Raw genomic sequence first — 57,671 nt, 5'->3', positions numbered from 1 at the left:
GTTGTTCTCTGTTGAATTGTTGAACAGCCTGAAGGTTATTGGTAAAAAAGTCACTTAGTTTTTGCCGGTAACTATCGGTAAATTCAGCCGGTAGCTGGTCGTTATACCGGGCATCGCCGTTGATCGTAGCCTCAACGGGTAATAAGGCCATCCGGTCATTATAATACTTTTCAAAAAGGGTGGCCAGGTCTTTATTACTGGCTACAGAAGTGGTAGCAGGTACTTTATTTTTGCATGCTGCCAAAGCCCATACGATCAGCACTGCCGGAAATAATTTATTCATTGCAACGATTTGAAAGGGTGAAATATAGGAAAATCAGACTTCGCAACCGGGATTGTTTTATGAATTGGCGGGTCGTTTTTTGGTAAGCACTTTTCTTTTTAACCATTCCCTTACCGGCTCATCATACATTTTCAGATAAGCATAAGCCAATAGGATACTGATCACAGCTACTGCCAGACCGGTGAGCAACGCTTTAGGGCCTAAAGGAATGTGATTATTTGATACCCAGGCGGTGAATGTGTATATCAACGGATAGTGCGTGATGTACAGCGGATAAGAAATATCACCCAGGAATTTACAGATGCGGGCAGACCGGGGATTGTGAATGTGGCCGCCTGCTCCTATGGAAACAATGAGGGGAAAAACCAGGATGACGGTAAATGCTTCGTATAAACCGTTCATCCATAAATGATGTTCATCCCCAATTCTTGGAACGCTCAAGAAAAGAACGATCAGTACCGCACACCACCAGAATGCGCCCTGTAACCGGATCAATTTGTTCATGCGGCATAACAACAGCCCGGCAATAAATGGAAATAACATCCTGGTAAAGCCGATGAATAACTGCTCTGAGTTAAGTGACCAGCCGCCAATCAGATCACCTTTAGGGCCCCAGACGAGATAGCCGATCAAAACACAACCGGTAAGACCGGCAAAAATGCCTAGCAGGAGTTTTGAGAACCGGCGGAAGAGGGTAGCATACAGAATATTGGCAATGTATTCAAAAAAGAGCGACCAGCCAGGTCCGTTAAGCGGGTGCATTTCCTGCCATCCGCGGATGTCCATGGAAATAGGTACGGGTATCAGGGTAGCCCCAATGGCCATGATCATTAATAATTTCCAGAGCGGGGTGTCTGCAATTACCGGGAAAGCTGTGCCTTTTTGGAAATAGAAAAGCGCAGCACCGACCACTGAGCCGAGTATGACCATTGGTTGCAATCGTACCAGCCGGCGTTTGTAAAAGTCCCATTGGGTCATTTTCGACCAGCGATCGTCATAGGCATAGGCAATGACAAATCCAGACAGCAAAAAGAAGAAATCTACGGCCAGATAGCCGTGGTTGATGATCATTACAAACCGATTACCACCACTGAAGGTTTCCATCACGTGCATACAAACGACCATAACAGCGGCCACGCCGCGAAGGCCATCGAGTACCGGATAATGTTTCTTGGTTTCGAGATAGGGTGTTGATGTGTTCATAGGACTTATTTTTTCATTTCCTTTTGAAGCCTGGCTATTTCGTTTATCATCAATGGATAAGAGGCCAGCGGCATGTTGCCATGATCGTATCCATCCATTTTGTAAAGTTTTACGGCTGACGCTTTATTTAACAGGAGCATTCTGTACAGGTAGGCATTTTCTTCATACCGGCCGAGCATCTCTTTCTCTGCATCTCCTGTTATCAGAATGATGGGCGGTACATCTTTTCTTACATGATACAGCGGTGCATATTCGTCTATGATAGGTTGTGTGCCTTTTATTCCTCTTTCCTCCCTGATGGTAAAATGGGTGATGGTCTGTGAGCTGAGTGAAATAACGCCGGCTATTTTATTAGCGTCGATGTTGTATTTGCTCAGGTATTTTTTGTCCATCGTTATCATCAATGAAAGATAGGCGCCGGCAGAATGTCCGGATAAGAAGATGGCATTCTGATCACCGCCATATTCAGCAATATGATTGAACACCCAACTGGTCACTGCTGCTGCATCTTCGATGCAGGCTATTGCTTTTACTTTTGGCGAAAGCCGGTACCCAACACCAATGATGGCAAAACCATTCTCCATAAGTTGTTTGGGAATTTCCTTGTTGCCGCCAGTTAAACCGCCACCATGGAACCAGATGACGGTGGCAAAATTCTTTTTGTTTTTGGGATAGTAAACGTCAATGGTGCATTGCGACTTGAGATAGGCGTCGTTTTGTGAAATATTTTCCGGATAGTAGCCGATATCTTTTTTTATTTCATAGGTTGTTTGCGCATTCAGGTGTATACAGGTAACTAATAAAAGGAACAAGATCGTTTGTTTCATAGTGATGCTCAAGTTATTAACGGAAGATAAGGAAAATACCGTAGCACAGCCATAAGTCGGCTTTTGTTAATGGTTGGTTTTTGAAATCATATATTAAACTTTTACAAGTATCTTCATTCGAAGAAAGTTCAAAACTAATATCCCAACCCCCTAACCCATGCCCACCTTGCTTAGGACAGTCCTGGTTCTGATTACCTTATGTCTATCTGTATCATTGACTGCACAGGATTTTTCCAATAAAGGAAAAGACTTCTGGATAGGCTATGGTAACCATGTGCGCATGTTCACCGGAAGTCCCGCGGAAAAAATGCAATTATATATTACTTCTGACGTAGCTACCACAGGCCAGGTCAGTATTGCAAGTATCGGTTTCATACAGAATTTTACCGTTCAGCCTAATCAAATTACCACCATTGATATTCCAAGAACAGCTGCTTTGCTGGATGATGGTTTGTATAACCACGGGATCCATGTTACCGCAGAGAAGCCGGTGGTGGTGTATAGCTTTATTTATGTAAGTGCCATTTCTGGCGCAACCGTTTGTTTACCTACCAGTACGCTTGGCCGGGATTACTATTCAGTGAATTATACCCAACGCTCCAATGAACGTGATTCCTATTCCTATTTTTTTGTAATAGCCGCAGATACCGGCACCACTACCATAGAAATAACTCCCGCTGCCAATACAAAAGGAGGAAAAGCAGCCAATGTGCCTTTCCTGGTCACCCTGCAGCAAGGCCAGATCTATAATGTGATGGGTACCGTTTCCGGCAATACAGGCGATGACCTTACCGGCTCCCGGATCCGTTCGCTGAATAATGGTTCGGGTTGTAAACGAATTGCAGTTTTTTGTGGAAGCGGTAAAATAGGCATTGGTTGCACAGCCGCCGGTACATCCGATAACCTGTACCAGGAAATGTATCCTACTGCTACGTGGGGAAAAAAGTACGTCACGGTTCCCAGTCTTTCCAACCCCACCAATATTTTCCGCATTATAAAATCAGATGCATCGGCCAACGTAACGCTGAATGGGACAACGCTGCCGGCAACCAGTTTTATAAATAACTTTTATTACGAGTTCACCAGTAATACAACCAATGTTATAGAATCCGATAAACCCATTCTGGTAGCCGAGTATTTTACTACTCAGCGGTGTGAAGGCAATCCATCAGATGGAGATCCTGAAATGATCTATTTAAATCCGGTTGAACAAACCATTGCGGCTGTTACTTTAAACTCCATGCAACCGGCGGGTGTTAATATCAATACACACTTCCTGAACGTGGTGCTTAAAAATGATGCCGGAGCGATCAACAGTTTTAAATTAGATGGGGTACCCTATAAAAATTTCAATCCTGTACCGCAGGATGCCAATTATATATACGCGCAAATAAGCACTACTGCGGGTACGCATTCCATTACCTGCGACACTGGGTTTAATATAATTGCCTATGGATTTGGAAATGCTGAATCGTATGGCTTTTCAGGTGGCATGAATCTTAAAGACCTTTACCAGTATATTTCTATAGAAAACCGATACTCCATAGTAGATTACCCGGCTACCTGTACCAATTCGCCTTTTAATTTTTCCATGACCTTTCCCTATATGCCAACCAAAGTACAATGGCAGTTCGGCGGTTTATATCCCGATGTATTGATCAATGCTCCCGTCCCTGATTCGACGTTTATAAAAAATGGCAGACAACTATACCTGTACAGGCTGACTGGTACCTATAATGGGCCGGTCCCAGGCACCTATCCTATTAAGATCATAGCGAATAATCCTACTGCCGATGGGTGTACCGGGGAACAGGAAGTAGATTTCGACCTGCGGGTATACCCTGAACCCACCGCAGATTTTGCTTTTACCGGTACCTGTTTGGGGGATACTACCTTTTTTACCAATCAGTCTCAAACAGGTGACAATCCGGTCATCAAGTGGACATGGAGTTTTGGTAATGGAGATGCGTCCAATATAAAAGACCCTTATTATCTGTACAAAACGATCGCCAGTAATACGGTTTCTTTATCCGCTATAACCCAGGTAGGCTGTCTTACCGATACCATTCAAAAAGTGGTAACCATAAATCCCCTGCCTGTAGCGTCTTTTCAAACTACCGGACCATATTGTGAGGGGCATAATATATTCATACAGGATGTTTCTACCATCAGCCGTGGTAATATTGCCGCATACACCTGGAATATGGGTGATGGGCAAACATTCACCAGGACATCCAATGCCGGTTTTAATTATGTGTATCCTTCCACGGGCAGCTATACCATTGATCTGACTGTTAAAAGCGATCAGGGATGCAGTAATAAAACACCCGGTAAGCAAATAGCTATTACTGCACAACCAAAGGTTGGGTTCATTTTGCCGGAAAACTGTTTGTCTGATCCATTCTCAAAGTTCATCGATACCAGCGCCATTGCCGATGGTACTCAGGCTTCCTTTCAGTATTTATGGAACTTTGGTGATCCGAACGCAACAGCAGCGAATAATACAGCCATCGTAAAAGAGCCCCAACATAAATACACCGCTACCGGTAACTATCCTGTATCCATGCGGGTCACTTCCGGTAATGGGTGCGCCGATTCGGTTAAACAGGTACTTACTATAAATGGAACAACACCACAAGCTGCATTCGCCTTTGCTGATGGCAATTCGATCTGCAGCAACAAAATGTTAACGTTCACTAATAATTCCCTGGTTGATTTTGGTAACATTGTACGCCTGGAAGTTTATTGGGATTATGGGAACGATCCAACCAACAAAACGATAGACGAAGAGCCTGCTTCCGGAAAAAAATACAACTTTCAATACCCGGCATTATATACTCCTGCTACAAAAGACTATCTGGTACAGGTGGTGGCCTATTCAGGAGAGACCTGTTTAAGTACGTCCACCAAAACGTTAACTACAAAAGTGATCCCTGAATTACAGTTTAATCCTATTGACCCTGTTTGTCTGGATGTAGCCCCTTTTCAAATAACCCAGGCTTCGGTACTGAATGGATTGACAGGGGATGGAATTTATTTAGGACAAGGCGTTGGTAAGACGGGGCTGTTTACCCCCAAAATAGCCAGGCCAGGTATAGATACCATACAATATGTTTTTACTGCTGTAAACAATTGTGTAAATACAATAAAGCAGACGGTTCAGGTGTATCCTTTGCCAGTGGTATATGCAGGAGCTGATTGCTATTTACTGGAAGGGAATTTTCTCACCATACCGGCAACGGCTTCTGGCAATAAGCTCAATTATGTTTGGTCGCCGGCCACGGCATTAAGTAATCCGGTTATCCTGAATCCCAATGCCTCACCTGTTGATGAGATTAGTTATACACTTACCGCCACTTCAGCGGATGGTTGTAAAGCCTCAGACGATATAACCATCAAAGTGTTGAAAAACCTGCATATACCCAATGCATTTTCACCAAACGGGGATGGCATCCATGATCGGTGGGAAATTAAATACCTCAATACCTATCCGGGGGCCACGGTTGAATTGTATAACCGGTATGGCCAACTGGTTTACAGATCGGCAGGTTATTCGCAATCGTGGGATGGAACGTTCAATGGTAATCCGTTACCAGTAGGTACGTATTATTATATCATCAATCCGAAGAATGGGAGAAATCAACTATCGGGTTACGTAGATCTAATTCGTTAGCAATATGAAGAAACTATACACATGCCTGTTGTTTATAGGAGTGGTAATGGCTGTGCAGGCACAGCAGAAGCCACACTATACTCAATATATTTTAAATAATTACATTTTAAACCCGGCGCTTACCGGTATAGAAAACTATTTTGATGTAAAAGTAAGCGCCAGGGATCAATGGGTGGGGTTGAATGGAGCGCCGCGAACGGCCTATTTATCTGTGCAGGGGCCTATTGACAAGTCAGATACAAAGACGACCCCTACCTCTTTTCAATTACCTGGCGAAAACCCTCGTGGGGAAGCCTATTGGGAAAATTATACGGCTTCCAAACCGCACAGTGGCATAGGGCTGATCTTGTTAAATGATCATACTGGTAACTTCAACAATTTTACTGCCAATGTTACGTACGCCTATCATATAGGATTGACACCTACCATGAACCTGTCGGCAGGTTTTGGCGCCGGTATTAATCAGTTACACCGGGACCTTTCCAAAACCGACTTTGGCGATGGCGTAACCGTAGACCCTGCGCAAACCAGTAGTAATATAAACAAGCTGAAACCCGATCTCAATGCCGGGCTTTGGTTGTATTCAAGTGATTTTTTTGTGGGGTTGTCTGCACAACAGATCATACCGGCAGCCATAACATACGGTGATAATACAGCGCCGGTTTCCGGCAAGGCGGTGCCACATTTTTTTGCCACCGCGGGTTATCGCTTCCTGCTAAACGACGACATCAATGCATTGCCTTCTGTAATGGTGAAATACGTTTCGAATACGCCTACAAAGCCGCAGGTGGATGCAAACATAAAACTGCAATATCAGGATCTCTTGTGGCTGGGGGGCAGCTATCGTTTCCAGGATGGCTATGCCGCCATGGTTGGAATGAATGTTGCGAATACTTTCAACATTGGTTACTCCTACGATTTTACAAAAACGGCCTTAAATACCACCAGTAAAGGTACACACGAAATTATCATCGGCTTTTTAATTGGCAATCGCTATGGTGATACGTGCCCGAGGAATGTGTGGTAATAACTCCCCGCAGGCAGCATAAATAAACAAAGGCATATAAGGGTTGTTAGTATTGGTATACGGCGATAACATCAAAATTCCAATACACTAAAAATGTGGAGTATAGTGAAAACAGAAAGCCTGCCGGCAACCAGGCCGGCATCAGATGGTGAAGCGGAGATCCGGTTGCTTGAACAAAGAGTGGTAGCGGCCTTTAATGCTGGCGATATTGATGCGATCATGGAAAATTATGTACCAGGCAAAGAGCTGGTTATTTTTGATGTTGTACCTCGAAAGGAATATAGAGGTGCCGATGCCTATCGTAAAGACTGGGGTGATTTCTTTTCTCACTTTAAGAACAAACCGAAGCTTTCCATTACGGACCTTGAGATAACCGTTGAAGGCAACATCGGATTCAGTCATAGTTTCCAACGGGTCACAGGTACTGATCTGCAAGGAAATTCGATAGACCGTACGGTGCGGGTTACTGACGGTTATCGAAAGATCGACGGCAAATGGCTGATCACGCTTGAACATGTGTCGATGCCGGTGGATCTAAACAAAAAATCCCAGACCTTTCAGTCGGGGATCTAATCTTAATTTCTTTTTCAAAGTTAACTGGCAGGTACTATTGTATTATTAAGTGCGGATTGTGATCCATACACCTCCTTCAGCCCGACCATACTATTAGTAGCAGGATCCCATACCTTTAACCGAAAGCAGGCCACGATGTCTGAAGGGTTCAAACTGGTTGTTTTGGCTTCCTTCAACTGCGGAAGGCTTGCCATTACTTCGGGAAGACGGTAAAATGGAATACGTGAATTGATATGATGAATATGATGGTAACCGATATTGGCAGTCACCCATTTCCAAAAAGGATTCATGACCATATAGCTGGAAGATAACATGGCTGCGTCCTCATAGCACCAGTCATCTTTTTCGCGAAAGACCACACCGGGAAAGTTATGCTGTGCATAAAACAGATAAGCTCCTATCATAAAGGCCAGCAGGAATGGCACTACGGCAGCCAGCAGCCAGGTGAACCAGCCCAGGTAAACAAAAATCAACGTACCAATGCTAAAGTGAACGATCAATGCAACGAGTGAATCCCAGTGACGTTTAGGCGCACTGATAAAAGAGCGTACACACATGCCGTAAATAAACATGGTGATATAGCCAAACAAAATGGTCAATGGGTGCCTGATGAACAGGTAGCCGCGTTGTTCTGCTTTGGATGATTGAATAAACCGTTGTTTGGTCATGATAGGATATGACCCGATGCTGGCGCTGAATAATTTCGAATTATGATTATGGTGATAATCGTGTGAACGCTTCCAGATGCTGACAGGCGCCAGAATAAAAATGCCGTACAGTTTAAAAAGGACCTCCGCTGGCAACGACCGGTTAAGAATAGTATGGTGCTGGTGATCGTGGTAGATCACGAACATACGCACCATGGTAAGACCCGCGCCAAGGCTGCAGGCAATTCGTAAAAAGACATTATTAAAAAAGTAAATACCTGAAAAGAGCGCTGTCAGGATAGCAAGCGTTGACAGGGTGTAAAACCAGCTTTTCCATATTACTTCTTTGGCAAATGGCTTGGTGGCAAGGATCAACTCGCGGCCCGGATTTTTTTGCATTGTTATGAACTAAAGGGTTTTTATAGTATTGGTTGGTTTTCTGTCGGCCGTTTGTGCTTCCATCGTCTATGGGTCCAGAGCCATATTTCAGGTTGTTCCCGGATATCTTTTTCCAGTCTGGCGGTGTGTAATTCGGAGATCTGTCCCTCGGCGGTATTTTTAGAGTCTTCCGACAGTACTTCCGCCAGGATGTTGTAATAACCTCTTTTCAATCGCTTTATTGTAATATATACAATGGGATAACCCATTTTTTTTGCAATTTTTTCCGTTCCTCTGAATACGGGTGTATCCTGGTTGAGGAAGGTTGTCCAGAATGCATTATCTGGTTGTGGGGTTTGGTCGGCAATAAAGGCCGTGGTGGTGATCATTGATTTGTTCTTCACCATGTCCTTATAGGTATCTTTCATGGCAATAAGCCCGGTACCAAAACGTGTACGCATACGGATCATCAATCCATTGAAATACTTATTACCGAACGGGTGGTACACTACAAACAATTTTTGGTTACAGGTAAGGCTGAACGTGTTGCCTGCCCATTCCCAATTGCCATAATGCCCCATCACGAGCATGATGCTTTTCCCTTCCTGGTGATACCGGTCGAAAATATCTTTTGCAACGGGACTTAGTGTACACCGTTTTAACATGGAAGAGCGCCCGATCGTGAGCGTTTTAAAGCTCTCGAGGAAGAGATCGCAGAGGTAGTGGTAATAATCCTTGCACAGCCTTTCTATTTCTTTTTCCGATTTTTCGGGGAAAGAATTTCGAAGGTTTTGCATGGCCACTTTTTTGCGATAGCCAAAAACATAATAAAGTATAAAATAGAATCCGTCACTAACCCTGTACAGAACGGGAAAGGGTAGGAGCGAAAGCAAATAAATGAACGGTAATGAAATGTAATAGATCAGGCCTTGCATGTGGGCCCCAAGATAGGTTTTTATGGCCGAAACAGACAAAACGGTGAATTGTTTAATGTAAAAATTACAAATATATATGTATCCTAAAAAGCAAAATGCCCGGATCATCCTGCATTCCCGGGCAGAGCCAATGCGGAGGGGCTAAATAAATATTTGATAATCAATTTAAAAGCGGGTGCTTTAGCCGGCATGCGGGTTTCTGCCACCCCATCTGTTCTTTTAAGTTGTATTGCATTCACAAACAGGCACATACCACTAAAAGGTGATTTTTTGAGCGGTGAAATTTCGTTTTTTTTGTTTTCGGCTCTATTGCCGAAACCTAATCATATAATTCACCAAAAGCAACAAATGATGTTTCATTCTGTTAATTCGAAACCTATTATCTGTAAAGCTCTTATTACCTCGTTAATTCTGCTGGTTATTTTCTCCTGCAAAAAAGGCGATACGGGCCCACAGGGGCCGGCTGGTCCTACTGGCGCCCAGGGACCTGTAGGCTCCCCTAACGTGACCTATTCTGAATGGTTTACGCCACCCGCCTACACCGCAACCACTATTTTTGGTATAAAGAACTTCGATTATACCAGGTCAACCCCGGCCATTACCCAGGCCATCATCGACAGCGGAATGGTGCTTACCTATGGTAAGATGTCGGGCTATAGTACGACAATATGGCCTGCCGGGCAGGTTGGGCAACTACCCATTTCACTCACCTATGTGCAGGGTGGTACACAGACCGATACCTGGTCGGCGTATGACAGCGTTGGCAAGCTTCGGATCAACTTTACCAATAGCGTAAACTACTACAGCTCCATCAGCGTTGCGCATAGTTTTCGGTATATCATCATTCCTGGCGGTGCTAAAGTCAGTGGTGGTGGCCGCCATGCTGATTATCATTCAATGAGCTATGGGGACGTGTGCGACCTGCTAAACATTCCCCGCTAAACTTGCTGTACGCTTTATTGTCCGGATGGGTGTATGTTCATCCGGACATAATTTATGTACATTTACGGTTTGAAAACTGGTCTTTGCCCCTTCTGCTTCATCTTGAACCTTTAAGCAAGAACAGGATCAGTCAAAAAAGTAAAACCGTCATTTAGTGTTATTTAATTCCGTAGCGTTTTTATTGTTTCTCCCCATTGTATTTATTCTGTATTGGTTTGTTTGTAACAGGTCCTTGCGCTGGCAGAATGTGTTGGTTTTGATGGCCAGTTATTTCTTTTATGGCTGGTGGAGCTGGAAATTCATGGTCCTGCTGGGAGTCAGCACTTTTCTCGATTATCTGTATGGATTTGGCGTGGGCTTGAAGGACAGGAAAAAAGCCAGACTGTTTTTATGGTTAAGCGTTTTGAATAACCTGGGCATACTGGGAGTATTCAAGTACTATAATTTTTTTGCATTACAATTTCAGCAGGCGCTGGCCTTACTGGGTTTACACGCAAACGTGGTTTTGTTGCAGGTTGCCATCCCGATCGGCATTTCATTTTATACTTTTCATGGAATGTCCTATGTGTTCGATATCTACCGGGGTGAACAAAGGCCTGTAAAGAATTTTATTGATTATGCTGTCTTTGTATCGTTTTTCCCGCTCCTGGTTGCCGGTCCTATTGAAAGGGCCAGCCATCTGTTACCCCAGATCCAGAAAAAAAGGTTTTTTAATTATACGCAGGCTGCAGATGGTTGTAGACTCATCCTGTGGGGACTGTTTAAAAAAGTAGTGATTGCAGACACGCTGGCCGTGATTGTAGACAACATCTTTAGCCATTATCATGATCTGCATGGGATCTCACTCGTTGTTGGGGCTATTGCATTTTCCTTTCAGATCTATGGCGACTTCAGCGGATATTCTGATATCGCATTAGGTACCGCGAAGCTGTTTGGATTTGAATTGTTGACTAATTTCCGATTTCCCTATTTTTCACGCGATATTGCCGAGTTCTGGCGCCGCTGGCATATCTCACTTTCTTCGTGGTTCCGGGATTATTTATACATTCCGCTGGGCGGGTCCAAACAGGGGAAGTTAAAAGGGGTGAGAAATACGTTTATCATTTTTCTGGTGAGCGGTTTCTGGCATGGGGCCAATTGGAAATACATTGCATGGGGCGGGATTCACGCCTGTGGATTTTTGCCCTTGCTGCTGTTGAACCGAAACCGAAAACACACCTCGGATGTGGTTGCTGAAAAACGCAAGCTGCCAACAGGAAAGGAACTTTCGCAAATGGTCCTCACGTTTGCTTTTGTCACATTTGCCTGGGTGTTTTTTCGCGCAGCCGATATGACGGAAGCCATTGGTTATTTGAAAGGCGCCGTTACCAATTATAAACAGCCGAAGGATTTTTTAATGTGTCTGACGGTATGCTGTTATATCATTCCATTAATTGCCTGTGACTGGTGGTTGCGAAGAAATGAGCGTAGCTTACAGGTGCCGCAGCTGGCTAAGCCAGTTGTATATCTGGTACTGGCGTTGCTGGTGCTGTTCTACTTTGGAAAGCAAACAAACTTTATTTACTTCCAGTTTTAGGAAATGAAGCAATTTTTAATAAAGACCATCATATATTTTCTGGTAACGGTTTTGGTATCCGGTACAATTATTTACGGGTTCATTTCCCAAAAGCCTGAGTTCTTTTTAGGATCTGCAGTGGATTATTTTCAGTGCAAATACCAATATGAGCAGATCAATAAGAAAACCGGATTCACCAATATTATCATCGGGGACTCCAGGGGAAATGCAAGTATTAATCCCCGCCAGCTCGGCGAAAAATGGATCAATTTATCCATACCGGGAAGTGATCTTTTTGAGGGATATATTACGTTGAAGCGATACCTGCAGCACAATAAAGTGGATACGTTAGTAATGGTTTATGGAATGAGTTATCTCAGCGAATATTCCCGTTGGTTCAATCTCAGGACCATTCCTTTCCGGTTTATCAGTAATAGTGAGCTAAAAGAACTGGAACAAACGGAAAGAAAATATAATTACCTATTTCATAACCGGGCTGCAGGTCATGCTACGCTGAAGTACGATCAATTTATCAGGAAATTAAAATATTGGCATTCGCCGTTCTCCTATCGGGCAACGTTCCTTGATGGCTTAAATAACTTTTGTTTTTCTCAACGGGAGACGGGTATTGCAAAACAAAAAGTGCTTACTCAATTGAGCGAATACCGGGGGTATACAAATTTTAGTGATGCCGATTCCAATAATACGGATGGTATAGATGCCAGTCTTCGATTTGAACCCGGACAGATCAATCAGCATTATTTGGAGCTGATCATGCAGTTGGCTGCCAGGCATGACATAGCGGTGTACTTAGTTGATCCGCCTATGAACCAGGCTTCATTTAAGACCTATAATAGATCGGTGTATGAATCTACCATAAATCAGTTTTTTCAAGGGGTACAAAAAAAGTATCCCCGGTTGTGTGTGTTGCAAACCGATGTATGGTTACCGAATAACATGTTTGGCGATCCGCTGCATGTAAACAGTAAGGGTACAACGAGGTTTTCAGCAATAACAAGAGATCGGTTAAATAACTAGTTAGTTTTCTCCTAAAAACAAAAAGGCCTCCCGAAAAATCGGGAGGCCTTTTTTCATTAAAATAATATTAAAGTATGTCAAAACTGCGTACCAGGGTGCTGGTTACGGGCATGGTTATCGGGTCGTTTGCTTTTCCGCCTAAGGTCCATTGAATAACTGCAGTATATGGATTTGCTGAAGTAGCGATCCCTGACAGGGAGACACTGCATTTGCTAACGGCCTCCGTTGTTTCCAGCGTCAGCACGCCATTTTTAAAATCGGTTTCGCTGAAAGCAATGGTACTTTCATTTGAACGAACAACACCGTTTACTTTCCAGGTAGCCAAATTCAAATTAGGCAGCAGCGCATTAATGGCTCCGGAAAATGAACCCTGGCTGCTGGTGGGTACGGGCGATAACGTAAGTTTTATTGACAGCGTCTTGGCACCCGGAACATTATTATTTCCCCCATCATCCTTGCTTTTTTTGCAGGAAATAGTGCCAGAGATAACTAGTATTAACGTGAGTACGGTAATTATTCTTTTCATTGATTAATGTTTTCAAGCGCAAAATTGAAAGAATCGAAGAAGAACGGCAATACCGGAAAAGCGTGGTTTTTTTCTACTGGTATTTGGGGATATCCATGGTAGGGCCGACTTCATTTATAATAATTCGGTATTATGTTTTTTCTTTGCGCTGCATTCTCCTCTATGAAAAGAATACTAGTCGTTACAGGCTTTATATTGATAGCCGGGAAAATTTCCGCCCAACAATCGTTGCCGCTGGCAGAGAAACAATATGCCGATAGCCTGATGCATGTGTTGCAATCGGGTCCTTCAGATAGCAATAAAGCAATGGCCGGTTTTCTGTTGGCCGATTACTGGCGGTCGAGAGATACCACTAAAAGCAGGGGATATCTGTTACAAGGCAGGCAACTGGCGGGCAGCTACCCCTTCCTGAAAGCCCTGTATCATTTTTATGAAGGCCAGTTTTATTTTAATACCAAGCCCGAGAAGGCGGCAGAAGCTTTTCAGGCAGCAGTGACCGCGCTGGAGCCTTTTAAAACGCCGGAGGCTTATCAGAGTGCCGCGGCGGCCTGGTACAATTACGCCCTTATGCAACGAAACGCCAAAGGCGACAGTTTTGTCACAGACATCCTGTTGAACAAATCTGTTCCCCTGGCAGAACGTTCGGGAAACGTGGAGAAGCTGGCCCATTTTTATGTTCAGCTGGGTACGCTGTTAATGAATAATGCACGGTTTGATAAAGCGGAGATCTATAATGAAAAAGCCATAGATCTGCTGAAAGACCGGTTCCCGGGTTCCACTACTTTATTATTTGCTTACCTGTCGGCCACCAGCACCTGTATTTACGACAGTAAAAACGCAGCAGCGAAAAAATTCCTTGACAAAGCTGCCGCGATGTTGGCGGGGCATCCCGAGTCAATCAACTATCCGAATTATTATTATAATGAGGGGTTGTACTATACGGCCGTTAGTCAGTTTGAAAAAGCGCTTGTTAGTCTTGATAAAGGAATGGTGCTGGCTGAACGTTATCACCAGACCCAATTGCTGCAAATGATGATTTTCCGGAAGTACAATATATATCTGGAACAGAAGGATTATCATAAAGCCCGTGAATTCCTGACCGGTCTGGTAAACAATGGCAATTTAACTGCTGAGGCCAATAACCGGCGAAGTCTGTATGCCCAGCTTGCCAAAACCAATGAATTGCTGGGTGATATGAAAGAGGCCTATCGATGGTCTGCCAGCTATAGCCGGCTTAGCGACAGTCTTCACGAAGCCAGGCTTCGTGAAAAAATAGCGGAACTGGAAGTCAAATTCAAAGACCGAGAAAAGCAAGAAAAGATAGAGGAGCTTCAGGAAGAAAAGACCCGACTTCAGCTCAAAGCAAAGAACAGTCGCCTTTTCAACTGGTTATTGGGAACTGCCTGCGTGTTGTTGATGGTGATAGTTGCTTTCTTCTGGTTCTTTCTCCGGAACCAGAAAAAGATTCAGCAATTGAAACTTACCAAGGCCATGCTGGAAGGTGAGGAACGGGAGCGGGAAAGAATTGCCCGGGAATTGCACGATGGGTTAGGCGGCATGCTGGCAGGGATAAAGGTCAATCTTTCGGGCTGGGCTTCGGGTTACCAAAACGCCCCGCAAGACCAGGAGCTGAACCGGATCATTGGTCAGCTCGATACCTCTGTAAGCGAGCTGCGTCATATCGCCCGCAACATGATGCCTGAAAGCCTGTTGAAATTTGGCCTGGAGACTGCCCTGAATGACCTTTGTGAATTTTACATGCGCAGTGATCTGCATATCGAATTTCAGGCGTTCAATATCCCCGATTCTTTACCGCTTCCTGCACAGATCAATATTTACAGAGTTGTACAGGAGGTATTGTCTAACGCGGTACGGCATTCAAAAGGGAAGCACATTATTGTACAATGCAGTCGTAACGGATCGGTATTCTTGATTACAGTAGAAGATGATGGAACAGGTTTCGATCGGGAGGAAGTGAAGGGCAGGAAAGGATTGGGGTTAACGAATGTGAAAAACCGGATAGATTTTATGAAAGGTAAGCTGGAGATCATTACGTCAGCAGGTGAAGGAACAACTGTTAATATTGAATTACATGTTTAAGCAGCATAATAAAATTCAGGTAGCATTGGTTGATGATCATCCTACGCTGATGGAAGGATTAAAGGCAATCCTGGTAAGCAATCTTAATGTAGATATTGCCGGTTGCTTTGTGACCGGGCAAGACATGCTGAATTATTTAGGGTTGAACAGGGTGGACATTGTACTACTTGATATTGCGCTTCCTGATATCAACGGGATTGCTCTTTGCCAGGAGATCAAGAAAAAAGCGCCCGATACGGTGATCCTGGTCTTTAGTAACCATTCTGAGCGAAGCATAATTATGCAAACTATTCAAAACGGCGCCAGCGGATACCTGTTGAAGAATACTTCGCTTGACGAATTACGAAGCAGTATTCATGATGTATTGGAGGGAAAAGTGGTGTTCAGTAAGGAAGTGCAGGAGATCATCAGCCGTCCTTCAAAAAATGAATTGCAGGGCCCACCCCGGCTTACCCGCCGTGAAAAACAGGTGATCGAATTATTGTCAGAAGGCAAAACCAGCTTGCGTATTGCGGAGGAGTTATCGGTGAGTGCCCTTACCATCGACACTCACCGGCGTAATCTTATGCAGAAGTTTGCCGTAAAGAATACTGCTGAGTTGATAAAGGCAGCCATGCTTCACCGCTTGATATAAAAGCACTTTACTCGTTTGACGTAGCTGTTTCTTCATGGAGGATCCTTTCTATACGTCTATCGGGTATAAGCCAGATCAAAGCAGCAATAAGGTAAATTAAACCTGCACAAACCGTATTCACCCAGGATAAAGCAATGGCAGCGAGATACAGGAAAGGTGAGATCTTACCTTTTACATCTTTACCGATGGCTTTTTTTAGCACGCAATCCTTGCCTTCATTTTTAATGATCAGACTTTGTAAAATAACATAGGCTATGCCCGCCATTAGTAGAATAACGCCATAAAGCGCCAGGGGAGCCGCAGAAAAATGATTTTCGCCTACCCAACCGGTTGCAAAGGGTACCAATGATAACCAAAACAGGAGGTGCAAATTCGCCCAGAGAATGTTGCCGGTTACTTTGCGAACGGTGGAGATCATATGATGGTGATTATTCCAGTAGATACCTATGTAAAGGAAGCTTAACGCATAGCTCAGAAAAATGGGAATAAGCTCTTTCAGATCTGAGAAATGGGTACCGTGGGGTACTTTTATTTCCAGCACCATAATAGTGATAATAATGGCCAGTACCCCATCGCTAAATGCTTCTAATCTTGCTTTTTTCATTATGTGATTTTAGTGTTTTTGCTGCCGCTATCTACTTTATTGCACCAAAAGCGGCAAAGCACGAGTTCTTATGCAAGATATCTATTTTACTAAACCCAACCTTTTCCAGCAATGCCAACTGAAAATTCAGGGAACGGGGCGTATCCTCATAATGAACATAATCCAGTACTTTTTGGCGGTATTCGGGACCACCCAGCGTTTCTAAATAACTACTATACTTATCTTCAAATAATCGGGTGACGCCCTCCGAGTGATGCGTAATAAGATCGGACACCCAGAAACTGCCTCCTGGTTTAAGCATTTTATAAATATTAGTGAACACTTGCATCCAGTCGTCGTCGTCACGCAAATGATGTAAGGTGGCTGCTGCAAGAATGATATCAAAATGATTGTGCGGAAGGTCGAGGTTTCGCATGTCATCCTGGATGATAGTAACAGTACCCTTTGTTTGCGGTGAAACCCTTTCTTTCGCTTTCTCCAGCATGGGCATGCTCAAATCATTCAGCGTGCAATTGAGGTCAGGGACCTTACTCAACATTTTCAGGGTGTAATTGCCAGCACCACAACCAATGTCCAGCAATTCCTTTGCATGAGGGGTAGCATATCTTGCGGCTTCTGTACATAATTCCATTGTTAACGGGGCGTCAATGGTGGTTTGCTGTCCGGTTTCGAGATTGGAGAATCGTTCCGTGTCTTTGTCGAATCTTTCCCTGATCTGTTGATTGGTGGCTTTTTTTGAATAGTCTGGTTTCATACTTGCTCTTTTGATCTGGTAAAGTTACCCGCTTTGATAATATTTAAAAGTATCAATATTGTCAAGTATTGATACCTTAGAGGTATGGAATTAAGGCACCTGTTATATTTCAAAACTGTTGCGGAGCAATTACATTTTCGAAAGGCAGCGTCCAGGCTTTTTATTTCTCAACCCCCTTTAAGCCGGCAAATAAAAGAGCTGGAAAATGAATTAGGAGTACTGCTGTTTACAAGAAAGGAAAGACGGGTGGCCCTTACCGATGCCGGGAAATATTTTAAAACCGAAGTGGATGCTATTTTTGCACGTCTTGAAGAAAGTAAGAATATTGTTCAACAGATCCATAACAGCGAAAGTGGTGAATTGAAGATCGGTTATATTAGTTCTGTATACCAGTCGTACCTGGCAGATGTTTTAATTGCGATGCGGGATGTATATCCGTATATAAAGACCAATCTATTCGAGATCCCAACTTCGGCGCAAATAAAAGGATTGGAACAGGGTACGCTGGATGTGGGCATCTTACGGGGACCCGTTCATTCAAGCCAGTTGAAGGTGCAGACGCTTTTTCTTGATCCTTTTGTGGTTGTCGTGCCTGCGAATAAAGGGAAATACAAAACGCAGGAAAAGCTTGCTGCCTTGCTTAAGGCCAGTCCGTTTATATTTTTTAGCAGAGACATAGCTCCTCATTATAATGATAAGCTGATTGAAATATGTGCCAGGATGGGATTTAAGCCCGATATTGTACATGAAGCTAACAATGCGCATTCCATCTTGCAATTGGTTGAAGCCGGTCTTGGGGTTTCCATACTTCCTTATTCTCTCAAGCAACAGTATGGGTACTTAAAGGTGTCATTTATTGAATTGAAAGATACGCCAGTGAATACAGAGGTGGTACTGGCTTATAAGCAAAACAACAAAAAGGCGGCGCTTAAATGGTTTATTGACAATTACCATCAAGGGAAATGAAAAGGCCATCCAATTCCTTTTAGACAGCGTAATTCTTTAACTTTATTTACTCACAGTAAAAATGAATGATAAATGATAGGCAATATAAATATTTTGAATACGGAGATACTTTCTGATAACTGGTATGTGCTTAAGAAAATAACCTATGAATACACGAAAAAGGATGGTTCTGTTAAAACTCAAACCCGGGAAGCATATGATAGGGGAAACGGTGCTACCATACTTCTCTACAATAAAGAGCAGGGAACAGTGATCCTTACCAGGCAATTCCGCCTGCCCACTTATATCAATGGCAACAAGGATGGCATGTTGATCGAGGCCTGTGCCGGGTTGCTGGACAAAGACAATCCGGAAGACTGCATCAGACGGGAAACAGAAGAAGAAACTGGGTATAAAATAAAAGACGTGCGCAAAGTTTTTGAAGCATACATGTCCCCTGGTTCAGTTACTGAGATCCTGTACTTTTTTATTGCCGCTTTTTCAAAAGAAATGAAAGTAGCTGCAGGTGGTGGGGTTGAACATGAAGAAGAAAATATTGAGGTGCTGGAAATAGATATCAACAAAGCTATGTCCATGATAGAAACAGGAGAGATCAAAGATGGAAAGACCATCATGCTTTTGCAGTATCTTAAGTTAAATCAACTATTGTAGGGTAAATAAATTTAAATCATGGACCGTTTTCCAGTGCTTTATACCAATCGGTTGGAACTTAGACAAATTAACGCCAGTGACATAACCTCACTGGTTAAGCTGGCCAATAATAAAAGCATTGCTAACCAGATCATAAATATTCCACATCCTTACGAGGAATACCATGCGGTAAACCGCCTGAGCTATGTGTATCGCGGATTTAAAGAAAAAACGCATTATGCATTTGCCATTATCCTGCGGGATGAGGAGCAACTGGTTGGCGAAATAAGCCTTCATCTGAAACCAGCATTGTCGGCCGAGCTGGGTTACTGGATCGGTGAGCCTTTCTGGAACCGTGGATTCGCCACCGAGGCAATTGAAACAATTACGGCTTTTGGCTTTAGCAAGCTGGGGTTAACCCGCATTTACGCCGAATGCCATCGGGACAACCTGTCTTCGATCAGGGTCCTGATGAAAAATAATTTTATAGCGGCTGGTCAACCTAACGAGACGGTTATTTTGTACGAGTTGAACGCGCCGGAGAGATAGCCTGCCCGGTAGCATTCAACATCTCAGTGTGAATGGACAATCAATCTTTATACAGTTCTTTTTTAAACCTTCCCGCCAGCAGTCCGGTTGCTTTTTCCGGATCAATTGCTGCCACGATCACACCTGTTCTGCCATAGCGTTCATGTGCAATACAGCTGCCGTCAGGCGCTATCAGCGAACTGGCAGATTCCGGGTAACGGGAGGAAAAATTCGAACTTGCAAAATAAATGGTATTCTCAAGGGCTCTCATCATCATTGCCTTTTCATAATAGGGATTGTTTTTGCTTCCCCATTCTGTCAATTCCACGCCCTCGGTATTGCTTCCGTTAAAATGAGGAAAGAAGACGATCTTGGCACCCTGCCGGGCAGCCCATCTTACTGATTCCGGATAGCGGAATCCTTCATGGCAAATGGTGATCCCGAATTTGACGCCGTTCACTTCGAAAATGCTGCGCGCTGTTCCGGGGATCCACCAATCATCTTCGGTTGGGTCTAGTTGGTTCTTCGTCTGGTACCCCAGGATCTCACCCGTTGCTGATACCACATATGCCAGATTAAGCAGCCCTTCCGGAGAGTGCCAGTCCATGGGAACAATAATCGCAATCGAATACCGGTTGGCGATCTGGCACACCTTTTCCAACGCCTCCTGTAGTTTTTCAGCAGAACGATCTTCAGCCGGGTATCCCATTCCCGGATACCCGGGGAGGTAAGACTCCGGAAAGCAAATGATCTCAGCCTGCTGATCAGCAGCATCCTGTGTCAGTTTCTCAAGCCAGTATAAACCATCCGCGAGGGAATTTACAAACGGGGGCGATGCCAATGCTATTTTCATAATAAAATTGATTATTGTTCTATAGTTGCTTCTTCCAGGAGAAGCAGGCCCATGCTATTATTCGTATCCGTAAACAAGCGCCCGACCCTTTTCGAGCTTTGAGGCGACGGGTTTTACAACTAACATTTTAGCACCTTTCAAATGCCCTGTTATGGGCAGGGTATCGTTATTATCTATTACCACGCCCAGGCTCCTGTTAATGGTAATTTTATTGGCCAATGAAAGCTGAAAGATACCTAAAAGCTGGGTATCGCTTTGCAACTCATTTAAGGAAGTTATGACGGGGCCTTCTGGTAAGTACCGGTATAAAGAGGCTATATTCCCTTTATCGGTAAGAAGGAGGGTATATTCTCTAATGAATTTTTTATCATCACTTTTTATAATACAACTGTTCAGGCTGTTGACCTCTTGAGGAATTTCAATACATGTCTTTAGATTTATACTTGAAGCAGCATCGTGAACAATGTTTTTGGTTGTAATGCGAATATTGGATGGGAGGGAGGCTGGGTTGGTGCAGCTGACGATTACAGTGAGTGGTAATGCAAATAATAATTGCCTTTTTTTCATGCTCAAATGTACGAATGCGGAGGAATCAAACAACTGACGGTCTTGGTTGGGGCATTTCACCGTTTAAATAGATACTTTTCTTAATTAAAAGATACCTTTGGCCCGCTTGTATTTCTTTATTTTACGTGATATACCAACCCTGATGATTTTCCCTAAAACTGTACCGAAATCCCTGTTAAAAGGATTGTTCTTTTTTTTAATATTTATAAGCACCGCGTTCTATAGTTTGGCGCAGCCAGCCATTAGCGGTTTCTCCCCGGCTTCCGGTCCTGTAGGAACTGCGGTGACCATTACGGGCGTGAACTTTAGTGCTACACCGGCTAATAATGTGGTGTTTGTAGGTGGAGTAAAGGCAACAGTCACCTCAGCAAGCTCAGGTTCGCTTACAGTTACTGTTCCTGCGGGCGCCCTGTTTCAGCCAATTACAGTTACCACCAATGGGCTCACTGCATATGCCAGAAACTCTTTTATTGTAACGTTTGCAGGAGCTGCGTCCCAGTTTACATCCCGTTCCTTCGATTATGCAGGCCGGCTTGATTCGGTGGCCTCCGGTACGGAAACTACCGACCACGCTGCCGGGGATTTGGATGATGATAAAAAGCTCGATGTTGTTACTATAGACAGATTGAACAATACCCTGTCTGTTTATCGCAATACTACGGCGGGCGGCGTGCTTTCCTTCGCTCCCAAAATGGATTTCCTCACTGGTAACAACCCCGGCCACGTTGCAGTAGCCGATATAGACGGCGATGGCAAACGGGATGTGATCGTCACCAATCAAAATGACAATTCCGTTTCAATATTTAAGAATACTTCCGTTTCCGGGTTGATCTCTTTTGCCCCAAGAGTTGATTTTTCCACGGCTCCATATCCGGCTGGTATCTCCGTAGCCGATATGGATAATGATGGCCGGCCTGACCTGGTCATCCATTCCTTAAGCCTGGAGAGTACGGTTTCCGTATTGAGGAATACCACCAGCGGGGGCTCGATCTCCTTTGGGGATAAAGTAGAGTTTATGACGCTGTCCGGAAATGATATTGTCAGAACTGCCGATATAGATGGCGATGGCAAAACAGATATTTTGGTGCCTGATCATTATAACAGCCAGGTACAGATCTATAGGAATACGGCTTCGCCGGGGGCGCTTTCATTTGCTGCTAAACAAGGTATTGCAAACGGAGGGAGTCTATATCTGCTGGAAGTAGGCGACCTTAACAGCGATGGTAAACCCGACCTGCTCGTTACATATCCGCCCACTAACAGTATCTATGTGCTAACCAATATGAGTACTGCCGGCGCTATATCTTTTGGTAACTATGTTAATTACCCGGTCGGAAATACTATCAGAAGGGGAATGGTCATGAACGATCTCGATGGCGATGGTAAGCCTGATATAGCGGTGGGCGTAAGTTATGAATCCATTGCACTCTTTAAAAACATGAGTGCCGGCGGTGGCGCTATGGCATTTAATTCTGGCAAAAAAATGGAAACGCCCTTTACCGGGTTACTTGCAGCAGCCGATTTTGATAACGATGGCAAGCCCGAGCTGGCTGCTGAAAGCGGTATTTTACGCCTTACCTTTTGGGGGAACCGGACCACCAGTCCGCAAGTAGCGTCCTTTTCACCTGGCGTCGCCGGGGCAGGAGCTACCATCACCATCAACGGCGTCAATTTTACCGCCGTGAATGCAGTAAGTTTTGGCGGTTTACCCGCCGCTTCATTTAATGTGGTTAATGATAATACGATCACTGCAGTGGTTGGTGCAGGTGCATCCGGCCAGGTAACAGTAAAGACTGCGCAGGATTCAGGCAGTGCCGAAGGATTTGTATTTACCGCCCCGCCAATTATTACCGGTTTTACCCCAACCAATGCGCCGGATTACGGAACGGTGACCATTACCGGTAATTATTTCAGGGATGTAACTTATGTAAGCTTCGGTGGCTGGACTCAATCATTTTATGTTATTGACGAACACACCATTAAGGCTACCATTAATAACGCTGCCTCGGGAGCCGTACTTGTCAGAACAAAATATGGCGAAACCTCAATGCCTGGCTTTACCTATGCCCCCCTTCCCAAGATCAATTCATTTACTCCAACCATGATGGGGGCGGGAACAACCGTTTCCATTATAGGAGAGGGTCTTTCCAATGTGACTGCTGTTAGTTTTGGAGGCGTACCGGCCAGATCGATCACACCTATTTCTTCAGCTCAGGTCAATGCGGTGGTAGACGTAGCGGCAGCTGGCAGCACTATTGTAGTAACAACTCCTTATGGCACCGCCACAAAGGATGGCATTGTTTTCGTGCCTGCGCCTGTGGTCACGGCTTTTTCGCCCACCTCGGCAACAACGGGCGAGCTTGTTACCATTACTGGCACTGACTTTGGCTATGTGGAAAAAGTTCAGTTGGGGGGTGTGCCGGTCTATAGTTTTAGTGTGCAAAGCTCAACCACCATATTGGCTTATGTGGGCGCCGGTGCAACCGGCGATGTTTCGGTTATTGCAAGGTATGGCAAGGCCAGTTTGCCCGGCTTCACCTATAAACCACGGCCAGTAGTTACCTCGTTTAGCCCCACTTCAGGGCCGGCAGGTACTACGGTCTCTATTACCGGAGAACATTTCTCCAATGCTCAAAAAGTATATTTTGGGGACTCACTGGCTGCGTCGTTTACAGTTGTTTCGGATAATATTATCCAGGCGGTCACTGGCCGCGGAAGCTATGGCTCAATAGTAGTTTATAACGACGTTGGCTATGGGTATTCGTCGGAGTCATTTAACTTTCAGTATCCTTTACCTGAAATAACATCTTTTACTCCTGCTTCGGGCACTACAGGAGCGCAAATAACAATAAAAGGAAAAAACTTTGTGCCGGGCCGCACTTCGGCAGGGTTTGGGAATATGTATTCACCAGGCGTTGTATGTAATTCCGATACCTTGCTGACCGCTACAGTTGGTGCTGGCAGTTCGGGGGATGTTTATGTAGGGGTTATGGGTGGGTATGCTTATATGTCTGGCTTCACCTATATTCCACCGCCGCCTGTTATTTACGGAATAGCTCCTTCGCGTGGTATTGAAGGCACTGCTGTTATTATTAGGGGTGATAAGTTTGCCGGGACAAGCGCTGTCACGTTTGGCGGTGTGCCGGCAGCATCTTTTACCGTTCTTTCTGATACTTATATCACCGCTATTGTAGGTAAAGGGGCTTCCGGTGACGTGGCGGTTACCACACCTGGTGGAACAGCTATAAAATCTGATTTCATTTTTGGTGAGACGGTAATTAAATCTATTTCTCCTGCTACCGGCGGCCCGGGTACCGTAGTAACCATTACCGGGGAAGGATTTGTTGGCGTGTCGGGTGTTTATTTTGGCGATGCCCATGCGCCCCGAACGGTAAGCTCTTCCACAAGCATGACGGTTACCGTTCCATCAGATGGTGCGGGGCTGGTTACAATTTATTTTGGGGATGGAAGCCTGATCTGTAGCGATGCCTTTACTTATCAATCGCCAGTTACCAATATTGCCTCTGTAACACCCGGTGCGGGTGGCCCAGGTACAACTGTTTCCATCAATGGTTCCGGCTTTTCGCAAGCAACAGCCGTAACTTTTGGCGGTGTGCGTGCTGCTTCTTATACGGTGAATTCTCCTTCCTCCATTACGGCTACCCTGGCAGGCGGCGCATTGGGAAATGTGGCAGTTACGTCACCATTGGGTACCGGTATTTACAATGGGTTTTCTTTTACCACAGCGCCTGTCATCACCCGTTTTTCACCTGAAGCGGCTTTGTCGGGATCAACAATAACTTTAACGGGTTCCAACTTCAATCCGATTGCGGCTGCCAACATCGTTTACTTTGGTGGGCTGAAAGGGGAAGTGGTAACAGCTTCTGAAAAATCGCTTACGGTTAAAGTTTCTGCGGGTGCACCGTATAGTTATATTTCAGTGACCAATAATAAGCTTACAGGTTATTCACAAAAGAAATTCAGCGCCCTGTTTACTGCGACAGCCCCGCTGAATGCCAGCTCATTTGAAGCAAAAACAGATATTGCCTGGGGTACGTCGCCTCAACATATAAATGCTGCTGATTTTGATCTGGATGGCAAACCTGATGTAGCCGTATGTCATGCCGGTAGTATTAAAAACTCAGGTCATCTTGCCATTTTTAAAAACAATTCCATTACCGGAAGTCTGTCGTTTTTGCCAAAGGACCTTATTACTGATGATCATATGCCATTTAATTCCGTTACCGGCGACCTGGATGGGGATGGCAAACTCGATCTAATGGTTGCCAATGGAATAGATGGGGAGAATCTAACGGTTTATAGAAATGCCAGTATCGGTAATAGTATTTCATTTGATCCCGAAATATTGTTAGCGCTCACCGGTGTTGATCAGAATTTTGTGGCCTGTACTGATGTGGATGCAGACGGAAAGCCGGATATTATTATTGCAGCTGCATATGGCGGACGCACAGCTTTTGTATATCGAAACACCAGTACCATCGGTAATTTGTCTTTTGTGAAGGTGGCCGTGTCTGTTCCTGATTTTGTTCAGGGGATCAAAGTGGCGGATATGGACCTCGACGGAAGGCCTGATCTGATAATGGTAGCACAACCAAATTTTAATTCTCTCCGTGGGGTTACACTTAGAAATATAAGCACCCCTGGAAGTATCGCTTTTGAAGCAGCGCAGGTATTTCAAACCGGTCCCGATCCAAGGGATTTGGTGCTGGGCGATATCGATGGTGATGGTAAGATGGATATCGTTGCTCCCGGCGGTAGCAACACCATATCGATTGTAAGAAACCTCAGTTTGCCCGGTAAGATCAGTATGGGCAGTAAAATAGACTTCGTTACCAATGGTTCTCCTAAATCAATGGCATTAGGAGATCTGAATGGAGATGGTAAACCTGATATCCTTACCTCATTCAGTGGGCTGTTTAAAATAGCCATCATCCCCAATACAAGTACACCCGGTAATTTTTCCTTTGGTCAAAGTATTGAAATAAATACTACCGCTCCGGTCAATTCAATTTGTGTTTCCGATCAGGATTCAGATCAGCGGCCCGATATTATTGTTTCCAATGACAATGCTGGAAGTATCTCGTTTTTCCGGAACAAACTGAGCGCATATCTGCTGAATTCTTTCTCTCCTGTGCGCGGTTCCACGGGAACGGTAGTAACCATCAGGGGTGAGCATTTGGGCAACGCAACTGTGGTGACCATCGGTGAGGTCCCTGTTACTTCCTTCACGGTGGTAGATGATAACACTATAACAGCTGTGGTGGGTGCCGGCAGATCGGGTAATGTAAGCGTAACAACGCCATTGGGTACAATACAACTGAGCGGCTTTGTTTATGTAGGTCCGCCAACTATTACCTCGTTCACGCCAACCACTGCAGGAACAGCATCAACCGTGATCATAAAGGGAATGTATTTCACAGGCGCAACGGCTGTAAGCTTTGGTGGAGTGCCTGCCCGTTCATTCAACGTTACATCCGATTCTACCATTACCGCCATTGTAGGGCTGGGCGCTTCAGGGACTGTAGCGGTAACAACCCCGATTGGAAAAGGAACACGTGATGGATTTATTTACGATCCGTTAACCGCCATTGTCGATCCTGGTAATATAAATTCCAGTTACCTGACCGTGCAACCGAATCCCGCGCATGATGTGCTGATCATCAAACATCCGGCTTCCTCAAAAGCAGCAACATTACGCTTTATTGATATAACCGGCCGGGTGGTGAAAGTAGTGGTACCGGCCCAAAATGCTACCCAAACAGTCACCAGTGTAAATGGAATTCCGGAAGGGATATATACCATTATCTGGAGAGAGGGAAGCAACACATTAAGCCGGGTGATCGCTGTGCAATAGGCTCTGACATACATGGTAATCATAACAGAAAAGGCCCCGAAAAAAATTCGGGGCCTTTTTCTTTACCGGGTGTGAAAGTTGGTTCAAACACCTGGTCAATATGGTTGATCTTGCTTTTGAGGTAGGGTCATACTGGCTGCTAATCCCAGGTCTTTTCCCCTTTCTTCATTTTGTCGAGCGTTGATTGGTTCCCTGCCCGTTCATCATCGGAGCTGGCGTCAACCGCCTTTTGTTCCATAGCAATGGCTTCGTCTTTTTTGCCCAGCTTATACAAAAGGTTAGCATAGGTATCCAGATAGGCCGGTACCGTTGTGTGCTTTAGCTGGCTACTTAAGTCGAGGATCTGTGACACACAGGAGGCGTCTGAACAATTCTGAAAAACACTCCAGGCAATACTGTTCATCTCGTTGTCATTCATTTGCTTGCTGTACTGCTTCATATAGGCCGTGATGGTCTTTTCAAAATTCGGCCAGTCTTTTTTAGCCAGGTAATAGTCGATATCAATGCGCATCATTATTTCGTTGGCATGGGAAGGTAAAACGGCCGCGATCTTTTTGGGATAGTTCTGCCAATCGGAAACGCGTTTTTCATTGTAGCGAAGGATCCTGCCTTCGACCATAAAAATGTTCCGTATTTTATCCTCTGCCTTTCCGGCGCCTAATACCCCGTTTATTTCAGCAATATGTTTTGTCAGAAAGCCAAAGTATTCATCAGTTGTGCGCGAGGTGTACAGATAGATGAGATCAAGCGCTGCCGGAGTTAGGAGCGTAGGCTGGCCAGCCAGATAGGCTTTTACAACTTTCGATCCTAAAGCAATATCATATGCATCATGGACCTGCATGGCGAACTGGCGTAGAAAGGCACTGTCGCGTCTGCCATTCTCAAACTGTTTCAATTTTGTATAATACTGTTTGGTGGTATCAAAAGATTCCCGCACATCCCCAATGAATGATTGAACGCTGCCGGCGCCTACGATCCGATGCAGCGCATGCCCGTCCGGGGAGAAGATGAGATAAGTAGGGAAGGCGCGGATCGAATACTGTGTCATGATAGCATGGGCATCAGCATACCAGCTTTTCACCTGATCATTGTCTTTGGCCGTAGTATCCAATTGTACTTCAATGTTTACAAATTTGTCATTGAAGTAGGCGCCCATTTCTTCCTGGGGAAAGATCTCCGTACGCATATACCGGCAGGGGCCACACCAGGTGGTAAAGCAATCCACGAAGATGTATTTGTTCTCGGCTTTGGCTTTAGCCTGTACCTGGGCCCACGAAAGGCCGTGTTCGAAATGAACGCCCTTTTCCTGTGCGGTTGCCGTATTGTTTATTAATAAACCAGAGAGCACCAGCAACAGTAAAAAAGGCAAGGCAATATAAATGCGGCGAACTGACCATGATCGGCAGGCAAAGAATAATGGTTTAGTATATTGATGCATGTGATGTGATTTACTACAATTTACCCATCATTGTAAAGACGAGCAAAAAAATGTGACGGCAATCGCATCTCCAGGTTGTCTTGATGGTGCCTTATTTGATACCTTGATAGCACCGCTATTCCTGCTTATTTGAGAGGCAGTGGACAGGGATGATTTTAAATGCAGGATCATGACCTTTTAAACAAACCAGATTGACCCGTTAAACAAATGCTGAAGTCGTGGATTTAGCGAGCTTTGTATTGTAAACATAATGCGATGGTTGACATTAATGATATAAAGAACCTGCAAAAGCCAATTATTCTCTTCAATAATTATGGTGGTAATTTAACGGAAGGTGAGTCATTCGTGACAGATCACCTTTTCAGTTATCTTGTATCGGGCATGCAGGAAGTGTGGTCAGGCAATGAAACTTATGTTTTTAAGGCGGGAGATTTTCGTTTTTTCAGAAAAAATCAGTTGACCAAATATGTAAAGCGCCCTGGTCAGCATGGCTTTAAATCTATTGCTGTACATATTGATCAGGGAACACTCAGAGAAATGGCCGGATTGTATGGTAAGCATCATAAAAAGCCTTACCTGGGAAAAGATGTTGAACTCCTAAAGCCCAATTCCTATTTGGAAAACTATGTAAATAGCCTTGTTCCATATGCAAATGCGAAGGGAGCTTACGAGGATGCTATTGTAGTATTGAAAGCAAAAGAACTGGTGCTGCTCTTGCTACAAACGACACCCATGATCGGAAATGCTTTGTTTGATTTCGATGCCCCTGGGAAAATAGATCTGGTTGCATTTATGAACAGGCATTACCGGTATAATGTAGGGCTGGATAAAATGGCCTTTCTCACAGGCCGCAGTTTATCTACTTTCAAAAGAGATTTCAAAAAGGAATTCAATACCACTGCCGGCCGCTGGCTTACAAAGAAAAGGCTGGAAGAGGCTAATTACCTGATTGCCCGAAAAGGTAAAGCGGCGTCAGATATTTACCTGGACCTGGGTTTTGAAGACCTGTCCCATTTTTCTTTCGCGTATAAAAAAGCTTTTGGGAAACCCCCTTCCCAGGGGTGATTGATGAATAGTCAGGATTAAATAAACTATAATATGGATTACAAATTAAAAGGCAGACGTGCGCTGGTAACAGGGTCCAGCGCCGGTCTGGGAGAGGCTATTGCCGTTATGCTGGCAAATGAGGGCGTACACGTGATTGTGCATGGACGTAACGAAGATCGCACCAATGCCGTAGTGCAGCGGATCATAGAAGCAGGCGGTACAGCTGAAGCTGCCCTGGGTGACCTTGCAACCGATGAGGGCGCTGACCATGTGGCCAGGCTTGCATTGGCTGGTGGGCCAATAGATGTACTGGTAAACAATGCTGGCTTTTATGCACATACTTCATGGGGAAATACTTCCTGCGAGGACTGGCTGAACGTGTATAATGTGAATGTTATATCTTACGTGCGCATGATCCAGCGGATAGTGCCTACTATGAAAAAACAGGGATGGGGCAGGGTTATCAATATGGGCGGCGGTTTAGGGATACAACCAATAGCTGATCTGCCGCATTACAATGCAAGTCTTGCCGCACGTCATAACTTAAGTGTATCCCTGGCGAGGCAACTAAGCGGTACCGGTATTACGTCAAATGTGGTAGCTCCCGGCGCCATTATGAATGCGGGCGTTGAGCAGTGGCTTCGTCACGCAGCACCGCAGAAAGGGTGGGGTACTGAGCTGGAAGAAATGGAGCGCAATGCAGTAAAGGAATTGGTACCCAATGATGCCCGCCGGTTTGGAAGGCAGGAAGAAGTAGCTGCCGCGGTAGTTTATCTGGCCAGTCCTTATGCAGATTACGTAAGTGGCGCTCTGCTGCGAGTTGATGCAGGCACTGTTCGGAGTATTTAACATACCCGGAACACATAGGTACGTTTTGCAATCAATCCCTAAAAAGCAATCCCAAACTTTTCAGTTTGGGATTTGCCATTTGCACCGTGTGTGGGGAGTTATTTACGATTTTCTGTTAACTTAGTTGTCAAAGAAATTCCCATCACATTTTATAAAACTTAATCCTTAAAAATGAAACGATTGCTGACAGGAATGCTGTTTGTTTTTATTTTAAATACCGCCTTTTCACAATCGAAGGATATTGAAGCTATTAAAAGTCTGAATGAAGCCTGGTTAAAGTCCTATCCTGCAAGAGATTCTTTAACCTTAAGTAAAATACTGGCCGACGATTTTATACTGGTAAATCCCCGCGGGATCAACATGACGAAAACAGAGGTGTTGCATAGCCTGCATTCTCCGGAAGTGGAAACCGTATCGGTACATATTGACAGTGTAGGCGTACGCCTATTTGGGGATATGGGGCTGATAACCTGTAAAACTACTTTCATTTTAAGAATGAATAATAAAGAATCAACCGGCAAAAACTGCTACTCGGATCTATATGCAAAAAGAAATGGAAGATGGAGCGCCGTAGCTGCACATGTTACCTTGCTTTCAATGGAATAATGCAAAATTATATGGCATGATTGATATGGCGCTATTGCGATCAGAGCGATATTCTCAAGTATACTTATATGTTTTTCAAGTATGGAATAATCAAGTTCATTTTCATTGAACTGTGGTTGATTCAACAAATAGGTAACAGTTTCCTGAGTTTGACAATTCTTTCATTGGCTATTTTCTCAATATCCGAAAACACCATATTCGAACTGGAAAATGTCAGTTCATGGGTACGATAAACTGAAATCCTACCTTTGCCTGTAAAAAGATAGAGCAATGCGCAAAAACGCCAGGTCCATCCCTGTAAATAAATTTGGCGGCGAGTCTGGCGAAAGTATCACCATTGAACGGATATCTTTTGAGCAGTTGCCTGAATTGGGAGAATGGGAACAACCGGAGCGGCACGACCGTCATTCCTTCTTTCTGCTCGAAAAAGGAAATGTGACAATGGAAATAGATTTTCAACAATACAAAATCCATTCCCCTTCGGTCATCTATATGCATCCCGACCAGGTACATCGCATCATAGGGTTTGAAAATGTTACTGTCGTCGCATGGGCGGCCAATAACGAAAACCTTCATCCGGGATATCTCAAATTGTTGGAAGATATTGCGCCGGCAGCCCCCATGCCGTTGAACCCAGAGGCGTATGCGTTGCTTGTCGAAGCTGCATCACTTTGTATCAGATTAACAGAACGAAGAAAAGATCAACTCTATCATTCCCTGCTCAAAGACCAGATCAATGCGCTCGTTGCATTGGTGATTGCATCATATTTAGAAATATGGGCGCCAACTGGTAAATTATCCAGGGCTGAAGTGGTTACTAAAGCTTTCCGGGAGGCCCTGGCGCTTCATTTCAGGCAGCTCAAACAGCCTGCTAAATATGCACAGCAGCTAAATCTTTCTACCCCTTATCTGAATGAATGCGTCAGGAACGTCACCGGCCTCTCCGTATCACATCATATCCAACAGCGCGTTATTTTGGAAGCTAAGCGCCTGTTATTCCATTCCGATCAGTCGCTTAAAGAAATAGCCGCCACATTAGGTTATGATGATTATACCTATTTTTCAAGGTTGTTCACCAAAGTTTCAGGCATGGCTCCTTTGAGTTTTCGCAACAAAAACCTCGATTAGTCCAAGACTTACACTGTTTAGCCCTACATCGCATAGTGAGTACGCTGTTCCTTTGCAGCAAAAGGAAATTCGTATAAAATGAAAACAGCCAATCATAAAAAAGTACTCATATCAGGGGCAAGCTTTGCAGGACTTTCTACTGCTTACTGGATGAATCAATTCGGTTACCAGGTTACTATCGTTGAGATTGCTGCGGGTCTTAAAAAAGGAGGCACACCGGTAAACATCCTGGGTAATACCATCGACATCGTTAAGCGGATGGGTTTATTAGACGAGATCAGGTCGAACAGGCTCACGATGGGATCCATGGAATTTAAAAATGCAGCTGATGTGACAGAAAGACTGGATGTAAGCCGCGGAAACCATGGAGAAATGGAATACGAAATAGAGCGGGATGTATTGTTAGAAATGCTGTATGAGGCGGTTAAAGACGATGTTACTTTCATTTATGGCGACAGTATCACCGGTTTACAGGAAACTGAAGACCATGTGGACGTAACCTTTAAGAATAGCTCACCACAGGCTTTTGAACTGGTATTTGGCTGCGATGGTATCCATTCGGTTGTACGGAAACACTGGTTCGGGGAGGAAGCGCAATTTTCTCATTTCCTGCAAACCTATTTCTCTATTACTATCGTGGATAAGTTACTCATTCCTGAGTATACCACACAACTGTATAGCGAGCCGGGTAAAACGGTCATGCTTAATACTTACAACGGAAAAACGGATATATGCCTCGCCTTTTTTTCGGCGCAGGAAATTCCCTATGACTACCGGAACGAACAGCAGCAGCGGCATATTATTTTGGATCAGTTTAAAGGAGCCGGCTGGCGAACAGCGGAATTATTGGAGGAGGTACAGCAATCCACAACATTTTATTTTGACAAACTATGTCAAATGAAAATGCCGTCGTGGAGCAAAGGACGAGTGGCACTGGTGGGTGATGCCGGCTATTGCGCTTCCCCGGCTGCTGGCAGAGGCGGATCATTGGCCATAGATGGGGCAGCAGCCCTGGCTGATGCTTTCCGGAAATACCAGGGTAATTATGAATTAACGTTTCTGGAATACAACCATAGTTTTCGTCCGTTCATTGAGGAGATACAGGCGGAGGTGGTCAACTTTGGCGTTGAGGCCCTAATTCCAAGAACCGAAGCCGCAATTATCAAAAGGAACAAAGAGGGTTTTGGTTTTTAATCAAAAAAAGGGCTCCTCTTAATAGAGAAGCCCTTAAAGATTTTCCTTTTTTAGAAGAAAAGCGGCTCCAGTAGCCGTACCTTAATTAACCTTTTTAAACACCTCTGCAAAACTCTTTGCAAAATCTTCGGTTTTTATTTTTCCCAATTGTATGGGTTTTTGCCGTTCATAATCTTCCCCTAATGCACCGCTGTGCGCGCTCGAGCCCATTTCAACAAACTTTTCGATAAGAGGTACCGGCATTCCCTGCTTTTCCAAGCCTTCGCGCATTTGTTCATTGGAAAGAATTATCCATTTCAGATCGGGTTTGTCTATAGCCGTTCCTATAATATGGGCCACTTCATTGGCCGTATGTTCGTCGCTTACCACATAGCGTATTTTCTTACCGGCGGGTTGACTTTCAATTTCTTCTCTGGCAGCGGTCGCAATATCTGTTGGATGAACTAAGATCAACTTATCATCACCCCCATAGTTTGAAGCCATAAAGCCGGCTCCTTTGATCATATCTATGAACCTGTATAAATTGGTATAAAAAAATCCTGCGCGCAAATGAGTAATGCTGATATTGGGTAACTCATTAAAGATACGCTCTCCATGGTGGGCACCTAGTATAAATCCTGTTCCCTTTTCTAAATGCGCTCCATAACTGCTGAGGTGTACCACCTGTTTAATACCCGATTGTTGAACAGCCATTGCATAATTGATGGCGATGCGGCGGTAATATGCTACCTGATCCAACTCGGAAAAATTAGGCGGTATCATGGCGTACAGAACATCCGCACCTGTAAAGGTCTGTGTCAGAAAATCAACATTTTCCACAGAGCCGATGGCAGCCTGGGCGCCGAGCGCTTTTATGTCTTCTTGTTTTTCAGTACTTCTGCTGATTATTGTAACCTGGTGGCCTTTTTGTACCAATTCTATTGCAAGTGGCTTGCTGATATTTCCCAGGGAACCTGTTACTACAACTTTCATAATTACTGGCTTTTATTTTGGTATAAATTCAATGACACAAAGCTCGGTGTCATGAAATTTATTGCTGTAGCCAAATCTCTGGTAGTTGTAGCCGTTTATAATCTGCCTAATAAGAAAGATCAGTTGAAGGCTTGCCTGAATTCCAGCGGAGATAAATTAGTTTTGTTCTTGAATAATTTATTGAACGACTGGGAATGTTCAAACCCCAGTTCCCAGGCAATTTCGCTTACCGACAAACTGGTCGTTGATAATTTTTCCTTTGCCTTTTCAATCAGCTTATCGTGGATATGTTGTTGAGTGCTTTGCCCGGTGAGTGTTTTCAATAATACACTTAAATAGTTCGGCGACACATTCAATGAACCGGCAATATATTGAACGGTAGGTAGACCATTCTTTTGTAAGTCATCGCCGTTAAACCATGAAGTAAGAAGAACTTCCAGCCGATCGAGTATTTCATGGTTGGCAATTTTACGGGTAATGAACTGACGATGGTAGAATCTTTCACTGTATGTGAGGAGTAATTCAAGATGGGCAATGATCACATCCTGACTGAAGGGATCGGTATTCGAACGGTACTCTTGTTCAATGCTTTGAATAATGCCTACGATGATAGCTTCTTCTTTTTCCGACAAATGCAGCGCCTCATTTACCGAATATCCGAAATATTCATATTGCTTTAATTTACTCGCCAAATTCGTGCGCCATAAGAAATCAGGATGGACAAGTAACAGCCAGCCCGAATGCACATGTGGTTTTCCTTCCCTTGCTTCAATCTTTAGTACCTGGCCGGGCGCCATAAAACTCATAATGCCTGTATTGAAATCATACTCCAGCTGGCCATATTTCATTTTACCATCCGTTGTTTTTTTCAATGCAATGGAATAATAACCTATTACTATATGTTTCGGCTCGGATCCTGGATTGCACTTGATCAATTCAAAAGGGATCACACTAATTAATGGATGTTCCGGTTGGGGAATCTCCATAAGTTTGTGATATTCCGATATGGTTTTAATGCTATGCGGTTGGATGCTTTTCATACGATTTTCTCATTGAAGGTAAGAAAAAGGCATTTAATTGAAGATCCTGTCAGACATAGTGCAGATCCTAAGTAAATAGGCTATTTATATACTACATATCCCACCAAACTGCCACCAGAATCGCACCAGAATGCCATAGCCTATGGGATTCGGATGGGATTCTGGTGGCATTCTTAGGCGGGAAATGGCCTGTGGTAGTATATCTGGCGAGAATCTGACAAGGATCTGGAGAGCGTACGACCAGGACTTACTATCACTGCAGCCTCGTTATGGTATGGTTTACACCTCTGCCGGCAGCATCTAGTCGATAATAGGCCTTAAAAGCCTTTGGTTGCGCCTTTGTCCTTGTTAAAGGTAAAATAAGGGCCAGAATGGTTTCTTATGAGGCTACAGGTGGGGTGTGCCAGGATAGCGCTGAGCCAGATCGAACTCCTCCTTGAATTTGCTGGCTAAGTGCAATAACCATTTATGGGTACCCGAAATTCCCCATATCTTTATTTATATAACAGTATTGATGCCAACGATGAAAATGTGCTGAACTGTTATCGACTATTAATTTTTATCTACAATAAGTGTTATTATGCAAAAGTTGCTATTATGGGGTTTGCTACTTCCATTTTTTTCTGTTGCTCAAACGCCTGCGCCCAACAACTCAATTGAAGTATATCCTGATATTACCTGGGATCGAATTATCAATCCCGGCGATTACGGATGGGATAACACGTTGCTTAAACAACTCCGGCAATTTATTATTGACAGTGCTCATACAACAGGGTTTATGGTAGTTCAAAGTGGTAAAATATTGGTTGACTATGGAGATGTACAGGAACTTAGCTATCTGGCATCCTGTAGAAAGAGTGTTCTTTCGATGTTATATGGACCTTTTGTTGAGAATGGGAAGATAAAGCTGAATACCACTATTGAACAACTGAGGCTTAATGATGTAGGTGGGTTACTGCCTGTTGAAATGAAGGCTACCATAAAAGATTTACTCACCGCCCGTTCAGGTGTTTATCATCCGGCAAGCAATGAAGGTGATGCTTCGGCTATGGCTCCCAAAAGAGGCAGCGTGCAACCTGGCAGTTTCTGGCTGTACAATAATTGGGATTTTAATATAGCAGGTTATATTCTTGAGCAGCAGACAGGGAAAAGTATTTATGAACTTATTGATTCTATGCTGGCTAAACCTTTACATATGCAAGACTGGAGAATGGGCGCACAACGAAAAACTGGCGATACAACAAAGTCAAAATATCTTGCTTATCACATGTGGTTCTCGACCCGTGATATGGCAAGGTTAGGCTATCTCATGCTTAGAAAAGGCAAGTGGAAGAACAAGCAGGTGCTGCCGGCAAACTGGGTAACAACTACAACTGTATCTGTTACTACCTATAAAGAGGCTGAGCAAAACAAGACTGCTTATTTTCATTTTGGTTATGGTTATCTGTGGTGGGTTTGGGATGCGCCTTTTGATAATGACGTATATGAAGGCGCTTATACTGCCAGTGGAGCATTTGGACAGTTTATTACTGTTATCCCAAAACTTGATCTGGTGATAGCTCATAAAACAAAGTATGAATACGAGCGACAGGTACCGACGGAGCTTTATTTGAAAATTATTGACAAACTGGTGGCTGCCCAAAAAGCTAAAAAATAAACGACGTATAGGTTTCTGCCGGAAAAGGAACATTGGAAACGGCAATTAGTAATCTTACCAAAAGGCCACACGAGCCTTTTGATAAAACTTTAGCAGGCAATACCTGTATTAACGAATCTCAGGAATCCATATCTGAAAATTTCGCGCTACTTCAATAACATCAAAGAAAAAGGGCTCCTCTTGTTAGAGAAGCCCTTTGAAAATTTTCCTCTTTTGGAAGATTGTACCGCGTACGGGAGAATATACGAACACCTATCGGCCTTAGTGATCTTTTTACTCGAAATCAAAGAATTGAATGTGCCAAAATAACTGGTGCCCCTGTGCCCGGCCGGCAATTGCTTGATCAAGCCCGCCACTTAACGTCATTTAAACCATTCCGCATGATCCCTGGTAAATGTATAAATATCACGAGCAGGCTTTTCCAAAATTTCTTTTACAGTATCTGTAGTAGCTGTCAGTTTTCCCTGTTGCTGACTTTGGGCAAAAAACAGCAGCAACTCAATTGCCCATTCGGGATATCCTTTTTTTGAGAACCTTTGTATGGTTGCTTCGCGGGTCTCTGCTATATAAGTTACTTTTTCGCCAATAGCCTGGCTGATGGCGGTCGCCACCTCATAAAAATTAATCGCTTCGCTTCCAGTAAGCTCGTGTATTTTATTATAATGCTTTTCCCCCTGTGCAAAAAGGGCAGCAATGATCTCCGCGATATCTCTGGTATCTATATAGGGTAATCTGCCATCGCCCTGGGCTTCATAAATCTTCCTTTCATTTTTAATAGTGAGCGCCTGATCATATAACCAGTTTTGCATAAATCCACTTGGACGAAGGATTGTCCAGGATAAGCCGGAATCAATGAGGGCCTGATCGATCAGTATATGTTGCATGTGCACCGGAGAGTTTGATTTTTTCAATATTTCTTCGGGTAGCAATCCATAAGAAAGCCGGATAACATGTTTTACGCCAGCGTGTTTAGCAGCCTCAATAACCTGCCCCTGCATTTGAACCATATTGGGCGCAAAATCAGTATTTAGAAATATGGTATCACTTCCAGCTACCAGGTTATATACAGAATCAAGATCATTTAAATCGCCACCCATCCAGGTGACATTCGGTAATTTAGGAATGTTGTTCAGATCTCTCGTTATAGCACGGCAGTAAATACTTTTAGCTGACAAGATCTTTAAAAGTTCAATCCCCACTTTTCCTTTAGCGCCAAAAATCGTGAAGATCTTATAACCGGGTTGTTTCCAATCTTTACTTGTTGCGGTCATCGGTTTAAATTTTGATGACACAAAAATCATTACATGCGCCTTTTCCCACAATACTGATTAATCAGTATATCAGTCATTAGATCAATCCCATATCCGATGCAAAAACAACGGCTTCCATGGAGTTGTCGGCGTGAAGTTTTTCAAGAATGCGTTGGCGGTGGGTATTCACGGTATGAATACTAATAGCAAGTTTATGTGAGATCTCCTTACTTAAGAATCCGGTTTTTACCAATTTCAACACTTCCAGTTCCCGTTGGGTTAATGAAACAGAAACCTCTCTTTTCTTTCGTTCCTGCTGCAATGATATCATTTCGCCCGTTCTGAAATTGAATACCTGGCTTTTTAAGGGTTCCTGTAGATCCTGGTTGGGGGAAATATCAATAATCCCCAGTGACAACCACATATTGCCACAGCCATCAAATGTCATGATCTGATCCTGTTCAACAACCCTTATATAGGTATTGTCTGCTTTTAATATTCGGTATTCATTAATGAATTTAAAGTTCGCACGTTCTTGTGGCGGAAATTGCAAAAACAATTTCAATATTGAAATGCCATTCATGGTTAATTCCCAAAAATCATCGGGATGCACTTTGTCCTGCAAAAAATGTGGGCCATAATGTGCTGGTTCTTTTATGTCGTATCCAATTAACCGGCCGAAATTGTTGGAGTAAAATACATGTTCCTGTTTGTACATATCAAAAACACTAATGGCGCTATTGCCGATGAGCGCCATATTCTCAAGTATCCTTATATGTTTTTCAAGAATGGAGTAATCAAGGTCATTTTCATTAAACTGTTGTTGATTCAACAAAGAGGTGACGGTTTCCTGGTAGTTTGATAATTCTTTCATTGGTTATTTTCTCAATTTCCGAAATTACCAAATTCGAACTGAACGAATTGAAGATCATTTATTGAAACAAAAAAAGCCATTCTTTTCAGAATAGCTTTTTTTGTTTGCAAGGGTTAAGCCTTGTCCGGTCTCAAAACGGCTTAAGTGGTACCTTAATTAACCCTTTTTAAAAGCCTCTGCAAACCTGATGGCCTTTTTGTACCAATTCTGTTGCAAGTGGCTTGCTGATATTTCCCAAGGAACCTGTTACTACAACTTTCATAATTACTGGCTTTTATTTATCAAATAAATTCAATGACACAAAGCTCGGCACCATGAATTTTATTGCTGTAGCCAAATCTCTGGTAGTTGTAGCCGTTTATAAACTGTCTTATAAGAAAGATCAGTTGAAGGCTTGCCTGAATTCCAGCGGAGACAGATTCGTTTTGTTCTTGAATAATTTATTGAACGACTGCGAGTGTTCAAACCCCAGTTCCCAGGCAATTTCGCTTATCGACAAACTGGTCGTTGATAATTTTTCCTTTGCCTTTTCAATCAGCTTATCGTGTATATGTTGCTGCGTACTTTGCCCGGTGAGTGTTTTCAATAACACACTTAAATAGTTCGGCGATACATTCAACTCACCGGCAATATATTGAACGGTAGGTAAGCCATTCTTTTGTAAGTCATCGCTATTAAACCATGAAGTTAGAAGATCTTCCAGCCGTTCGAGTATTTTATGGTTGGCAATTTTACGGGTTATGAATTGGCGATGATAGAATCTTTCACCATATGTGAGGAGTAACTCAAGATGGGGAATGATCACATTCTGACTGAAGGGATCGATATTCGAACGGTACTCTTGTTCAATGCTTTGAATAATGCCTACGATGACAGCTTCTTCTTTTTGCGACAAATGCAACGCCTCATTTACCGAATATCCGAAATATTCGTAATGCTTTATTTTTCGCGCCAAAGACGTGCGCCATAAAAAATCGGGATGAACAAGTAACAGCCAGCCTGAATGTACAAGTGGTTTTCCTTCTCTTGCTTCAATCTTTAATACCTGTCCGGGCGCCATAAAACTCATAATACCGGTATTGAAATCATACTCCAGCTGGCCGTATTTCATTTTGCCATCCGTTGTTTTTTTTAATGCAATGGAATAATAACCTATTACTATATGTTTCGGATCGGTTCCCGGTGAGCACTTGATCAGTCGTTTACAGAAATATTATTCGCGAATGCTGGACTTATCGTGCAGTGTTAATTCAGCAATTTCGTCTTTCCTTTTAAAGGAAACACCGGAGTGTTGTTGCATGTATTTGATCAAATCGCCGGTAATTTTCACCATCTGTGGTGTTCCGCCGATCCGGTCATGAAAACTGATGGACAGCTGTCTTCTTTTAAATTCGCTTTCCACATATAATTGATCGAATTCCTGTTTTACCTGATTGAAAAATTGGTCTACAGAAAAGTTTTTTCCCTCTATCAAAAGAATATCGTTGTTGCGTAATGTATAGGGCACTACAACAAAATCGCTGCCATTCACCTGAATAATAAAAGGTTCATCCCTGCTCAGGTCATCGATATGGTACCTGAAATCGAGTTCCTGTAAAATTTTCAGTGTATTTTCTCCCCGCCGTAGCCAATTGGCATTGTAACCCACCGGTGATGCACCGGTGACTTTTTTAATAGCATCGGCGCCATCCTTGATGAACTTTTTTTCCTCATCATATGGGAGGTTGTATTGTGAACTCCAGTTCATCCCATGGGCCGCTGCTTCATGCCCCCGCTCCACGATCTCTTTAGCCAGCTGCGGGTTCTTCAGCACGGCCGTACCTACCATGTGCGAGGTTACCTTGATGCCATATTTATCCCAATTGTCTAACATCCTTGGAATACCTTCTTTGTAGCCATATTCATACCATGTGATAGCGGGCAGATCTTTAAATCCTCTTTCAAGATTTTTCGGGAACGGACTTTCTGCATTTTCAGGTTGGCCGCCTGCTTCAAACTGCATGGAAATGGAAACGGCCAATCTTGAGCCATCAGCCCATTTTGACTTTATTTTCATTGATTGACCTGTTGATTGTTGGTGTAATAAGTTGTTGAAGGGCATCATTCCACCGATACCCATGGTGCCAGCCAGTTTCACGAATGTTCTGCGCGATTGCATCCTATATGATTTATTTGTTGAATGAATGATCCAATGCGAAAGAATTCGCGTTTAGAAAGTGTAAAAGAACAGCCAGAAGCACTACGTGAATGATCTGAGAGGGAATGGCCTCCCAACTTTCTATCATGGTGGTTCCAAAAAGTAACAACAGCATCACAATGCCACCAGCAAGCAGGGCATATTTTGTCAATAAACCGGTAATTAACAAAAAACCTATGGTGAATTCGGCAAAAGGAAGTATATAACTGAAGGGCATAACCAGGGATGTAGGCAGCATGGACTGCTTGAAACTGCCAACCATCCAGTTGCTGAATGCCTGCAGTTTGGGAAAACGAACGAGGCCATGACCAAAGAAGCTTATACCGATGGTCAACCGAAGCAATAAGAAGGAAATAGTATTCATTTAGATAACTTTTACTGTTATGGATAGTGTAAAGTTCTGTGAATACAATTTGATCAATTTGTACTGTTGTTGGAAAAATTTGTACTTTAGAAGGATGGTGGTTAATAGTCTTCATAAGCCATTCGAATTGGGCGTTTTCGAATCTGATAAATACACGGCTGCTGAGCATAAGAACACCTATTTCGAGTTGGTGTATATTTTGGAAGGCAAGGGTGTTCAGGTTATCAATAAACATAAGTTGCCTTATAGTGCCGATAAATTATTCCTGATCTTTCCGCAGGATACGTATGGTTTTGAGGTGGCGGAAAGGACCCGCTTTTTCTTTTTGCGCTTTAATGAGAGTTATTTAAAAACACAGTCTAAGGAATGGCTGCAGAAGCTGGAATACATTTTTCATAATCACAACCACCTCCCCGGCTGTATTCTTGAAAATGTAGAAGACAAGCCATTGGTCAGAGCTTTGTCGGAGGCCTTGTTAAGGGAGGAGCAAAGAAAGGGCGCTGCGAGACCGGAAGTTATACAGCAGTTGCTGAATACGATAATTACAATAGCAGCATCCAATATTGCCCTGCTTCAATCGGCTACGTCCTATCATCCTTCCCAACAGGTGTCGGTACTGGGATATGTACATCTGAATATTTATACGCCCGAAGCCTTACGAATAGAAAAGCTGGCCGCATATTTTAATATGTCACCCACTTATATGAGCGATTATTTCAAACGCCAAACGGGTGAAACGTTACAGAACTATATCAATGCCTACAGAATGCACCTGATTGAAACCCGGCTATTACATACATCTTACCGGCTGAATGAGATCGCCAACGATTTTGGATTGGCTGATGTAAGCCACCTGAATAAGCTGTTTAAAAAATATAAGGGGATGAGCCCCACTGAATTCAGAAAAGCAGCTAATCGGGAAACGAAATACATGTGATCTCTTGGGTGCATTCATACTGTTGAGTTGGGGCGGATCTGTATTCTCTGGTAGATTCGTCGTAAAACGAAAAAGGACCGTTCTTTCGAACAGTCCTCTTTAAATCTTTTGTACCGCGTACGGGATTCGAACCCGTATCACCACCGTGAAAGGGTGGTGTCCTAGCCCTTAGACGAACGCGGCTGGTTTGAGAATGCAAAGATAGGGATCAGTTTGCTCAATTAGCGCGTAACTTTTCGCTTCTATCTGTTTACCCTTTCGGGGGGAACAAAAAAGCCGCTCTTTTCAGAACAGCTCTTTCAATTTTGCCAAGGTTGAAACCTTTGTACCGCGTACGGGATTCGAACCCGTATCACCACCGTGAAAGGGTGGTGTCCTAGCCCTTAGACGAACGCGGCTCGTTTTTGGGAGTGCAAAAATAGGAAACTGTCCTGTTCTACCAAAAAAAAGCCCACTTTCTTTTGAAATATTTTTTTCAAACGCTGTCGGCCAGGTATTTACTCAGGAAACCAAGCCCTATAAAGCAAATCGGTGTTTGGGGATCTCATTGTACCATTCTAAACAAAGAATTATCTCCTCTGCTGTTTTTACTTCCTCACTAATGCCCAGCCAACACCACATGTTAAGGATCTTTTTATGCTCGAATTTGACAAGCAACGTGGAGGTGCTGGTGCCGATGCCCCCTTTTTTGTAAGCCATCAATAAGTATTGTTTAGTTAAACCCAGATACATTAACTGCCTGAAAGGCAAAAGAAATCCAAATGGCCCTATTGCATCAGAAACATTATAGGGATGACCGGGATTGGCTATCCGGAAATCGCCCTCCGTACATTTTAAAGACTTTTTAATAAACCGGGGCATTTTGCCTTTCCGGTTGTAGGTTTTAAATGGCAGGGCTTTTATCGTGTCGAGTAACTGACATGAGGTTATACTGTCTATAAAAATATCGGCAGTGATCACAAATGGGCAGCTCTTTTCCTGCCCATAACCCCCGGCCGCCCAAAAAAGCAGGGGCAGCATAAAAAAATATTTTCGCATACGCCAATTAACGATTTGTTAGCATCTTTCTTGTTGCTATGCGTTTTCTTTCACTCGGCTCCATTTGCTTTCAAATTGTTTTAAAGCCCCCTTAAAAAGTAGGGTATTCGATTTCATAAGTAAATGTCTGCTATCAATTTAGCCCATTTGTGTTGATATGCCACCACGCAACCGGTTGCGGCCCGGTCAACACATAAATTTCACAGAATCATTTACAACCAAAATTGTAACTTAGCCCCGCAATTTTTAACTAACACAAAATATCCAGATCATGAGCACAGTCAAAGTGGCGATCAACGGTTTTGGTCGTATCGGCAGGTTGGTATACCGCCAGATTTATAAAATGGATGGCATCGATGTAGTAGCTATCAATGACCTTACTAGTCCTAAAGTATTAGCCCACCTCCTTAAATACGATAGCGCTCAGGGCCGTTTTGATGCTGAAGTAAAAAGTACCGATAACTCTATTATAGTAAATGGTGAAGAAGTAAAGATCTATGCACAAAAAGACCCTGCTCAAATTCCCTGGGGTCAGCATGAAGTAGACGTTGTACTGGAGTGCACTGGTTTCTTCACTGATAAAGCAAAAGCTGAAGCTCACCTTACTGCCGGCGCTAAAAGAGTAGTGATTTCTGCTCCTGCTACTGGCGATCTGAAAACTATCGTTTTCAACGTTAACCACGCTATTCTCGACGGTACTGAAACAGTGATCAGCTGCGCTAGCTGTACTACCAACTGTTTGGCTCCAATGGCTCAGGTGCTCGATGAAAAATTCGGTATCGTGAATGGTCTTATGACCACCATCCACGCGTACACGAACGATCAGAACACCCAGGATGCTCCGCACCCCAAAGGTGACCTGCGTCGCGCCCGCGCTGCTGCTCAGAACATCGTTCCTAACAGCACTGGTGCTGCCAAAGCTATCGGCCTGGTATTACCTAACCTGAAAGGTAAACTGGATGGTTCTGCACAACGTGTACCTGTACTTACCGGTTCTTTAACTGAAGTAACTGCGGTATTAGGTAAAAAGACATCTGTTGAAGAAGTGAATGCTGCCATGAAGGCCGCTGCCAACGAAAGCTTTGGTTATACTGAAGACGAGATCGTGAGCAGTGACATCGTTGGTATCACTTACGGTTCTTACTTCGATGGTACACAAACACGCGTTCAAACTGTAGGCGATACCCAACTGGTTCGCACAGTTAGCTGGTACGATAACGAAATGAGCTATGTAAGCCAGCTCGTTCGTACAGTGAACTATTTTGCAAAGTTGATCAACAAAGGCGCTGCAAAAGCAGCTGCTAAAGCTTAATATATTAATCACAGATGTAGTTCTGCTACATCCTGAGTAACCACAAAGCTATTGAAAGCGGGTACGCCTGATAATCCCTTAGTCGGCCATTGCTATCAATAAACTTTGTGGTTAACTTTTTTAAAACACCTTTTCATGTCTACATTCAGCCAATATAACTTCAAGGGTCAGAAGGCGCTGATCCGGGTTGATTTTAACGTTCCGCTTGACAAAAAAACGTTTGCCATTACCGACGATACCCGTATAAAAGCGGCTGTGCCTACTATTAAAAAAATACTGGGTGATGGCGGTAGTGTGATCCTCATGAGCCACCTCGGCCGTCCCAAAGAGGGGCCTGAAGATAAATCTTCATTAAAACACCTGGTAAACCATATAGCTGAATTGTTGGGTGTTCCCGTGCAATTTGCCAATGATTGCATTGGTAAAGAAGCCGTGGATAAAGCAGCTGCCCTGAAACCTGGTGAAGTATTGTTGCTGGAAAACCTTCGTTTTTATAAAGAAGAAGAAAAAGGCGATGCCGGTTTTGCTGAAAAATTAAGCAAACTGGGCGATGTATATGTGAACGATGCCTTCGGTACCGCTCACCGCGCCCACGCTTCTACTGCAGTAATTGCGCAATTTTTCCCCCGTGATAAAAAGATGTTCGGGTTACTGATGGAAAGTGAAGTGAAGAGTGCTGAAAAAGTAATGAACAGTGCAGAGAAACCTTTCGTTGCTATTATTGGCGGCGCTAAGGTGTCTGACAAGATCCTCATCATCGAAAACCTGCTGGATAGAGCTACCGACATCATCATTGGTGGTGGTATGGCCTATACTTTCGAAAAAGCACAGGGTGGAAAAATTGGTAACTCATTGTGCGAAGACGATCGGCTGGACACCGCACGTGAGCTGTTGAAAAAAGCAGAAGCCAAAGGCGTTTGTCTGCATTTCCCTTCTGACTCAGTGATCGCCGATAAATTCGATGCCGCCGCGCTTACTTCTAATGCGCCCAGCAATAATATTCCTGACGGCTGGATGGGGCTCGACGTTGGGCCTAATGCCTGTGAGCAGTTTATCAATGTGATCAAACGTTCTAAAACCATTTTGTGGAATGGTCCCATGGGAGTGTTTGAAATGGAGAAGTTTCAACATGGCACCAAATGTGTTGCTACGGCTGTTGCGGAAGCAACCCAGGATGGTGCATTCTCCCTGGTAGGCGGTGGGGACTCAGTAGCTGCCGTAAACCAGTTTGGGTTTAACGACCAGGTTAGTTATGTTTCTACTGGTGGTGGCGCTATGCTGGAGTTCTTTGAAGGAAAAGAACTGCCTGGTATTGCCGCTATCAACAAATAAGCGTAAATTATATTATGATCCGTGCCACGCACCCATAAGGGCGTGGCATTCTTTTTTTAATAATGGTAGTTTCTTATTAATGGCTCCGGTTATCACTTCTGTAAAATTGGGGAATTATGAAATCGCGTAACTTTTTGCTGCTTATTGCTGTATTCGTATTTGTGTTTGTGGCATGCTCAAAAGAAAAAAGTGATGAGAGTGGTATCCCGCCGGGTGGAACACCTACGGATACTATTCCTCAGCCCGGTGATACTACGGGAACAAATCCGGGAAATACTTCAGAAGTGGGTACCTGGAAATTTATGTCCGTTCAGGTAACGGGTTCACAAACTGCCGAATTCTCCCAGTCGGGTATTCCCTTAAAGGCGGTTAATGCCAGCAATTTTACCTCCGAGAACAATGGCGGTACCATGACCTTCGATAGTTCGATAATGACTGCTGTAGACATAACCTTTAGTGTAAATACGAATACCACCACTTATATTTATCAGGGTAATACTATTCTTGATTCAGTAAAAACTCCCATCACCCAAACATTTCCGCCCCAAAGTGCTACTTCCGATTATGAAAGAGTAGGTGCCGATTCCCTGCATTTCCAGGACAGTGGTTTCCTCGATGTGCTCACTGGTGGCCTATTGCCCAATGCCCCCAGTGGTTGTAAAGTATCGTTTAACGGTAATACTATGAAAATGACGATCGCGTACGATGCCGTTACTACCCAGGATTACCAGGGTATACCGGCAAAGATCACAGCCCATGAAGTAATGGTAGTAACGCTGCAAAAACAATAGCGAGGTAGCCTTGACCTGTAAGGCTCGCCATCGGGTGTGGAACAATTAGTGGGTTTAAGCGATCCTGACAGGTCCTGTTTTAATTAATCAATCTGTCAGAGCCGCCCCGATTCAGCGGGGGCTGTTCATTAGGCTGGCTCGGCAAACTCAAAAGGCAGACCTCACAGGTCGTCAACAGGTCAACTGGTTAACTATTTCCTCGATACTTCAACAATCTTATCATCGCCTCCATTATCCGTACAAACGTATACCTTTCCCTCGGGTGAAATACAGACATCGCGCATGCGGCCGTATTTATTTACGTAGAACTCAAATACGCTGTCGATCCCGGTGTGGGCTGCATTTAATTTTAGCTGTATCAGCTTGCTGTCTTTTAAAACAGCCAGCAACAGGGAATGTTTCCATTGTGGGATCTGATCTTTATCATAATAATCCAATCCGCTGGGTGCAATGGTGGGCGTCCAGACCTGTAAGGGTTCGCGAACATTATTGGCTGTACAAAAACTTTGTTCAGAAGTGGTATTGCAAAAGCCCGTAACGGTTGGCCAGCCATAATTTCGTCCTTTTTCAATAATGTTGATCTCGTCGTCTGAGCTGGGGCCATGCTCCGAGCTGTAGAGGATATTGTTTGCATACACCAGCCCTTGCGGGTTGCGATGCCCGAAACTCCAAACGGCGCTGCCGGCAGTGGGGTTATCTCCCGGAATGCTACCGTCGAGGTTTAATCGTAATACCTTGCCATTGATGACGCTTTTATTTTGTGGGTTCGATTGATCGCTGGCGTCGCCGGTGGTGATGAACAATTTCTGGTCGGGGGTTATCAGCAACCGGCAGCCATTATGGATGCTGGCGGCTTTTATGTTGTCTAGAATTATTTGCGGGTTGGTGAGGGTAGAGCCATTGTAGGTGTAGCGAACGACCTTACCCTGATAAGTACTGCCGTTCATATAATCGTAAGCCACGAATACTTGCGAGGAGGTGGCGAAATTGGGATGTAAAGCCATTCCCAGCAAACCGCCTTCGCCCTGGGCAGTTACATCGGCTATAGTTAATAATGGGGTGACGGCTCCCGTGGCAGGGTTAACCCGGCTGATTTTACCGTTACGTTCCGTCATCCAGATAAAATTATCGGGCCCCCAAAGTATTTCCCAGGGGTGGTTGAGCTTGCTGGTAAGAATGGTGTCTTTTAATAAGGCGGCAGTGGCATTATTTTCTTTATCCTTCTTTTTGTCGCAACAGGTGATAAACAGCGTGATGCATAAACCGCTGTAAATGATCATTTGCTTCATAAAATAAGATTTTAACAAGCCTTCTGTAACGAAAACCATGCCGCTGCGACTAAATTCTTACCATGTTAGCAATGTTTGGCAATTGCCATACGTTAAATGCGGCTACTGTAACGCATAGCTTAACAGTTTGTGGATCAAATGAATTCTGTACATTTATAAGACATAAAACTCTAAATAGATATGAAATCTCGTAATCTGGTCATCATTGTTGTAGTGTTATTCATTTTAATACTGGGTGGATGTGGTTGTGGTGGATATAACAAGATGGTAAATCTCGATGAAGGTGTGAAAAACAAATGGAACAATGTTCAGAGCGATTACCAACGTCGTGCCGACCTGATCCCTAATTTGGTTAGTACTGTAAAAGGGGCTGCCAATTTTGAACAGACAACCTTAACACAGGTAATTGAAGCCAGGGCAAAAGCTACTTCTGTAAATATTAATGCAGATAATCTTACGCCTGAAAAAGTGCAGGAATTTCAACAGGCCCAGGGCCAGTTGGGTGGTGCTTTGAGTAAATTGCTGGTGGTTGCAGAACAGTATCCGCAATTGCAGGCTACACAAAGTTTCAGAGACCTGCAGGTGCAACTGGAAGGCACTGAAAACCGTATCAAAGTTTCCCGTAACGACTTTAACACAGCTGTACAGGATTATAACTCAACAGTTCGTCGTTTCCCCAATAACTTATTTGCGGGTATGTTCGGGTTCAAAGTAAAAACAGGTTTCACTGCTGATGCCGGTTCTGAAAAAGCGCCTAAAGTACAATTCTAAAAATATATTCATGGCCTATAACCCTTTCGCAAAAAGGAAAGAATTTTTTTCGCACAACGAACAGGACCGTATTGTAAATGCCATACGGTTGGCCGAACAACAAACCAGCGGCGAGATCAGGGTGTATACCGAAAGCCGCTGCCGGTTTGTTGATCCCCTCGACAGGGCAGCTGAAGTTTTCTGGGGTCTTAAAATGGATATGACCAAAGATCGCAATGGGGTATTGATCTACGTTGCCATGAAAGACCGCCAATTTGCCATCCTGGCCGACCAGGGGATCCACGAAAAGGTTGGGCAGGCTTTCTGGAACCAGGAAGTCTCGGTTATGCAAAAACATTTTGGCAATGCCCTGCCTGCTGAGGCCATCGAAGCAGTGGTTAATGATGTGGGAGAAGCATTAAGAACGCATTTCCCATACGACCGCTCAACTGATAAAAATGAACTGCCCGACGATCTGGTGTTCGGAAAGTAAAAAGAAAGTTTCAGGTTTCAAGTTCCAGGTTGCAGGGAATTTGTTTCATTGAGCCCTGAAACCCCGCAATCGCGGGGCTGGCACTGCAACTTGTAACTTGAAACAGATCAAAATAACAGATAGGCTATTTGTAATGATAAAGAAACTCAAATTATTTCTTCTTCCGGCCTTGTGCTTTATTTCGTTTTTTGCGTCGGCACAGGAGATCCCCGCCCGACCGAACCCGCCCCGGTTGGTAAATGATTATGCTGGTGTATTGTCTCCGGATGAGGAACAGCGGCTGGAACGACAGTTGGTTGCTCTTGACGATAGCACCAGTAATCAGGTGGCTATAGTGCTGGTTAAAACCATCAATGATTATCCCATTGAAGAATATGCGTTGAAATTGTTTCGCAGCTGGGGAATAGGCAATGCGAAAACAAATAATGGGGTGCTTATTATTGCCGCACTCGACGACCGGAAAATAAAGATTGAAGTGGGATATGGGCTCGAGGGAGCCATACCGGATATTACTGCCGGTCACATTATTCAGAATGATATCGCTCCCAACTTCCGTTCAGGCGATTATTACCAGGGGTTGTCGCAGGCAGCCAATTCCATTATAAAAGCGGCCGCTGGTGAATACAAGGCGCCGGCAAATTATCGTAAGAAAAAAGGCAGTGGCGGTCTCCCAATTGGCCTCATTATATTTATTATCATCCTGGTGGTGGTCTTTAGTGGCCGCAACCGTGGCGGTGGTGGTGGTATGATGAGCCGCCGTGGCTCAGGCTGGTTAGGCCCCTTTATTTTGGGTAATATGCTTGGCGGCAGCAGCCGTGGCAGTGACTGGTCTGGCGGCGGTGGCGGCTGGAGCGGTGGCGGTGGCGGCGGTTTTGGCGGCTTTGGTGGTGGTAGCAGCGGTGGCGGCGGAGCCAGTGGTAGTTGGTAGAAAACAGTAAGCAACTGGCGTAGGTAGTGGATGGCCATTATTCGTTACACATAAACTCAGTTCATAAGTTATTGGGTTATTAGGTTCGTGAATCAAGAAACCTGATAACCCAATAATTTTTTAAACCTACAAACCGAAACTCCTTAACCAGGCATGCGCTATCTTTTAATCGTATCCCTCCTTTTATTCAGTATCTTTTCTTTCTCTCAGAACAAAGAACCCCGTTCTTCCTTTGTAAAAAAATTACCGGTTCCACATAAGGTCGTGAACGACTTCGCCCGGTTTCTTACCAGTAGTCAAAGAACAACGTTGGAAATAGAGTTGAACTCTTATTTAAAACGGACCTCCAACGCCATTGTAATTGTTACCCTCGATTCGCTGACAGACCAAAAGACAAAAAAGAAATATACAATTGAGGAAGCCGCCCAATTATATTTTAACACCTGGGGCATTGGCGATAGTATGAAGAATAATGGCGTATTGTTAATGGCAAGCAGAAAACCCCGGAGCATCAGAATTGAAGTAGGGCGGGGACTGAGCGCTGATCTGGATGAATATTTCTGTCAGGAGGTGATCGATAATAACCTGGTCCCGGCTTTTAAGAAAGACTATTTTTTCACCGGGTTTAAGGAAGCAATAACTGCATTACAAAACAGGTTAGATAGTTCGCCGGCTTCAGAAAACGCGTCAGACGCTTCTCCTTCCTTTTCTTTCCATTCTATTGCTCCTGCGAAAGCTGAAAGCGGGTTTGAATCATTTTGGAACGGGTTCCTTAATATATTTAAAGGCATCATCGCGTTTATTGTATTTGTAGCGCTTGCAGCGTTTCGGATGGGAAACAGATATTCCGGGAGTTATTATACAAGAAATGGCTATCGCCGGCATCATCGCCACGGGTATGGCTATTGGTTTTCCAATAACGATGACTCAGGGGATAGGTCCTCTTCTTCATCGTCTTTCTTTTCCTCCTCCTCCGGTTCATCCAGCTCCTCGGGTTCTTCCTCCTCTTCTTCCAGTTTTGGTGGCGGCAGCAGTAGTGGAGGTGGTGCTAGTGGAAGTTGGTAGCTTATTGTTGTTTTTACAGTACAAGCTTTAAGTTGTGTGTTCTGTTTACAAAGCTCCTCTGCCGTCTGCCATCTGCCGTTTGCCGTTTGCCATCTGCCGTCTGCCGTTTGCCGTCTGCCGTCTGCCGTTTGGCGTAAGCTCCTCCTTAAAAACAAAAAGCCACCCTGTTACCAGAGTGGCCATTTATATAACGAGTTAACTAATTAGTTAGAAACCCTTCTTCCCTTCCGACTCCATCTTTGTTTTAATATATTCAATCTGTTCAGCAGGAGCGCCGGTTGCTTCTTTCTTTTTAATAACCTTGTTTAATAGATCGTTAATGTAAGGAGCTACGCCATAGGGCGCCAGCGCCTCACGGAATTCGATCACCATATCAACCCCTGTTTTTACTTTCTTGGTATCTTTTACTATACCCAGGAATTCGCAAAAGGGTTTCGCCATGTTGAATTTTGCTTGTGAAAGCGGCATGTCATTAAAGGCTTTGGCAATGATGTCGAACCCAGATTCATCGCCCGATTTGATCAGGATGGTGGTCATGCTTTCAGCCAGTTTGCCTTTGGCAGGATATTTTGCCAGGCGTTTTGCTTCAGCCACTGCAGAAGCGCTGTCTAATTTAAACAATGCATCCAGTGAAATACCGGAAATAGTATACGATGAATCGTTTACGTACTTGGTGAAAAGAGATTTATAAACGCCATTATTATACTGTGCCAAAGCACCCAGGGCACTGGCCCGTACGGTTGACTTGGGATCTTTTTGCGCCATCTCGGCCAGGATGGGTTCTGCCTGTTTCTTTACAGTTTCATTTTTCAGGTCCAGTTTGCCGATGGTGAAAGAACGTAAGCCAAAGTATTTATCTTTTAACGCAAGCATCATCAGCTCCAGTGCTTTTGGATTATCCTGGGTCTTGCTGGCAAAATCAATGGCTTCGCGGCGATCGAGGTATGTGCCTGCATATTTATACTGGTGAATAAAGTTCTCCAGGGTTTTGTTGTCTTTTTTCTCAGCAAGCAAAGTTTTCTGTCCGTCTACGTTCACCAGGTCAGGGCGTTTGTCATATGGGAAAGAGAAGGTTGTTTCTTTCTCTTTGATCCATACATTATGACGAACTTTTTCAGCGCCATTATAAATGTCGATGGCAAATGGTAAAACAAATACTTTATTACCATCTTGTGTTTGCTTAACGGTTACCTGTACTTTTTTAGCGGCATCGTCATATGTATAATCAATGCTCAGTTTGGGATGGCCAGCGCCATAATACCATTGATTCCAGTACCAGTTCAGGTCTTTACCAGTTACTTCTTCAAAAGCCAGGCGCAGCTGGTGTGCTTCGGCCGATTTGAATTTATTGGTAGTGAGGTACAGGTTCAAAGCTTTAAAGAAAGCGCTGTCGCCAACATAGCTGCGCAGCATGTGTAAAATGCGGCCGCCTTTGTTATAGCTAACGGCGTCGAACATGGCTTCTTTGTCGTTATAATAAAAACGCACCAGGTCTTTTTTCTCGCTTTGGCTTTGAATATAACCTTGCATGTCGCCATAGTTTTGGGCGTCGCCGGCGTCTTTTCCATATTTATATTCGTCCCACAGGGTTTCGCTGTAGTTGGCGAAAGATTCATTCAGTGTGAGGTTGCTCCAGCTTTCGCAGGTAACCAGGTCACCAAACCATTGGTGAAACAGTTCGTGGGCAATAGTGCTTTCCCAGCCATTGCCATCAACCAGTTCACGGGCGTCTTGTTGGGCACTTTCCTGGTGAAGGGTAGCAGTGGTGTTTTCCATAGCACCGCTTACATATTCACGACCTACGATCTGTGAATATTTTACCCAGGGAAATTCAACACCCAGTACTTTTGAATAGAAACCCATCATTTCGGGGGTGTTGCCAAAGATCTTTTTAGCTACGGGCGCATATTCTTTCTCAACATAATAATTTACTTCCTTGCCTTTATAGCTGTCTTTTATTACGCTGTACTCACCTACGCCCATAAAGAACAGGTAAGGGGAGTGAGGAAGTTCCATTTTCCAGTCATCGGTGCGTGTGCCATCGGCATTGTTCTTTTGTGAAACCAGTTTACCATTGGAGAGTGTAACATATTTGGCCGGAACGGTCATGATGAACTCGTTGGTGGTCTTCTGGTCGGGTTTGTCAATGGTAGGGCACCATACAGAAGTGGCTTCGGTTTCACCCTGCGTCCAGATCTGAGTTGGCTTGTCTTTTTCTTCTCCTTTAGGGTTGATGAAATAAAGACCTTTGGCATCGGTGATGGCCGCGCTGCCCTGTACTTTTACTTCATTGGGTTTAGCAGTATATTCAATATATACGGTGTACTGTTCACCGCCTTTATAGGTTTTATCGAGGTCGATATTTAATTGCCAGCCGTCGTAATTATATTTCAGGGGTTGGGTAGAACCGCCTTTTACGATGGCTACTTTGCTGATATCCATGCCTTTGGCATCGAGCATGAGGCTATCAGTAGAGTAGAAGTGGGGTGCCAGGGTGATCCAGGCCTTTCCATTCATGTATGATTTACTGTAATCGAACTTAACGTCCAGCTTGGTATGAACCAGGTCATTGATGCGTGGAGCGCTTTCGCGGTACTGTGTTTTCCATGAAGTGTCAGGGGTTGGCTCTTCAATTTGCTGGGCCCTCAGGTGGGGCAGTATTCCCAGGGCCAGTATTACTAGTGAAACCTTTCTCATATCGAAATTTTAATTTAAGGATTGTAAAGATAGGCGGGCAGTTGGTTAATAATTGTAAAAAATAGTATAAGTGGCTGTGGGAAAAGGGCAAATGAGTAGATTTGCTACTATGAGCAATCGCTACCGAGCTATAAAACTGTTTGCTTTTGTGACAGGGTTGTGTGGGGTTTCAAGTACACGGACCCTGGCGCAGCAGTCTTTATTTGTCTATTTGCAAACTGAAAATCCGCAACCTTTCTATGTGCAATTGGACGATAAGGTATATAGTTCCTCTGCTATAGGGCACCTGGTTATTGCAGGCCTGTCTGATAAGACCTGTAATTTCGAGATCGGTTTTCCTCAGCAAGCTACACAACCACAGCGTTTTGCTATTCCACTTCGCAATAAAGACCATGGTTTTCAACTTATAAAGAATACTAAAGGTTGGAGCCTGCTCGATCTGCAAACCGATGAAACAATAAAACCGCAAAAAGAAGCCGGCAACAGCAACTTGTTGTATGGCGAACGTAAAAAAGACGATGCATTTGCTACGCTGATGGCAGCTGTGGTAAATGATTCCGCTGTTTTATATACCTCTATTGTGAAGAAAGAAGAGGAGAAGGTGCCCAGTGTAGCAGGGTCTGGCGATCAGCCTGCTGGTAAGGGAGGTGAAAAACCGGTTCAACCCAAAGAAGCGGTAAATATATACAGCGTACAGGCGATCATAGATTCGGCTATAAAAAAAGTTTCCGCGCCTGGCCCGGCTTCAGCCACTGCAACTCCGCAATCAGCCACAGACACCCTGGTTTCCAGTTATGACCCCAAAGAACGAGGCCTTACAGATAAACCGGTGGCCGCAGGCGTAGCTAAAATTCAACAGCAAACAAAAAATGGCGAGACAAAAATGGTGTTTGTTGATAGCAGTGAAACACCCGCCAAAGTGGTGACCATGTATATAAGTGAGGATAAAGACGAGCCCAAACAGGGACCGGAAGTGAAAGATTCAGGGAAAACTACCCCGGCGCCTGTTCAAAATAAAGAACTGATTACTGAACAGGTTAAGAAAGAGGCGGGGAGCCAGACCTCAGAAAAAAAGCCCGGCACCGATACGCTTACCGTTGTATTGGAATCGCCACAAATGAAGAAAAGTACGGTTGCGGCTAAAGAAGCTCAGCCGTTATACAAGCCAAAACAGGATAAACAACCTGAATCGCCAAAACCAGTGACCAAAGATACCGCCACGGCACAACTTTATGATGCCGGTAAAATGCAGGTGGAATTGGTGACCGGGAATGCCGTGGTGAAGGAAGAAGCAGTAAAACCAACATCAGCAGACAGCGCAGTTAAAAGTGCAGTAACACCCATAAAGAATGAAAAGGAAGAACCGGCCAAAGAAACCGCCAAAGCGGTGATGCAGCCGGCGGTTTTACAAAAAGAGGCGGAGGTTACTGGTACAAAGTCCGCAGAATCTGAAAAAGTCAAAGCAAGTGAGCCGGAAAAGAAACCGGAAACTGTCAGCAAATTGGTGATGATCAATTCAGACTGTGCGAAACTGGCTACTGATAATGATGTAGATAAAATGCGGGTAAAGATGATGGCGGAAGGGGACGAGCAAAAGCGGCTGGCTGTAGCTAATAAGTATTTCAAAACCATGTGTTTGTATGCTAAACAAATAAAGGCTTTGTCAGAACTGTTCACCGGTGATGAAGCTAAATATAAATTCCTCGAACTGGCCTACCCCTTTGCGGCTGATACAGCCAATTTCAAACAGTTGTATGAACTGTTAAGCGACGAAACCTATGTAACTAAATTCAAAAAGCTGGTTAGGTTACAATAGTTCTAAACCGGAAAGTGTAGGATTGGATGGGCCGGGAATGTACGTCAGACTGTAGAATCTCCCAACTATCCCATTCAACGCATAAATCCCAGTTCAGATTATTTTAACTTGCGACGCATGAACCGATACTTTTTGGAAGTGACATACCATGGCGGTCGTTATGCGGGGTCGCAGGTACAGCAGAATGCGTTGACCGTACAGTTTGAGCTGGAAAAGGCTTTGGAGGTCTATTTTCGTCAGCCAGTGCCCCTTACCGGGTCTTCCCGTACCGATGCTGGTGTGCATGCCGGTCAGAATTATTATCATTTCGATCTGGAGCACCCGATAAATCCCAAGGCCATTTATAACCTCAATGCTATTTTATCGGCTGATGTGGCCATTAGGCAAATTATACCTGTAAGGGGGGATGCCCACTGCCGGTTTGATGCTATTGCCCGTGAGTATGAATACTTTATGTACCAGTTTAAGGACCCGTTCCAGGTAGACAGGGCTTGGTATTATCCCTACACCATCGATTGGGAGGGATTGCAGGCCGCGGCTGGGGTACTAAAGGAGTATACCGATTTTACTTCGTTCGCGAAACGCAATTCACAGGTATATACTTTTAACTGTAACATCTTGTACAGTGAATGGAAGAGACAGCCAGAAGGGGCTGTTTACCGGGTTAAAGCCAACCGGTTCCTGAGGGGGATGGTGCGGGGTTTGGTGGGTACTATGTTGCAGGTGGGAAGAGGTAAAATAACGCTTCAACAATTCAGGGAGATCATCGAAGCAAAGGACTGTACAAAGGCCGATTTTGCTGTTCCCGGACATGGCTTGTTTTTACAAAAAGTAGAGTATCCGGAACAATACTTTTCAAACACACAAAATGTTGAAATCGGTTGAACATAATAGTGGGAGGTTAGTCGTGCAGGTGATGAAGTAATAAAGAATAAGAAATATTAAGTGTAAAAACGGGTTTAAAAAAATATTCTGCTGAAACCCTTGTGGCGCCTGTGTTTCAGGAAAATGATAAAAATAAGAATAGAAAATATTTGGTAGTAAGTGAAACACGCCTATCTTTGCGGCCCGCTTTACAAAAAAGCAAAGTACACAAAGCTCTTTACATAGAATTCGTTTACCAACTGCATAGTAAAATAAGCACAGATACAGAAGAAGCGAGCAGAAGAAAAAGATGAAAAAAAAGTTTGGAAGTGAAAGTGAAATGCGCTTATCTTTGCAGCCCGGTACGAACGAAAAAGCTCTTAGAAAATTGTGAAGAAAACAGAGGAAAAAGAAAAAGAAAAAAGTGAGAAAAGATTTGGTGAAATGACAGAAACACTTACCTTTGCACCCCGATCGAAAAGAAGGGAAGCGAAGAAGGAAAGAGAGGAAGAAGAGAATGAGAGCAAGTTAATGAAGTTAGAAATAAGATGAGTGAGAGAGGATAGAGGTAAAGAAACCATAATATTATAAAGATCTTTGAAAGTTTGGAAGCAACAGCACTTGA

50 protein-coding genes and 2 tRNA genes (1 of these 52 running past the window's edge) are annotated in these 57,671 nt (G+C 44.0%); 29 read left to right on the top strand and 23 right to left on the bottom strand.

Annotation, left to right across the window (positions count from 1 at the left end; all coding sequences use genetic code 11):
- The 3 genes in view from J7I42_RS00260 to J7I42_RS00250 are tightly spaced (at most 57 nt apart) and all read right to left on the bottom strand, a layout consistent with a single transcriptional unit that may run on beyond the window.
- On the bottom strand, positions 1 to 283 hold the 5' portion of the coding sequence (locus J7I42_RS00260; protein ID WP_209136755.1) for a DUF885 domain-containing protein. 1,526 nt of this gene lie to the left of the window's left edge; only the first 283 of its 1,809 coding nucleotides appear in the window; the start codon lies at positions 281 to 283; its stop codon lies beyond the left edge, outside the window.
- A gap of 57 nt (positions 284 to 340) precedes the next feature.
- Positions 341 to 1,486: an acyltransferase family protein gene (locus J7I42_RS00255; RefSeq protein ID WP_209136754.1), complete on the bottom strand. Its 1,146-nt coding sequence runs from the start codon at positions 1,484 to 1,486 to the stop codon at positions 341 to 343.
- A 5-nt stretch (positions 1,487 to 1,491) separates the two neighbouring features.
- Positions 1,492 to 2,313 (bottom strand): alpha/beta hydrolase, encoded by an 822-nt coding sequence (locus J7I42_RS00250; protein WP_209136753.1) that lies wholly within the window; start codon positions 2,311 to 2,313, stop codon positions 1,492 to 1,494.
- Positions 2,314 to 2,527: 214 nt separating this feature from the next.
- On the opposite strand from J7I42_RS00250, the gene J7I42_RS00245 reads away from it, so the two are divergent.
- The 3 genes from J7I42_RS00245 (at position 2,528) to J7I42_RS00235 (ending at position 7,586) form a co-directional block, all read left to right on the top strand.
- The gene (locus J7I42_RS00245; protein WP_209136752.1) at positions 2,528 to 5,986 is read left to right on the top strand and encodes a gliding motility-associated C-terminal domain-containing protein; all 3,459 of its coding nucleotides are present in this window, start codon (positions 2,528 to 2,530) and stop codon (positions 5,984 to 5,986) included.
- 4 nt (positions 5,987 to 5,990) lie between these two features.
- The gene (locus J7I42_RS00240) at positions 5,991 to 7,013 is read left to right on the top strand and encodes a PorP/SprF family type IX secretion system membrane protein (protein WP_209136751.1); all 1,023 of its coding nucleotides are present in this window, start codon (positions 5,991 to 5,993) and stop codon (positions 7,011 to 7,013) included.
- A 93-nt stretch (positions 7,014 to 7,106) separates the two neighbouring features.
- Positions 7,107 to 7,586, top strand: coding sequence for a YybH family protein (locus J7I42_RS00235; RefSeq protein ID WP_209136750.1), 480 nt, complete (start codon positions 7,107 to 7,109; stop codon positions 7,584 to 7,586).
- Between the two features lie 20 nt (positions 7,587 to 7,606).
- On the opposite strand, the gene J7I42_RS00230 is transcribed toward J7I42_RS00235, so the two are convergent.
- Both J7I42_RS00230 and J7I42_RS00225 read right to left on the bottom strand, forming a co-directional pair.
- The gene (locus tag J7I42_RS00230; protein WP_209136749.1) at positions 7,607 to 8,632 is read right to left on the bottom strand and encodes a fatty acid desaturase family protein; all 1,026 of its coding nucleotides are present in this window, start codon (positions 8,630 to 8,632) and stop codon (positions 7,607 to 7,609) included.
- A gap of 20 nt (positions 8,633 to 8,652) precedes the next feature.
- On the bottom strand, positions 8,653 to 9,546 hold the full coding sequence (locus J7I42_RS00225) for a lysophospholipid acyltransferase family protein (RefSeq protein WP_209136748.1): 894 nt from the start codon (positions 9,544 to 9,546) through the stop codon (positions 8,653 to 8,655).
- 348 nt (positions 9,547 to 9,894) lie between these two features.
- Between J7I42_RS00225 and J7I42_RS00220 the strand changes: the two genes are divergently transcribed.
- The 3 genes from J7I42_RS00220 (at position 9,895) to J7I42_RS00210 (ending at position 13,081) form a co-directional block, all read left to right on the top strand.
- The gene (locus J7I42_RS00220; protein ID WP_209136747.1) at positions 9,895 to 10,488 is read left to right on the top strand and encodes a collagen-like triple helix repeat-containing protein; all 594 of its coding nucleotides are present in this window, start codon (positions 9,895 to 9,897) and stop codon (positions 10,486 to 10,488) included.
- Positions 10,489 to 10,642: 154 nt separating this feature from the next.
- Positions 10,643 to 12,064: an MBOAT family O-acyltransferase gene (locus J7I42_RS00215; protein ID WP_209136746.1), complete on the top strand. Its 1,422-nt coding sequence runs from the start codon at positions 10,643 to 10,645 to the stop codon at positions 12,062 to 12,064.
- 3 nt (positions 12,065 to 12,067) lie between these two features.
- Positions 12,068 to 13,081 (top strand): hypothetical protein, encoded by a 1,014-nt coding sequence (locus tag J7I42_RS00210; RefSeq protein WP_209136745.1) that lies wholly within the window; start codon positions 12,068 to 12,070, stop codon positions 13,079 to 13,081.
- Positions 13,082 to 13,148: 67 nt separating this feature from the next.
- Here the strand turns inward: J7I42_RS00210 and J7I42_RS00205 are convergent, their stop codons facing one another.
- Positions 13,149 to 13,607 (bottom strand): hypothetical protein, encoded by a 459-nt coding sequence (locus J7I42_RS00205; RefSeq protein WP_209136744.1) that lies wholly within the window; start codon positions 13,605 to 13,607, stop codon positions 13,149 to 13,151.
- Between the two features lie 162 nt (positions 13,608 to 13,769).
- Between J7I42_RS00205 and J7I42_RS00200 the strand changes: the two genes are divergently transcribed.
- Entirely contained in the window at positions 13,770 to 15,707 is a 1,938-nt protein-coding gene (locus J7I42_RS00200; protein WP_209136743.1) for an ATP-binding protein, read from the top strand.
- Positions 15,700 to 16,341, top strand: coding sequence for a response regulator (locus tag J7I42_RS00195; protein ID WP_209136742.1), 642 nt, complete (start codon positions 15,700 to 15,702; stop codon positions 16,339 to 16,341). Before J7I42_RS00200 ends, J7I42_RS00195 begins: the two co-directional genes overlap by 8 nt.
- Before the next feature lie 7 nt (positions 16,342 to 16,348).
- On the opposite strand, the gene J7I42_RS00190 is transcribed toward J7I42_RS00195, so the two are convergent.
- Together J7I42_RS00190 and J7I42_RS00185 are read right to left on the bottom strand one after the other, a co-directional pair.
- Entirely contained in the window at positions 16,349 to 16,945 is a 597-nt protein-coding gene (locus J7I42_RS00190; protein WP_209136741.1) for a TMEM175 family protein, read from the bottom strand.
- A gap of 31 nt (positions 16,946 to 16,976) precedes the next feature.
- Complete coding sequence (locus tag J7I42_RS00185) at positions 16,977 to 17,699, bottom strand: class I SAM-dependent methyltransferase (protein ID WP_209136740.1); 723 nt, start codon at positions 17,697 to 17,699, stop codon at positions 16,977 to 16,979.
- 84 nt (positions 17,700 to 17,783) lie between these two features.
- On the opposite strand from J7I42_RS00185, the gene J7I42_RS00180 reads away from it, so the two are divergent.
- From J7I42_RS00180 to J7I42_RS00170, 3 genes are all read left to right on the top strand, one after another.
- On the top strand, positions 17,784 to 18,665 hold the full coding sequence (locus J7I42_RS00180; protein WP_209136739.1) for a LysR family transcriptional regulator: 882 nt from the start codon (positions 17,784 to 17,786) through the stop codon (positions 18,663 to 18,665).
- 72 nt (positions 18,666 to 18,737) lie between these two features.
- The gene (gene nudK, locus J7I42_RS00175) at positions 18,738 to 19,316 is read left to right on the top strand and encodes a GDP-mannose pyrophosphatase NudK (RefSeq protein WP_209136738.1); all 579 of its coding nucleotides are present in this window, start codon (positions 18,738 to 18,740) and stop codon (positions 19,314 to 19,316) included.
- 18 nt (positions 19,317 to 19,334) lie between these two features.
- On the top strand, positions 19,335 to 19,844 hold the full coding sequence (locus J7I42_RS00170; protein ID WP_209136737.1) for a GNAT family N-acetyltransferase: 510 nt from the start codon (positions 19,335 to 19,337) through the stop codon (positions 19,842 to 19,844).
- A gap of 40 nt (positions 19,845 to 19,884) precedes the next feature.
- Here the strand turns inward: J7I42_RS00170 and J7I42_RS00165 are convergent, their stop codons facing one another.
- Positions 19,885 to 20,676 (bottom strand): carbon-nitrogen hydrolase family protein, encoded by a 792-nt coding sequence (locus J7I42_RS00165; RefSeq protein WP_209136736.1) that lies wholly within the window; start codon positions 20,674 to 20,676, stop codon positions 19,885 to 19,887.
- Positions 20,677 to 20,733: 57 nt separating this feature from the next.
- Positions 20,734 to 21,243: a hypothetical protein gene (locus J7I42_RS00160; RefSeq protein WP_209136735.1), complete on the bottom strand. Its 510-nt coding sequence runs from the start codon at positions 21,241 to 21,243 to the stop codon at positions 20,734 to 20,736.
- A 142-nt stretch (positions 21,244 to 21,385) separates the two neighbouring features.
- Between J7I42_RS00160 and J7I42_RS00155 the strand changes: the two genes are divergently transcribed.
- The gene (locus tag J7I42_RS00155; protein ID WP_209136734.1) at positions 21,386 to 27,118 is read left to right on the top strand and encodes an IPT/TIG domain-containing protein; all 5,733 of its coding nucleotides are present in this window, start codon (positions 21,386 to 21,388) and stop codon (positions 27,116 to 27,118) included.
- A 139-nt stretch (positions 27,119 to 27,257) separates the two neighbouring features.
- Here J7I42_RS00155 and J7I42_RS00150 read toward each other — a convergent pair whose 3' ends face one another.
- A complete protein-coding gene (locus J7I42_RS00150; protein ID WP_209136733.1) occupies positions 27,258 to 28,556 on the bottom strand; it encodes a thioredoxin family protein in 1,299 nt (432 codons plus the stop codon).
- A gap of 255 nt (positions 28,557 to 28,811) precedes the next feature.
- On the opposite strand from J7I42_RS00150, the gene J7I42_RS00145 reads away from it, so the two are divergent.
- The 5 genes from J7I42_RS00145 (at position 28,812) to J7I42_RS00125 (ending at position 33,380) form a co-directional block, all read left to right on the top strand.
- Positions 28,812 to 29,621: an AraC family transcriptional regulator gene (locus J7I42_RS00145; RefSeq protein ID WP_209136732.1), complete on the top strand. Its 810-nt coding sequence runs from the start codon at positions 28,812 to 28,814 to the stop codon at positions 29,619 to 29,621.
- A gap of 33 nt (positions 29,622 to 29,654) precedes the next feature.
- The gene (locus J7I42_RS00140) at positions 29,655 to 30,452 is read left to right on the top strand and encodes an SDR family NAD(P)-dependent oxidoreductase (protein WP_209136731.1); all 798 of its coding nucleotides are present in this window, start codon (positions 29,655 to 29,657) and stop codon (positions 30,450 to 30,452) included.
- A gap of 171 nt (positions 30,453 to 30,623) precedes the next feature.
- Positions 30,624 to 31,058 (top strand): nuclear transport factor 2 family protein, encoded by a 435-nt coding sequence (locus tag J7I42_RS00135; protein ID WP_209136730.1) that lies wholly within the window; start codon positions 30,624 to 30,626, stop codon positions 31,056 to 31,058.
- 270 nt (positions 31,059 to 31,328) lie between these two features.
- Entirely contained in the window at positions 31,329 to 32,186 is an 858-nt protein-coding gene (locus J7I42_RS00130) for a helix-turn-helix domain-containing protein (protein WP_209136729.1), read from the top strand.
- Between the two features lie 78 nt (positions 32,187 to 32,264).
- Positions 32,265 to 33,380 carry an FAD-dependent monooxygenase gene (locus tag J7I42_RS00125; protein WP_209136728.1) on the top strand — a complete coding sequence of 372 codons (1,116 nt, stop codon included), beginning with the start codon at positions 32,265 to 32,267 and terminating at the stop codon, positions 33,378 to 33,380.
- An 81-nt stretch (positions 33,381 to 33,461) separates the two neighbouring features.
- On the opposite strand, the gene J7I42_RS00120 is transcribed toward J7I42_RS00125, so the two are convergent.
- Positions 33,462 to 34,352: an NAD(P)H-binding protein gene (locus J7I42_RS00120; RefSeq protein ID WP_209136727.1), complete on the bottom strand. Its 891-nt coding sequence runs from the start codon at positions 34,350 to 34,352 to the stop codon at positions 33,462 to 33,464.
- A gap of 119 nt (positions 34,353 to 34,471) precedes the next feature.
- Entirely contained in the window at positions 34,472 to 35,392 is a 921-nt protein-coding gene (locus J7I42_RS00115; protein ID WP_209136726.1) for a helix-turn-helix domain-containing protein, read from the bottom strand.
- Between the two features lie 580 nt (positions 35,393 to 35,972).
- On the opposite strand from J7I42_RS00115, the gene J7I42_RS00110 reads away from it, so the two are divergent.
- Positions 35,973 to 37,049 (top strand): serine hydrolase domain-containing protein, encoded by a 1,077-nt coding sequence (locus J7I42_RS00110; RefSeq protein ID WP_209136725.1) that lies wholly within the window; start codon positions 35,973 to 35,975, stop codon positions 37,047 to 37,049.
- Between the two features lie 362 nt (positions 37,050 to 37,411).
- On the opposite strand, the gene J7I42_RS00105 is transcribed toward J7I42_RS00110, so the two are convergent.
- The 5 genes from J7I42_RS00105 to J7I42_RS00085 form a co-directional block, all read right to left on the bottom strand.
- On the bottom strand, positions 37,412 to 38,320 hold the full coding sequence (locus J7I42_RS00105) for an NmrA family NAD(P)-binding protein (protein WP_209136724.1): 909 nt from the start codon (positions 38,318 to 38,320) through the stop codon (positions 37,412 to 37,414).
- A gap of 76 nt (positions 38,321 to 38,396) precedes the next feature.
- Positions 38,397 to 39,173 carry a response regulator transcription factor gene (locus J7I42_RS00100; protein ID WP_209136715.1) on the bottom strand — a complete coding sequence of 259 codons (777 nt, stop codon included), beginning with the start codon at positions 39,171 to 39,173 and terminating at the stop codon, positions 38,397 to 38,399.
- A gap of 382 nt (positions 39,174 to 39,555) precedes the next feature.
- On the bottom strand, positions 39,556 to 40,284 hold the full coding sequence (locus J7I42_RS00095) for a helix-turn-helix domain-containing protein (RefSeq protein WP_209136712.1): 729 nt from the start codon (positions 40,282 to 40,284) through the stop codon (positions 39,556 to 39,558).
- Between the two features lie 102 nt (positions 40,285 to 40,386).
- Positions 40,387 to 41,331 (bottom strand): polysaccharide deacetylase family protein, encoded by a 945-nt coding sequence (locus J7I42_RS00090; protein WP_209136710.1) that lies wholly within the window; start codon positions 41,329 to 41,331, stop codon positions 40,387 to 40,389.
- A 10-nt stretch (positions 41,332 to 41,341) separates the two neighbouring features.
- Complete coding sequence (locus J7I42_RS00085) at positions 41,342 to 41,734, bottom strand: DoxX family protein (RefSeq protein WP_209136701.1); 393 nt, start codon at positions 41,732 to 41,734, stop codon at positions 41,342 to 41,344.
- A gap of 94 nt (positions 41,735 to 41,828) precedes the next feature.
- Between J7I42_RS00085 and J7I42_RS00080 the strand changes: the two genes are divergently transcribed.
- Positions 41,829 to 42,671, top strand: a complete 843-nt coding sequence (locus tag J7I42_RS00080; protein ID WP_209136698.1) for an AraC family transcriptional regulator — start codon at positions 41,829 to 41,831, stop codon at positions 42,669 to 42,671.
- Positions 42,672 to 42,782: 111 nt separating this feature from the next.
- On the opposite strand, the gene J7I42_RS00075 is transcribed toward J7I42_RS00080, so the two are convergent.
- From J7I42_RS00075 to J7I42_RS00065, 3 genes are all read right to left on the bottom strand, one after another.
- Positions 42,783 to 42,854 (bottom strand) — tRNA-Glu (locus J7I42_RS00075).
- Between the two features lie 143 nt (positions 42,855 to 42,997).
- Positions 42,998 to 43,069, bottom strand: a tRNA-Glu gene (locus J7I42_RS00070).
- A gap of 118 nt (positions 43,070 to 43,187) precedes the next feature.
- Complete coding sequence (locus J7I42_RS00065; RefSeq protein WP_209136696.1) at positions 43,188 to 43,709, bottom strand: hypothetical protein; 522 nt, start codon at positions 43,707 to 43,709, stop codon at positions 43,188 to 43,190.
- 271 nt (positions 43,710 to 43,980) lie between these two features.
- On the opposite strand from J7I42_RS00065, the gene gap reads away from it, so the two are divergent.
- The 3 genes from gap to J7I42_RS00050 all read left to right on the top strand — a co-directional run bounded on the left by gap (position 43,981) and on the right by J7I42_RS00050 (position 47,144).
- Positions 43,981 to 45,021 carry a type I glyceraldehyde-3-phosphate dehydrogenase gene (gene gap / locus J7I42_RS00060; protein WP_209136694.1) on the top strand — a complete coding sequence of 347 codons (1,041 nt, stop codon included), beginning with the start codon at positions 43,981 to 43,983 and terminating at the stop codon, positions 45,019 to 45,021.
- Between the two features lie 135 nt (positions 45,022 to 45,156).
- The gene (locus J7I42_RS00055; RefSeq protein ID WP_209136692.1) at positions 45,157 to 46,353 is read left to right on the top strand and encodes a phosphoglycerate kinase; all 1,197 of its coding nucleotides are present in this window, start codon (positions 45,157 to 45,159) and stop codon (positions 46,351 to 46,353) included.
- Between the two features lie 116 nt (positions 46,354 to 46,469).
- Positions 46,470 to 47,144 (top strand): hypothetical protein, encoded by a 675-nt coding sequence (locus tag J7I42_RS00050; RefSeq protein WP_209136690.1) that lies wholly within the window; start codon positions 46,470 to 46,472, stop codon positions 47,142 to 47,144.
- Between the two features lie 191 nt (positions 47,145 to 47,335).
- Here the strand turns inward: J7I42_RS00050 and J7I42_RS00045 are convergent, their stop codons facing one another.
- A complete protein-coding gene (locus J7I42_RS00045; RefSeq protein ID WP_209136688.1) occupies positions 47,336 to 48,433 on the bottom strand; it encodes a PQQ-dependent sugar dehydrogenase in 1,098 nt (365 codons plus the stop codon).
- Between the two features lie 180 nt (positions 48,434 to 48,613).
- Here J7I42_RS00045 and J7I42_RS00040 point away from each other — a divergent pair, with 180 nt between their 5' ends.
- From J7I42_RS00040 to J7I42_RS00025, 4 genes are all read left to right on the top strand, one after another.
- Positions 48,614 to 49,204: a LemA family protein gene (locus tag J7I42_RS00040; protein ID WP_209136686.1), complete on the top strand. Its 591-nt coding sequence runs from the start codon at positions 48,614 to 48,616 to the stop codon at positions 49,202 to 49,204.
- A 10-nt stretch (positions 49,205 to 49,214) separates the two neighbouring features.
- Positions 49,215 to 49,676 (top strand): TPM domain-containing protein, encoded by a 462-nt coding sequence (locus J7I42_RS00035; protein WP_209136684.1) that lies wholly within the window; start codon positions 49,215 to 49,217, stop codon positions 49,674 to 49,676.
- 133 nt (positions 49,677 to 49,809) lie between these two features.
- A complete protein-coding gene (locus J7I42_RS00030; RefSeq protein ID WP_209136682.1) occupies positions 49,810 to 50,604 on the top strand; it encodes a TPM domain-containing protein in 795 nt (264 codons plus the stop codon).
- 153 nt (positions 50,605 to 50,757) lie between these two features.
- Positions 50,758 to 51,669, top strand: a complete 912-nt coding sequence (locus J7I42_RS00025; RefSeq protein WP_209136680.1) for a TPM domain-containing protein — start codon at positions 50,758 to 50,760, stop codon at positions 51,667 to 51,669.
- Between the two features lie 207 nt (positions 51,670 to 51,876).
- Here J7I42_RS00025 and J7I42_RS00020 read toward each other — a convergent pair whose 3' ends face one another.
- Positions 51,877 to 54,366, bottom strand: a complete 2,490-nt coding sequence (locus J7I42_RS00020; RefSeq protein ID WP_209136678.1) for a M1 family metallopeptidase — start codon at positions 54,364 to 54,366, stop codon at positions 51,877 to 51,879.
- 109 nt (positions 54,367 to 54,475) lie between these two features.
- On the opposite strand from J7I42_RS00020, the gene J7I42_RS00015 reads away from it, so the two are divergent.
- The 3 genes from J7I42_RS00015 to J7I42_RS00005 all read left to right on the top strand — a co-directional run bounded on the left by J7I42_RS00015 (position 54,476) and on the right by J7I42_RS00005 (position 57,598).
- Positions 54,476 to 56,182: a DUF4476 domain-containing protein gene (locus tag J7I42_RS00015; protein WP_209136676.1), complete on the top strand. Its 1,707-nt coding sequence runs from the start codon at positions 54,476 to 54,478 to the stop codon at positions 56,180 to 56,182.
- Between the two features lie 117 nt (positions 56,183 to 56,299).
- Positions 56,300 to 57,067, top strand: a complete 768-nt coding sequence (locus J7I42_RS00010) for a tRNA pseudouridine synthase A (RefSeq protein WP_209136674.1) — start codon at positions 56,300 to 56,302, stop codon at positions 57,065 to 57,067.
- Between the two features lie 369 nt (positions 57,068 to 57,436).
- Positions 57,437 to 57,598 carry a hypothetical protein gene (locus J7I42_RS00005; RefSeq protein ID WP_209136672.1) on the top strand — a complete coding sequence of 54 codons (162 nt, stop codon included), beginning with the start codon at positions 57,437 to 57,439 and terminating at the stop codon, positions 57,596 to 57,598.
- The last annotated feature ends 73 nt before the right edge of the window (positions 57,599 to 57,671 follow it).

The sequence above is a fragment of the Niastella soli genome (assembly GCF_017742245.1).
Classification (GTDB): Bacteria; Bacteroidota; Bacteroidia; order Chitinophagales; family Chitinophagaceae; genus Niastella; species Niastella soli.
This window is presented reverse-complemented; position numbering and strand designations above follow the sequence as displayed.

Bases quoted from the DNA above. Each gene is read 5' to 3' on its own strand.
- J7I42_RS00180 (WP_209136739.1), top strand. From the start codon at position 17,784: ATGGAATTAAGGCACCTGTTATATTTCAAAACTGTTGCGGAGCAATTA.
- J7I42_RS00135 (WP_209136730.1), top strand. From the start codon at position 30,624: ATGAAACGATTGCTGACAGGAATGCTGTTTGTTTTTATTTTAAATACC.
- J7I42_RS00145 (WP_209136732.1), top strand. From the start codon at position 28,812: ATGGTTGACATTAATGATATAAAGAACCTGCAAAAGCCAATTATTCTC.
- J7I42_RS00210 (WP_209136745.1), top strand. From the start codon at position 12,068: ATGAAGCAATTTTTAATAAAGACCATCATATATTTTCTGGTAACGGTT.
- gap (WP_209136694.1), top strand. From the start codon at position 43,981: ATGAGCACAGTCAAAGTGGCGATCAACGGTTTTGGTCGTATCGGCAGG.
- J7I42_RS00140 (WP_209136731.1), top strand. From the start codon at position 29,655: ATGGATTACAAATTAAAAGGCAGACGTGCGCTGGTAACAGGGTCCAGC.
- J7I42_RS00230 (WP_209136749.1), bottom strand. From the start codon at position 8,632: ATGCAAAAAAATCCGGGCCGCGAGTTGATCCTTGCCACCAAGCCATTT.
- J7I42_RS00095 (WP_209136712.1), bottom strand. From the start codon at position 40,284: ATGAAATACGGCCAGCTGGAGTATGATTTCAATACCGGTATTATGAGT.
- J7I42_RS00030 (WP_209136682.1), top strand. From the start codon at position 49,810: ATGATAAAGAAACTCAAATTATTTCTTCTTCCGGCCTTGTGCTTTATT.
- J7I42_RS00025 (WP_209136680.1), top strand. From the start codon at position 50,758: ATGCGCTATCTTTTAATCGTATCCCTCCTTTTATTCAGTATCTTTTCT.
- nudK (WP_209136738.1), top strand. From the start codon at position 18,738: ATGATAGGCAATATAAATATTTTGAATACGGAGATACTTTCTGATAAC.
- J7I42_RS00080 (WP_209136698.1), top strand. From the start codon at position 41,829: ATGGTGGTTAATAGTCTTCATAAGCCATTCGAATTGGGCGTTTTCGAA.
- J7I42_RS00045 (WP_209136688.1), bottom strand. From the start codon at position 48,433: ATGAAGCAAATGATCATTTACAGCGGTTTATGCATCACGCTGTTTATC.
- J7I42_RS00160 (WP_209136735.1), bottom strand. From the start codon at position 21,243: ATGAAAAAAAGGCAATTATTATTTGCATTACCACTCACTGTAATCGTC.
- J7I42_RS00255 (WP_209136754.1), bottom strand. From the start codon at position 1,486: ATGAACACATCAACACCCTATCTCGAAACCAAGAAACATTATCCGGTA.
- J7I42_RS00205 (WP_209136744.1), bottom strand. From the start codon at position 13,607: ATGAAAAGAATAATTACCGTACTCACGTTAATACTAGTTATCTCTGGC.
- J7I42_RS00150 (WP_209136733.1), bottom strand. From the start codon at position 28,556: ATGCATCAATATACTAAACCATTATTCTTTGCCTGCCGATCATGGTCA.
- J7I42_RS00240 (WP_209136751.1), top strand. From the start codon at position 5,991: ATGAAGAAACTATACACATGCCTGTTGTTTATAGGAGTGGTAATGGCT.
- J7I42_RS00220 (WP_209136747.1), top strand. From the start codon at position 9,895: ATGATGTTTCATTCTGTTAATTCGAAACCTATTATCTGTAAAGCTCTT.
- J7I42_RS00250 (WP_209136753.1), bottom strand. From the start codon at position 2,313: ATGAAACAAACGATCTTGTTCCTTTTATTAGTTACCTGTATACACCTG.
- J7I42_RS00035 (WP_209136684.1), top strand. From the start codon at position 49,215: ATGGCCTATAACCCTTTCGCAAAAAGGAAAGAATTTTTTTCGCACAAC.
- J7I42_RS00185 (WP_209136740.1), bottom strand. From the start codon at position 17,699: ATGAAACCAGACTATTCAAAAAAAGCCACCAATCAACAGATCAGGGAA.
- J7I42_RS00125 (WP_209136728.1), top strand. From the start codon at position 32,265: ATGAAAACAGCCAATCATAAAAAAGTACTCATATCAGGGGCAAGCTTT.
- J7I42_RS00040 (WP_209136686.1), top strand. From the start codon at position 48,614: ATGAAATCTCGTAATCTGGTCATCATTGTTGTAGTGTTATTCATTTTA.
- J7I42_RS00065 (WP_209136696.1), bottom strand. From the start codon at position 43,709: ATGCGAAAATATTTTTTTATGCTGCCCCTGCTTTTTTGGGCGGCCGGG.
- J7I42_RS00190 (WP_209136741.1), bottom strand. From the start codon at position 16,945: ATGAAAAAAGCAAGATTAGAAGCATTTAGCGATGGGGTACTGGCCATT.
- J7I42_RS00105 (WP_209136724.1), bottom strand. From the start codon at position 38,320: ATGACCGCAACAAGTAAAGATTGGAAACAACCCGGTTATAAGATCTTC.
- J7I42_RS00165 (WP_209136736.1), bottom strand. From the start codon at position 20,676: ATGAAAATAGCATTGGCATCGCCCCCGTTTGTAAATTCCCTCGCGGAT.
- J7I42_RS00020 (WP_209136678.1), bottom strand. From the start codon at position 54,366: ATGAGAAAGGTTTCACTAGTAATACTGGCCCTGGGAATACTGCCCCAC.
- J7I42_RS00130 (WP_209136729.1), top strand. From the start codon at position 31,329: ATGCGCAAAAACGCCAGGTCCATCCCTGTAAATAAATTTGGCGGCGAG.
- J7I42_RS00085 (WP_209136701.1), bottom strand. From the start codon at position 41,734: ATGAATACTATTTCCTTCTTATTGCTTCGGTTGACCATCGGTATAAGC.
- J7I42_RS00115 (WP_209136726.1), bottom strand. From the start codon at position 35,392: ATGAAAAGCATCCAACCGCATAGCATTAAAACCATATCGGAATATCAC.
- J7I42_RS00170 (WP_209136737.1), top strand. From the start codon at position 19,335: ATGGACCGTTTTCCAGTGCTTTATACCAATCGGTTGGAACTTAGACAA.
- J7I42_RS00100 (WP_209136715.1), bottom strand. From the start codon at position 39,173: ATGAAAGAATTATCAAACTACCAGGAAACCGTCACCTCTTTGTTGAAT.
- J7I42_RS00195 (WP_209136742.1), top strand. From the start codon at position 15,700: ATGTTTAAGCAGCATAATAAAATTCAGGTAGCATTGGTTGATGATCAT.
- J7I42_RS00010 (WP_209136674.1), top strand. From the start codon at position 56,300: ATGAACCGATACTTTTTGGAAGTGACATACCATGGCGGTCGTTATGCG.
- J7I42_RS00225 (WP_209136748.1), bottom strand. From the start codon at position 9,546: ATGCAAGGCCTGATCTATTACATTTCATTACCGTTCATTTATTTGCTT.
- J7I42_RS00015 (WP_209136676.1), top strand. From the start codon at position 54,476: ATGAGCAATCGCTACCGAGCTATAAAACTGTTTGCTTTTGTGACAGGG.
- J7I42_RS00090 (WP_209136710.1), bottom strand. From the start codon at position 41,331: ATGCAATCGCGCAGAACATTCGTGAAACTGGCTGGCACCATGGGTATC.
- J7I42_RS00120 (WP_209136727.1), bottom strand. From the start codon at position 34,352: ATGAAAGTTGTAGTAACAGGTTCCCTGGGAAATATCAGCAAGCCACTT.
- J7I42_RS00050 (WP_209136690.1), top strand. From the start codon at position 46,470: ATGAAATCGCGTAACTTTTTGCTGCTTATTGCTGTATTCGTATTTGTG.
- J7I42_RS00235 (WP_209136750.1), top strand. From the start codon at position 7,107: ATGTGGAGTATAGTGAAAACAGAAAGCCTGCCGGCAACCAGGCCGGCA.
- J7I42_RS00200 (WP_209136743.1), top strand. From the start codon at position 13,770: ATGAAAAGAATACTAGTCGTTACAGGCTTTATATTGATAGCCGGGAAA.
- J7I42_RS00155 (WP_209136734.1), top strand. From the start codon at position 21,386: ATGATTTTCCCTAAAACTGTACCGAAATCCCTGTTAAAAGGATTGTTC.
- J7I42_RS00110 (WP_209136725.1), top strand. From the start codon at position 35,973: ATGCAAAAGTTGCTATTATGGGGTTTGCTACTTCCATTTTTTTCTGTT.
- J7I42_RS00055 (WP_209136692.1), top strand. From the start codon at position 45,157: ATGTCTACATTCAGCCAATATAACTTCAAGGGTCAGAAGGCGCTGATC.